This is a genomic window from Comamonas sp. GCA5 (genome assembly GCF_036541385.1).
Classification (GTDB): Bacteria; Pseudomonadota; Gammaproteobacteria; order Burkholderiales; family Burkholderiaceae_C; genus Comamonas; species Comamonas aquatica.
The window spans coordinates 1-55,306 of sequence record NZ_JAZHFR010000016.1; the positions used below are offsets into that span (position 1 = coordinate 1).

A 55,306-nucleotide genomic window follows, 5' to 3' on the forward strand; every position below is an offset into this window, starting at 1 on the left:
GCTCGGGTTCCGGCGCTGGGGCAGGGGTGGGCGCCGGCGCAGGTGGGGGCACGACCGCGGCCGCACGTGGCGCGGCCTGCACGAAAGTGTCCGACCACAGCTCGGCCTCGACCGCGGCCTGCTCGACGGCGACCGGCGGGGTGATGTTCCAGACCAGGGCCACCAGGGGCGTGGCATGGGCCAGCAGTGCCAAGACCCAGCTGCGCAAGCGCTTGCTCGGGCGAGGTGGGGCAAAGGGGTCTTGGGCGAGGCGAGGGGACATGGAGGAATGGGGCGCGCGGGTCGGGGAAAGCCGTGTGCTTAGTTGGAGGAAGATTTGACGCCCAGTGCCACACGCACCTCGGCCGCCTGCAACTGGGCCATGGCCTGGACCACCGACTCATAGGGCAGGGTCTTGTCGGCCAGGATCTGGATGGCGGTGTGTTCGGGGTCGCTGTTTTTCCAGGAGGTGGCGATGCCCTGCAGCTCCGGCAGCGCGATCTGCTGCTCGGTGTTCTTGGTCTTGAAGATCACGCGGCCGTCCTTTTCCAGCAGGACGTAGGCGATGTTCTTGGCGGCCGGCTTGGAGGACTTGCCCGCCGTGGGGACGTCGATGTTGCCGGGCGTGAGCATGGGGGCCGTCACCATGAAGATGATGAGCAGCACCAGCATCACGTCGATGAAGGGCACCATGTTGATTTCCACCACGGTGCGGCGGCCTTTGCCGCGGGAGCTGACTGCGGGCATGGGGTGGCTCCTGCGCTCAGTAACCGGACGCGGTGGAGCTGGCGGTGGGGCCGCTCACATTGCGCTGCAGGATGTTGGAGAACTCTTCGATGAAGGTCTCGTGCACATTCGCGATGCGGTCGATGTTGTGGGCGTAGCGGTTGTAGGCGGTCACGGCGGGAATCGCGGCAAACAGGCCCATGGCGGTGGCGACCAGCGCCTCGGCGATGCCGGGGGCCACGGTGGCCAGGGTGATCTGCTCCATGCTGGCAAAACCGGTGAAGGCGTGCATCACGCCCCAGACGGTGCCGAACAGGCCGACGTAGGGGGAGACGGAGCCGACGGTGCCCAGGAAGGCCAGGCCGGATTCGACCTCGTCCATCTCGCGCTGGAGGCTGGCGCGCATGGCGCGGCGCGTGCCGTCCATCAGCGTGCCGCTGTCGTTGATGCGGCGCTCGCGCAGCTTCTTGTACTCGCGCATGCCGCTGGCGAAGATGCGTTCCATCGGGCCGCCGCTCTTGGCGTTCTGGGTGGCGCTGTTGTACAGGTCGTTCAGGCTCTGGCCCGACCAGAAGTCCTGCTCGAAGGAGTCATTGAGCTGGCGCACCTGCTTGAGCGCCTGGGCCTTGCGGAAGATGGTGGCCCAGCTGGCCACCGAGGCCACGACCAAGATCAACATGACCAATTGCACCACCCAGCTGGCCTGGATGATGAGGCTGAGGATGGACATGTCTTGGGCTGCGTTCATGAGAGTTTTTCCACGATGGAGTTCGGAATACGGGCAGGGCGCATGCTGGCGGAATCCACCCAGCCGATGCGAATGCTGCCTTCACATAACAGTTGCGGCGTGCCATCGGATGACACGGGCCGCAAAAAAGCCTGCTGGGCGATGGTGATGGAGGCCCGGCCCGCCGACTGCAGCACGGCCGTGACCTCCAACAGATCGTCCAGGCGCGCAGGCCGCAGGTAGTTCAACTCTGCCTGTGTGACGACGAACATGCCGCCGGCTTCGTCGCGCAGCTTTTGCTGCTCCACGCCCAGGTTGCGCAGCCATTCGGTGCGTGCGCGCTCAAAGAACTTGAGGTAGTTGGCGTAGAAGACGATGCCGCCGGCGTCGGTGTCTTCCCAGTACACCCGGATGGGAAAGGTGAATGCCATGAAAGTTCCCCCTGTGGCCGGACTTTACGCGAACAGCCGTTGCATGCGGCGCACGGCTTCCTGCAGCTGTTCCATGGAGTTGGCCGTGGAAAAGCGCACGTAGCGGGCGGTGTCCGCGGTGCCGAAGTCGCGCCCGGGTGTGATCGCCAGGTGGGCGCGCTCCATCAGCGCATAGGCAAATTCCCAGCTGTCTTGGACGTCCAGCTTGGCGCACAGCGGCGTGCAGTCGGCCCACGCGTAGAAGGCGCCGTCGGGCATGACGTCGATGCCAAAGCCCAGCTCGCGCAGCGCGGGCAGGAAGTAGTCGCGGCGGGCCTTGAACTCGGCGCGACGGCGTTCGAACTCGGCGATGCTGTCGGGGCTGAAGCAGGCCAGGGCGGCGTGCTGGGCCACGGTGGAGGCGCAGATGAACAGGTTCTGCGCCAAGCGCTCGACCACGGGCACCATGGCCTCGGGCACGACCATCCAGCCCAGGCGCCAGCCGGTCATGTTGAAGTACTTGCTGAAGCTGTTGATGCTGATGATGTCGTCGCTGATGGCCAGGGCGCTGTGGCCGAAGGCCTCGTCGTAGGACAGGCCCAGGTAGATCTCGTCGACGATGGTGATGCCGCCCTTGGACTGCACCACCTCGTGGATGCGGCGCAGCTCGGCCGGATCGATTGAGGTGCCCGTGGGGTTGGACGGCGAGGCCAGCAGCACGCCGCGGGTTTGGGCACCCCAGTGGGTGGCCACGTGCTCGGCGCTCAGTTGGTAACGTTCGGCCGCGCCGGTGGGGATCAGCTGGGCTACGCCCTCTGCAGCGCTCACGAAGTGGCGGTTACAGGGGTAGCTGGGGTCGGGCATGAGGATTTCATCGCCCGGATTGATCAGCGCCAGACAGGCCAGTTGCAGCGCCGCCGAGGCGCCCGCCGTGACCACGATGCGCTGGGCCGGCACCTGGATGCCGAAGCGGCTGCGGTACCAGTCGCTGATGGCCTGGCGCAGTGGCTCCAGGCCCAGGGCGTTGGTGTACTGCGTGCGGCCGCTGGCGATGCTTTCTTGCGCGGCCGCCTGGACCTGGGCCGGGGCAGTGTAGTCGGGCTCGCCGATGTTCAGGAAGATCATCGGCTCGGGCCCATGGGCCACTTCCTGGGCCAGCTGTTGGGCGGCCTTGGCCACTTCCATGACGTAGAACGGGGAGATTTTTTCGGCGCGCTTGGAAAACTTCATGGACTGGCACAGCGCGCGGGGCGCTGACAGAAAGAACAAACGGGAATCGAAAAAGGCAGCGGCCGGTGGCACGCTGCCTGGGGCGCGTGTCAGGCGCTCTTGCCGGCCTTGTCGGCCTGGACTTCGGCGGCGCGCAGCTCCGGTGCCAGCGCGTTGAGCACGCCGTTGACGTACTTGTGGCCGTCGGTGCCACCAAATTCCTTGGCCAGCTCGATCACTTCGTTGAGCACCACGCGCCAGGGCACGTCCTGGCAGTACATCAGCTCATAGGCGCCGATCCACATGCAGGCCTGCTCGATGGGCGACAGCTCGCCCAGTTGGCGGTCCAGCTTGGGGGCGATCAGCGCGTTCAGGTCGGCTTCCAGCTTGATGCAGCCGTGCAGCAGCGCGTCATAGTGCAGCGCGTCGGACTTGTGAAAGCCAGCCAGGTCGCGCGTGAACATGTCGATCGCGGTGGCCTCGTTGCGGCCGACGAGGTGCTGGTACAGGCCCTGCAGCGCAAATTCGCGCGAGCGGCTGCGCGCCGACTTGGAGGCGGCCTTGCGCACACCGGTGCTGGTCAGTCCGGTGCGCTTTTGGCGGGGGGGGCGGCTCTTGCCGGTCGAGGTGGGGGCGTGTTCGTCGCTCATGGTCATTTCAGTGTGCGAAGCAGGCTGGCCATTTCCACGGCCACACGTGCCGCGTCCAGGCCCTTTTCGGTCTGGCGGGCGATGGCCTGCTCCAGGTTTTCGGTGGTGATGATGGCGTTCGCGATCGGCAACTGGTAATCCAGGCTTACGCGGGTCACGCCAGCACCCGATTCATTGGCGACCAGTTCGAAGTGGTAGGTCTCGCCACGGATGATGCAACCCAGGGCCACCAGTGCATCGTAGCCGCCACGCTCGGCCATGGCCTGTAGGGCAGCAGGCACTTCGAGGGCGCCGGGCACGACAACGTGGGTGATGGCATCGGTCTGCACGCCCAGGCCTAGCAGTTCCTGGTGGCAGGCTTCGGCCAGGGCCTGGGTGATGCCTTCGTTCCAGCGCGCCTGGACGATGCCGATGCGCAGTCCTTGGCCATTGAGTTGTGCGGCCGTGCCTTTGTCTGCATGCAGCATGTTGTCTTATTCCTTGGTGATGTAGCCAGTGATTTCCAGGCCATAGCCGGCCATGCTGGGCATGCGGCGGGGCTGGCCCAGCAGTTGCATCTTGTGCACGCCCATCTCGCGCAGGATCTGCGCGCCGATGCCGTAGGTGCGCAGGTCCATGCGACCGCGCTCGGGCGCCTGGGAAGCGCGGGCCTTGCCCTCGAACTGGGCCAGCAACTGGTCGGCGCCTTCACCGCAGTTCAGCAGCACGACCACGCCCTGGCCACGGTGGTGGATGTAGTCCAGGCTGGTGTCCAGGCTCCAGGAGTGCATGGAGCGCTGGACTTCCAGCGCATCCAGCACCGACAGGGGCTCGTGCACGCGCACGGCCACTTCGTCGGCTTCGCTCCATTGGCCCTTGACCAGGGCGATGTGCACGGACTGGCTGGGCTGGTCCTGGAAGACGTGGGCGGTGAATGTGCCCCAGTGGGTCTGCAGCTGGCGCGATCCCACCTGCTGCAGCAGCGATTCGGTGCGGCTGCGGTACTGGATCAGGTCGGCAATGGTGCCGATCTTCAGGCCGTGTTCGGCGGCGAACAGCTGCAGGTCGGGCAGGCGGGCCATGGTGCCGTCGTCCTTCATGATCTCGCAGATCACGGACGAGGGGCTGCAGCCGGCCATCGCGGCCAGGTCGCAACCGGCTTCGGTGTGGCCGGCGCGGATCAGCACGCCGCCATCGACGGCCTGCAGCGGGAAGATGTGACCGGGTTGCACCAGGTCGCTGGGCTGGGCCTGCTTGGCCACGGCAGCCTGCACGGTGCGGGCGCGGTCGGCGGCCGAGATGCCGGTGGTCACGCCCTCGGCGGCCTCGATCGACACGGTGAAGGCCGTGCTGTAGACGGTGCCGTTGCGGGCGGCCATGGGCGGCAGCTTCAGGAATTCGCAACGCTCACGGGTCAGGGTCAGGCAGATCAGACCCCGGCCGTACTTGGCCATGAAGTTGATGGCTTCGGGCGTGACGTGGTCGGATGCCAGGACCAGATCCCCCTCGTTCTCGCGGTCTTCTTCATCCACCAGGATGACCATGCGCCCGGCGCGCATGTCGGCAACGATGTCTTCCACCGGCGAAATTTGCACGGGGTTGAGGGGGGTGTTCATGGAGTGGGTTCCTTGGATGACCTGTCGGGTTGCCGGCAGCACTGCCTTTGATCGGGGCTCCCGCCCTGCATGCAGGGGCCTGCATGCTTCCAAAGAACATGTGCGTACGGGTTCCGTCGCTGCAAAGCCAAGCGCCGGATGGTGCTCGGTCCTGTTGAAAGCAGGCATTTTAGTGCTTTGTGGCCTGCCTGCCAGGATTGGGTGGGCGCAAGGCCTCAGTTTTCGGGGTCTTGCAAGGTGACATCGCCGTCCGGGTAGGCCACGCAGGGCAGCACACAGCCGTCGGCCTTTTCCTCGGCGGTCAGGCCGGGCCAGTCGATCTTGTAATGCACGGACCCCGCGGTGAGGGTGCCCAGGCAGGTGCGGCAGGTTCCATTGCGGCAGGAGCTGGGCCAGTTCAGCCCCCCCATTTCGATGGAGTCCAGCAGGGTCTGGTCGGCCCAGGCATCGCACTGCTGCCCGCTGGGCTCCAGCTTGGCGGTAAAAAGTTCGGGGGTCAGGGGGGCATTCATGTCGGAAAAGGTCCAGGCCTGTCGGGGATCAACCCGAAATTGTCGCTGGTTAAGTCGGTTGTGACACTCGTTGGTGTTTGCGTAAAAAATAGGCAATGAACTGCTTGTCCTTGCAGATCAAGTACTTGTGCGAGGGCTGTGGGCTTTGGTGGCACTTATCCACATGGTTGTTCAGTCAAATTGGGGGCAACTGGTGCGGATTGCGCGGCGTTCCACGGCGACAGAGCTGGATCGGATCCAGCTTGTGCAAGCTGTCTATTTTTTGCTCAATGCACTGAATGTTGTTGTGAATCAAAGGTTTGAATTGGTTTTGAAAGGGAATTAGAAAACTTATCAACAGGATTGTTCAGGGTATTTGGGGGCAAATTTCCGGAGTTTTTAAACATGTGATTAAAAAATGGGCAATTAATGAAAACTATTGCAAAACAAGCACTTAATCGACTTGTTGGCCGGCATCCCAAGTTTGTCCACATGCTTGTGCGGTCCTGCCGTGGATAAGCTGGCGCAGGCTGCCAGTCACCTGCGTGAATGCCGCCCGTGGCCGGTGTGCGTACAGTCGGGCGCAGCAGATGCGAGCCATTACAACAGGAGAGACAGCACATGCAATCTTTGTCGTTTGAAGGTCAGGTCGCCATCGTCACGGGCGCGGGCGGTGGTTTGGGGCGTGAGCACGCACTGGCACTGGCGCGCCGTGGTGCCAAGGTGCTGGTCAATGACCTGGGCGGGGCTGTGGATGGCTCCGGCGGTTCCGTGTCGGCGGCGCAGGCCGTGGTCGATGAAATCAAGGCCCTGGGCGGCGAGGCCATGGCCAACGGTGCTTCGGTGACCGACTGGGTGGCCGTGCAGGCCATGGTGCAGCAGGCGGTCGATGCTTGGGGGCGTGTGGACATCCTGGTCAACAACGCCGGCATCCTGCGCGACAAGAGCTTTGCCAAGATGGACATGGACGATTTCCGCCTGGTGGTGGAGGTGCACCTGATGGGCGCGGCGCATTGCTGCAAGGCCGTGTGGCCGCACATGCAGGCGCAGAACTATGGCCGCATCGTGATGACGACCTCGTCGTCCGGCCTGTACGGCAATTTTGGCCAGAGCAACTATGGCGCGGCCAAGATGGCCCAGGTGGGCTTGATGCAGACCCTGGCCATCGAAGGGGCCAAGTACGGCATCCACGTCAATGCGCTGGCGCCGACGGCCGCCACCCGCATGACCGAAGGCCTGATGTCGGCCGAGGTGCTGGCCGCCCTCCAGCCCGAGGCGGTGGTGCCGGCCATGCTGGTGCTGGCGCACGCGTCGGCTCCCACCCGCACCATCCTGTGTGCCGGGGCCGGCAGCTTTGAGGCCGCCCATATTACCCTGACCGAAGGCATCCACGTCGGCCTGGGCGAGCAGGCCCCCGAGCTGCTGGCCGAACAGCTGGCGCAGGTCTGCGACCGCCACAACGAGCAGGTGCCCCAGAGTGGATCGGCCCAGGGCACGCTGGAGGTCGGCAAGGCCCTGGCGGCGCGCGCCGCCACGCCCTGAGGGCGGTGCACCTAGCGGTTAGAAAGTCAGCGTGCAATCACGCGCCCCGGGCGGCACAGCCGCCACGTGGTTATGCCCCTGGGGGGCATCGGTGCGCCAGCCTTGTCTCTATCATCACTGTGCACGGGGGGCCACATGCTAAGGTGGCCCCGTTTCCTGCACCCTAACCGCAGACAAGAATGAATCCAACACCCAAGTCGCTCCCCCTTCCCGCAGCCGAACGTCTGGCAGGCATACGCCGCGGTATTGAAAAAGAGGGCTTGCGCGTGTTGCCATCCGGTCACCTGGCCCTGACGCCGCATCCGGCGGCGCTGGGCTCGGCCCTGACCCACCCGCACATCACCACCGATTACAGCGAGTCGCAGCTGGAGCTGATCACCGGCGCCCGCCTGGGGGTGGATGAATGCCTGCAGGAGTTGCAGCACATCCACCAGTACACGCTGCGCAGCATGGCTGCTGTGGGTGAGGAGATGATCTGGGCCTCCAGCATGCCCTGCCACCTGCCCACCGACGAGACCATTCCGCTGGGGCGCTATGGCTCCTCGCACTCGGGGCGCTCCAAGAGCGTGTACCGCATGGGCCTGGGCCACCGGTATGGCCGCCGCATGCAGACCATTTCGGGCATCCACTACAACTGGTCGCTGCCCGGCGTCAGCAGCGAAGACTATTTCGCGCTGATCCGCAATTTCCGCCGCCATGCCTTTGTGCTGCTGTACCTGTTTGGTGCCTCGCCGGCGCTCAGTCCCTGCTTCGTCGAGGGGCGCGAGCACCGCTTGCAGCCGCTGGGCGAGGGTTGCAAGGCCCTGTACCTGCCGCATGCCACATCGCTGCGCATGGGGCGCCTGGGCTACCAGAGCGACGCGCAGGCCTCCATCAATGTCAGCTACAACGGCCTGGAGGGCTATGCCAACTCGCTGCACCAGGCGCTGACCCAGCCCTATCCGGCCTATGAGCAGCTGGGCATCCGCAACCCCGGCGGCGATTACAACCAGCTGGGCACCAGCCTGCTGCAGATCGAGAACGAGTTCTACGGCACCATCCGCCCCAAGCGCACCACGCGCAGCGGCGAGCGCCCCCTGCATGCGCTGCGCGAACGCGGCGTGGAGTACGTGGAAGTGCGCCTGATGGACCTGGACCCGTTCGATCCCCTGGGTATCAACACCTCCACCATGCGCATGCTGGATGTGTTTTTGCTGCACTGCCTGCTGACCGACAGCCCGCCCGATTCGCCCGAGGAGATCGCCCAGCTCAAGCACAACCAGCACCTGGCGGCCGAGCGCGGGCGCGAGCCCGGGCTGCAACTGCTGCGCGGGCAGGACCGCGTGGCCCTGGTCGACTGGGCCGCCCAGGTGCTGCAGGAGTGCGCGCCCATGGCGGCGGCGCTGGACGCCACCCACGCCACCACGGCCTACAGCGAGGCCCTGGCCCAGGCCCGGCAGCGCTTGGCCCAGCCGCAGACCACGCCGTCCGCGCGGGTGCTGGACGACATGCGCCGCCTGCATGGCAACAGCTTCGAGCAGTTCGGCCTGACCCAATCGCTGTGGGCCCGCGAGCACCTGCTGGGCCTGCCCTGGAGCGAAGCCCAGCAGGCACAGTTTGCGCAGTTCGCACAAACTTCGGTGCAGGCGCAGCAGGCCATCGAGGCGGCCGACACCGGCACCTTCGAGGAATGGCGCCAGCGCTACATGGACCCTGCGGCGCTGGGCTGAAGCCCAGGGTGGGCGCCATTGCCCACTTCAAAAACATGAGCTGCCTGCGCTGGTGCTCAGCGGTCTTGAAGATGCAATATCTTTGAAACCTGCTGTAGATCAGCGCCGGCAGCTCTTGTTTTTGGTGACTGCAGATGACCGAGCGCCGGGCGCAGTGTCATTGCGCTGTCACAGTGTTGACATTTTGTAGCACTAGATTGCGGGCATTGCTTAGAGATGTTGGCCGCCATGTCGCTTGTTGTTCGCTCTGTCCCTTCCCATGCCACGCCTGTGCGGGAGATGGTGCCTGCCCCCGCCATCGTTCCCCCGGACCTGCCGGCGCTCCCCCGTTCCACTGCGCCGTCGGGCCGCGGCGTGCTGCGCCACTGGCCGGTGGCGGTCAAGATCGCCGTGGTGTTCGGCGGCCTGCTGCTGTGCGGCGTGCTGGTGGCCGGCGGCTTGATCGCCTACCTGCAGCAGGTCGAGCGCGACGCCGCCGCCAGCCTGCAGGTGCACGATGCCCAGCTGGCCCAGGCCCAGCAATGGCAGGCCCTGACGCAAAAGGGCGTGGAAACCGCACTGGCCAGCGTGCTCTCGTCCGAAGAGGCCGTGATCGCCAGCTTTGCCGCCAAGGCGCGCGACTACCTGGCGCAGGCCGATGCCCTGACCCAGGTGATGGAACTGCAGGGCGCGCTAGGCCAGCAGGTGCAGGCGCAAGGCCAGCAGCTGGCCAAGAGCTATGCCGAGACCTTCCGTGCCCGCGACCTGGGCATGGCCTGGGAGGCCGAGAAGCTGGTGCAGGAATCCCTGCAGCCTGCGGCCCAGGCCTACCTGGCCACGCAAGACCAGTGGCTGGACCATTTGCAGCAGTTGCGCCAGACAGCACAGGACGCCGCGGCCGATGTGCGCCAGCAGGCCCAGTTGTGGGCCCTGTCGGTCTACGGGCTGCTGCTGGTGGTGGGGGTGCTGATTTCGGTGGCCATCACCCGTTCCATCACCCAACCGTTGGCGCAGGCCGTGGCCTTGGCCGAAGCGATCGCCCACGGCGACCTGACCGAACAAGTGGCCGACAGCCGCCGCGACGAGATGGGCAGCCTGCTGCGGGCCTTCGACCGCATGGGCGCGCAGCTGCACGGCGTCGTTGCCCAGGTGCGCCACGGCGTGGGCCATGTCTCGCAGACTGCCAGCAACCTGGCCCAGGGCAATGCCAAGCTGGCGCAGCGCACCCAGCACACCGATGCGCAGTTGCAGCTGGCAGTCACCGGCATCGAGCAGATCAGCCAGCAACTCAATGACGCCGTGGCCGATGCCGGCCAGGCGCACCAGCTGTCGGCCTCGGCCGCGCAATCGGCCAGCGACGGGGGCGCGGTGGTGCAGCAGGTGGTGCAGAACATGGACCAGCTGCGCGCGCAAAGCGCCGAAATCGCCGCCATCACCGGGGTCATCGACAGCATCGCCTTCCAGACCAACATCCTGGCGCTGAATGCCTCGGTCGAGGCGGCGCGTGCCGGCGAGCAGGGGCGCGGCTTTGCCGTGGTGGCCGAGGAGGTGCGCGCCCTGGCGCTGCGCAGCGCCGATGCGGCGCGCCGCATCAAGGCCTTGATCACCCACTCGCTGGAACAGATGGAAAACGGCGCCGGCCTGGCCCAGGACGCCGGCCAGCGCATGCAGCGCATCGTGCAGGATGTGCAGCATGTCAGCAGCCTGGTGGGCGGCATCACCCACAAGGCGCAGGAGCAGAGCGCCGGCATTGCCCAGCTGCACCAGGCCATGGTGGCGCTGGACGGCATGACCCAGGAGAACGCCCGCCTGGTGCAGGCCAGCAACCAGGCTGCGGCCGACCTGCACGACCAGGCCGGTTACCTGGAGCAGCAGGTGGCGGTGTTCAAGCTGCAGTCACAGGATGCAGCTTTGATAGCGTAAAGCGCAGGCGCAGCAAGCGATGGACTGCTTTTTGATGCACAGTGAGCGCCGGGCTGGGGCCTTTGCCGGCCCGGGCCTCAGTCGCGCTTGTCCTTGAGGCGCTGCTTGGCGTATTGGCCCATGAAGGCCAGGCCCAGCACCAGCGAGAACCAGGCCGGAATCTGGGCGTGCGTGAACAGGTCGCGCGTCGGGCTGCTGCCCATGAAGTGCGGGGCGATGATGAGGATCAGGCCGATCAGCGCCAGGATCACACCACGCACCAGCATGTCGTTGTTCAAGGGGCTGCGGGAAGGGGCGGGGCGTTGGGAGGGCATGGCAAAGTGGCGATGACGGGATGACAGCTTGCGATTATCCTTGCGGCCCCAAGTCCCCCCACAACTAGAACAGAGAAAGCCCTTGCCATGCAGATGATCCAGTGGTTCCCCGGTCACATGCACCTCACCCGCAAGCTCATCGAGGAGCGCGTCAAAGACATCGACGTGGTGATCGAGGTGCTGGATGCGCGCATCCCCGGCTCCAGCTTCAATCCCCTGCTGCAAGAACTCACGGGCCACAAGCCGCGCATGAAGCTGCTGAACAAGCAGGACGTGGCCGATCCCGTGCAGACCCAGGCTTGGCTGGACTGGTACAACGCCCAGCCCGAAACCCGCGCCATCGCCATGGATGCCGAGGAAGTGGCGCCCGCGCGCCGCCTGGTGGAGACCTGCCGCCAGCTGGCGCCCAACCGTGGCGGCATGGCCAAGCCCATGCGCGTGCTGATCTGCGGCGTGCCCAACGTGGGCAAGTCCACCCTGATCAACACCATGACCGGCAAGAAGCAGGCCAAGGCCGCCGACGAGGCCGGCGTGACCAAGGACGAGCAGCGCATCGTGCTGGACCACGACTTCTACCTGTGGGACACGCCTGGCATGCTGTGGCCGCGCATCTCCATCGCGCAAAGCGGCTTCAACCTGGCGGCCTCGGGCTCGGTGGGGCGCAACGCCTACGACGAGGAACTGGTGGCGCTGGAGCTGTTGCTGTACCTGCAAAAGCACTACCCGCAGAACCTGGAAGACCGCTTTAAGCTGGGGCTGGGGGTGGAAAAAATCCAGGCCCTGCACGACGACGAGCTGCTGGAAGCCATCGGCCGCAAGCGTGGCTGCGTGATGAGCGGCGGCCGGGTGAACCTGCAAAAGGCCGCCGAGATCGTGATCACCGACTACCGCACCCATGTGCTGGGCCGCATCACCCTGGAAACGCCGGCCGAGTTCGAGCAATGGGCTGCCGTGGCCGCCGTGGCCGATGCCGAGCGCCAGGCCAAGAAGGATGCGCTGGCGCAGTCGCGCAAAAAGGGCCGCAAGCCGCGTTAACGCAAGCCCTTCGCCTACGCGCCGGGGGCGCTTGCCTGTGGATGCTCGGGGGGATCGCCCCCAGCCGCCGTCTGCCCACCTCCCATGCTGTCCCGCACCTTTCCGCGCCTTGCTCCGCCGCCCGAGGCCAATGCGCGCTTTGCCGTGGTGGTGGTGGCGCTGTGGTTCTGGATACTGGGCTGGGGCGCGGCGGCCCTCTCAGGCCCCGGGGGCGACCGCTGGTGGCTGTGCCTAGCGGCCGGCCCTATCGCCTGGGTGGCCCTGTTGATTGGCTGGCGCCTGCGCTGGCGGCTGGCGGCCCAGTGGCTGCTGCTGGCCGCACTCAGCGTGGTCTGCATCCTGGCCTGGCAAGGCGCCTTCTTTGGCACCAGCACCGTGCTGGTGCTGGCCGTGCTGGTGGTGTTTGCCGGCTGGTCCATGGGGATTGCGGAAGCCGCCCTGGTGGCCGGGGCTGTGGTGCTGCTCGGCGGCGGTCTGGCCTACCAGGGGCGCACGCACTGGGAGCAGGTGCTCATCGTCGGCTACGTGATGCTGTTCCTGCTGTGGGTCACCTTCCGCATGCTGCACAGCTACTCGGCGCAGATGCTGCAGTTGCAGCATTCGCTGGACGAGCTGGGACGCCACAAGCAGCAGTTGGGCGTGCTGTTCCAGGCGGTGGAGCAAAGCCAGGACAGCGTGCTGATCGTTGACCTGCAAGACCGGCTGGTTTACGCCAACCAGGCGTTTGAAGAGCATTCCGGCCTGCAGCGCAGCGCCATCGTTGGTCAGACGTCGCTGGCCCAGGCGGGCCTGGGTCCGCAGGAGCGCCAGGAGGTGCAGGACGCCGTGCAGCGCGGCCAGGTCTGGCAGGGCGTGGTCCACAGCCGCCGCCAGGATGGCGTGCAGGTCACGGAAAGCGTGCGCATCGCCCCGGTGACCGATCCGGACGGCGACCTGAGCCACCTGCTGGAAATCCGCCAGGACATCTCCGAGCTGCTGGAGGCCGAGCGCCGCATCCGCCACCTGCAGCACGTGGATGCGGTCACGCAGCTGCCCAATCGCAAGGCCCTGTTGTTGCGGCTGGACATGCTGCTGCAGCAGCAACCGGCCAGTCGTAGCGACGGTACACCGCAGCAGTGCCATGCGCTGCTGCTGCTCGAGATCGACCGCTTCCAGAAGTTCATCGACGCGCGCGGCAGCCAGTGGTCGGATGCGCTGCTGCAGGCCTTCGTGGCGCGGCTGCAGTCGCTGCTGCCGCCCAGTGCGCGGCTGGCGCGCACCTCGGCCAGCCAGTTCGCCGTGATTCTGGAGCGCGTGGGCAAGACGCGCCATCGGGCGCGCATGCACAGTTATGCCGTGGCGGAGGAGCTGCAGCAGGGCCTGGGCACCATCGTCTGCCTGCAGGAGGTGCCGGAAACCGTGCAACTGTCGTGCAGCGCCGGGTTCAGCGTCTTCCCGTTTGTGGAGCCGGGGCTCCAGGCCGACGCCGGGGACCATGTGCTGCGCCGGGCCAGCCTGGCCTTGTCGCAGGCCCGCCACCAGGGTGGGGGGCAGGTGCATGCCTATTCCGAGGCCCTGGCCGCCATCGCCCAGCGGCGCATTGAACTGGAGAAAGGTCTGCACGTGGCGCTGCAAGAGGGCCAGTTGCAGCTGTTCGTGCAGCCCCAGGTCGACATGATGGGGCGGGTGGTCAGTGTGGAGGCCCTGGTGCGCTGGCAGCACCCGGTCAACGGCATGATCGATCCCACGGAGTTCATTCCGGTGGCCGAGGACACGGGGCTGGTGGTGCCGCTGGGCGACTGGATGCTGGAGCAGACCTGCCAGCTGCTGAACGACCCGCGGGTGCAGCAAGGGGGCTACCGCGTCTCGGTCAATGTCAGTGCCCTGCAGTTTCAGCAGGCCGGATTTGTGCGCAAGCTGCAGGAGCTGATCCAGCGCACGGGAGTAGATGCCAGCCGGCTGACCCTGGAGGTGACCGAAAGCCTGCTGCTGCAGGAGGTGGAGCAGGCCATCCAGAAGATGGTGAGCCTGCGCGCCCTGGGGGTGCACTTCGCCCTGGACGACTTCGGCACCGGGTATTCGTCCCTGGCCTACCTGATGCGGCTGCCGATCCAGGAGATCAAGCTGGACCAGACCTTCATCCACGACCTGACGCCGCAGTCGCATGGCGCCGTGCTGGTGGAGGCGCTGCTGATGGTGGCCAAGGGACGCGCACTGCGCGTGGTGGCCGAGGGCGTGGAGCACAAGGCCCAGGCCCAGCTGCTGCAGGCCTGGGAGCCCGGCATCCTGTGCCAGGGCTACCTGTTCAGCCGCCCGTTGCCGGCTTCGGAATGGCTGCAGGCGCCCGACCTGAGCGGGCCGCAGGCCTTGCGCACCTGGTGATCACTGCGCCTGGATGCCGGCCTGCTCGATCACCACGCCGTTGAGTGCATAGTCCTTGCGGATCAGGGTGCCGAAAGCCTCGGCCGACAGCGGCAGGGGCACGTTGTCCAGCTGCAGCAGGCGCTGGCGCATGTCCGGGCTGTGCAGCAGTTGGTTGATGGCTGCGTTCAGGCGTGCCACGACGGCCGCATCGGTGCCCTTGGGGGCGTAGAAGCCGAACAGCGAGGTGAGGTTGGCCTTGTCCCAGCCCAGTTCGCCCAGCGTGGGCAGCTGCGGGAAACTGGCGGCCCGCTGTGGCCCCGTGGTGGCCAGCACGCGCAGCTTGCCCTGGGCGATCAGGGCGTTGATCGGCCCGAAGGGGTTGGCCAGCAGCAGGTCGAACTGTGCCCCGGCCGCGTCGGTGATGAGCTGGCTGCCGCCCTTGTAGGGCACGTGCACGAAGCGGCCGCCCGTGGCGCGGATCAATTGTTCCACCATGATGTGGCCCAGCGTGCCGTAGCCCGAGGTGGCCACGCTGAGGCCCTGGGGGGCGGTCTTGGCCTGGCGCAGCACCGCCTCGAAGCGCTGGGCCTGCAGGGCGCAGGTGGCCATCACGTACACCGGCGCGTACATCACGCTGGCCACCGGCAGGATGTCGGTCAGCGGGTCGTAGGCCACCTTCATCAGGTAGGGGTTGAGCGTCAGCGGGCTGATGGCGCCAAACGCCAGCGTGTGCTGGTCGTGGGCCTTGGCCAGCTCGGCCATGCCGAGGGTGGCACCGGCCCCGGGCTTGTTGTCCACCACCACGGGCTGGCCCAGGGTTTGGACTAGGCGCTCGCCGAACAGGCGCGCCACCACATCGTTCACCCCGCCGGCCGGGTAGGGCACGATCAGCCGCAGGGGCTGGCTGGGCCATGGTGCGGCCATGGCGGTGCCGGCCTGCAAGGCCGCCAGGCTGACGCCGGCCAGCAGCAGCTGGCGGCGGGTGAGGGGGTGGTCGTGGCGGGGGGGACATCGTGGGCTTTCCCAATAAAAAAACCGCGCCAGGGCGCGGTGGATGGTGGGGCGCTCAGCGCGGCTGCGCGAACCAGCGGCGTGCCAGCTGGTCCCAGAAGCGGGCGCCCAGCTCGATGTTGTCGTCGTTGAAGTCGTAGCCCGGGTTGTGCAGACCGACGCCTGGCTGGCCGTTCGGGCCGTTGCCGATCCAGCCATAGGCGCCGGGCACTTGCTCCAGCATGAAGCCGAAGTCCTCGGCCGTCATCGCGGGGGCGATGTCGGGGAAGGTGTTGTCGGCGCCGACCATCTCTTGCATCACCTCGGCCATGAAACGGGCCTCGTTGGCAGTGTTGGTGGTGTTGGGGTAGCCGGGCTTGTGGATATAGGTGGCCTCGCACAGGTGGGCCGCAGCCACATGGTGGGCGATGCGCTGCAGGCCCTCGGTCATGTAGTCCTGGGTGGACTGGCTCAAGGCACGCACGGTGCCGTAGATGGCGGCCTCGTCCGGGATGATGTTCTCCACGGTGCCCGACTCGATCTTGCCGATGGTCAGCACGGCGCTGTCCAGCGGATCGACGCCGCGCGACACCAGGGTCTGCAGCTGGCTGACGATGGCGCAGGCGACAGGGATGGGGTCCAGCGTCTTGTGGGGCATGGCCGCGTGGCCGCCCTTGCCGCGCACGCGGATTTCAAAGCGCATGGTCGAGGCCATGATGGGGCCGACGCGCACGGCCATCTGCCCCTGGGGCAGCGAGGGCCAGTTGTGCAGGGCGAACACGGCATCGCAGGGGAATTGCTGGAACAGGCCGTCGTCCATCATCGCCTTGGCCCCGGCGCCACCTTCTTCGGCGGGCTGGAAGATCAGGTGCACGGTGCCGTCGAAGGCGGGGTTCTTGGCCATCAGGGTGGCGGCACCCAGCAGCATGGTGGTGTGGCCGTCGTGGCCGCAGGCGTGCATCTTGCCGGGCACGCAGCTGGCGTGGGCGGCGCCCGTGGCTTCGGTCACGGGCAGGGCGTCCATGTCGGCGCGGATGCCGATGGTGCGGCCGGGGTTGTCCTTGGAGCGGCCGTGGCCGTAGATGCTGGCGACCACGCCAGTCTGGCCCAGGCCGCGGTGCACGGGCAGGCCCAGCGCCTGGAGGAAGGCTGCAACCTTGTCGGCCGTGCGGTGCTCTTCGTAGCGCAGCTCAGGGTTCGCGTGCAGGTCGTGGCGGAAGCTGAGCAGTTGTCCCAGATAGGGGGCGATGTCGTTGACGTTGTTCATCAGACTTGGTGGCTGGCGTTGGGGCTCAAAGCCAGTCACTGAAACAGTGATGCAAGCATTATGTGGGGTCGCCCGCAGGCTGTCTGCGGGACTGGAATGTAATCAACCATGGCTTGTCGGTGCTTTGTTGACGCCGTGGAATGTTCAAGTGCTTGATCAAAAAGGGTTTTGTGCACAATATGCCGCAGTTTCAGGCATGAATTGGCGAAATTGAATCATTCCAAAATTGCATTGATCACAGCCTGTCCATACCGCTCAGGGTATGTCCTGGGTCGCGGCGCCGGGCTGCCAGGCGGGGGGCACCGGCCGAGGCCCGGGCACGGTGGCGGTGCATCTGGGGCCGGGCTGTGCGCCGGCCGCGCGCTGCGGCGACAATCGGACCCACATGAAAAATACCATCCTCCCCCTGCAACTGCTGGTGCGTCCTTCGCTGCAAGATGACGTGCGCCCCCTGATCCTCTACCACGGCCGCCGCTGCCCGGACGGCTATGGCGCGGCCCTGGCGGCCTGGCTGTACTACGGGGACCAGGCCGAATTCCGCGGCCTGGACCATGGTGAGATACAGACCGCCGAGGACCTGGGCGACCTGGACGGGCGCGCCGTGTACGTGGTGGACTTCGCGTTCGAACCTGCGCTGATGGCGCAGATTGAGGCCAAGGTCAGCAAGCTGGTGGTGCTGGACCACCACAAGAGCGCGGCCGAGAAGCTGACCGGCTACCAGTGCCGCTGCGGGGTGGTGCACTTCGACATGAACAAGTCCGGCGCGCGCCTGGCCTGGGAGTTCTTCCACCCCGACAAGCCCGTGCCTGGCCTGATCCGCTACATCGAGGACCGCGACATCTGGAAGTGGGAGTTCGCCGAGAGCGCGCCTTTCCTGGCGGCGCTGGACATGGAAGAGCGCAGCTTTGCCCGCTGGGCCGAGATTGCCGCCTTCACGCCCGAGATGGAGGCGGCCTTCATGGCGCGCGGTGGCGCCATGGACGAGAAGTTCCAGAGCCTGTGCGCCGAGATCGCCTCGGGCGCGCAGGTGCTGGTGTTCAACGGCTTCCAGGGTCTGATGGTCAACAGCCCCGGCGTCTTCCACAGCCAGGTGGGCGACCTGCTGGCCAAGCAAAGTGGCAGCTTCGCGCTGATGTGGCACGCCGGCCCCAAGGGCGTGAAGGTGGGCCTGCGTTCGCGCTCGGACTTCAACTGCATCCCCCTGGCCGAAAGCTTTGGCGGTGGCGGCCATGCCCAGGCCTGCGGCTTCAAGATGGACAACACGCGCCTGCTGGACCTGCTGTCGACCGAGCTCAAGGCCGACCCGGACGCCAGCTACCCGCTGGTGCCCGCGCCGCTGCTGGAGTTTGACGAAGACGGCAAGTGGATCAAGCCCAAGAAATAAAAGTACGACACCGCGGGCTGGGCGCCGGCCACGCGGCCCTGCGCGCAAGGCCTGGGGCTGGGCGGGCGTGCCTTGCTGGACCGCTGCACGCCCCTGGTCGGCCGTCGGTGCCACCCTGGCCCGGCGCTCAGCGTGCAGGGCGCAGTTGTGCTGCGGCTTTGCTAAAACAGTAGCTGTTGGCGCACGCCAAACAAGGACTTCAGATGGTTATCTATCTGAAGTCCTTTGTTTTTGTGCGCAGACTGCTCTTGTTTAATCAGTGCGCAGGGGCAGCACCAGGCCGCAGCTGTCCGGCAGGCCGTGGGCCGTGGCCTGCCAGCCGGGCAGGGCCAGCAGCTGCTGCCATTGCTGCACCTCGGGCACATGGCTCAGCTGGCGCCAGTCGGCACAAAAGCGCAGGGGGGCACCTGTGCGCGGGTGGGGCAGCTCCAGCGCATGCGCGTGCAGCCACAGGCGCTGCAGGCCGATGCGGGCGGCCCACCAGCGGTTCAGCGCGCCCTTGCCGTGCGTGGCGTCGCCGATGATGGGGTGGGATTCGTGCTTCAGGTGGCGGCGGATCTGGTGGCGCCGGCCCGTCTTGGGCAGGGCTTCGACCAGGGAGATGCGCGTGCTGGGGTGGCGCGGGTCGTAGGCCTCGGGCCAGTCCAGCGTGGCCAGGCCGCGCAAGGTGGTCTGTGCGGCCTGCGCAGGGGCGTCTTCTGGGGCATCGTCGGGCTTGAGGGCGTAGTCCACCTCGACCAGCTCGGGGCACCAGCCGCGCGCCAGCGCCAGGTAGTGCTTGCGCGCCGTGTGGTCCATGAATGCGGCGGCCAGCCGGCGGCAGGCCTCCTGGTTCAGCGCAAACACCAGCACGCCGCAGGTGCCCTGGTCCAGGCGGTGCACGGGCCAGACATGCTGGCCGATCTGGTCGCGCAGGCTTTGCAGCACAAAGCGCGTTTCATGGCGCGCCAGCGCCGTGCGGTGCACCAGCCAGCCGGCGGGCTTGTAGACCACGACCATGTCCTCGTCCTGCCAGAGGATCTCCAGCGGGTGGGTGTAGCAGGGGCGGGGCAGGGTCGGTTCGGTCATGTGGGGCGGTCGAAAGCGCAAAGCGGGCCAGTGTAGTGGCGGCGTGCCTGGCGGGTGCGGGTTTGGGCGAATACGAGGGCGGGGCGCGGTGATTTGGCCGAGAATCACCAGTTTGGTGCATGCCACAGGGGCCGGGCGCCGGAACATTTTCAGAACAAGGGCAGGGGCGCAGATGGTGCAGGGTGTGTTGGCTTCGATCGTGGCCTCGTGCATTTTTGGCGGCATTTACTACCTGGTGCCTGCGCTGCAGCCGCTGGATGGCGAGCAGATCTTTGGTTGGCGCATGCTGATGGCCCTGCCGTTCACCACCGCGTGGCTGCTGTACAGCGGCCAGCTGGCCGGGGTGCTGGCGATTGCGCGGCGCGTGCGCGCGCAGTGGACGCTGGGTCTGTTGCTGCTGCTGTCGTCGGCGCTGGCGGGGGTGCAGCTGTGGCTGTTCATGTGGGCCCCGCTGCACGGCCACGCGCTGTCGGTGTCGCTGGGCTACTTCCTGCTGCCGCTGGCCATGGTGCTGGCCGGGCGCCTGGTGTTTGGCGAGCGGCTGAGCCGCCTGCAACTGGCTGCCACGGTGCTGGCTGCCTGCGGCATGGCCTGGGAGTTGCTGCGCGTCGGCGGCCTGGCCTGGCCGACCTGGGTGGTGGTGCTGGGCTATCCGGGCTATTTCGTGCTGCGCCGCAAGCTGCACACCAACACCCTGGCCGGGCACTGGCTGGACGTGCTGCTGCTGACCCCCGTGTGCCTGTGGCTGGCGCTGCGCGTGCTGCCGCAGGGCATCAGCGGCTGGAGTGCCATCCAGGGCGAGCCGGCGCTGCACCTGCTGGTGCCGCTGCTGGGCGTGCTCAGCGCCGTGGCGCTGGCCTTGTACATGGCAGCCAGCCGCCTGCTACCGCTGGGCCTGTTCGGCCTGCTGTCGTATGTGGAGCCGCTGCTGCTGGTGCTGGCCGCCCTGCTGATGGGCGAGCGCATCCAGCCTGGGCAGGAACCCATGTACGCCCTGATCGGCGCCGGCGTGCTGCTGCTGGCGCTGGAGGGCGGGCTGCAGGTGCGCCGCCCGCAAGGCGTGGCTGCCACTGCGGGTTGAATGGTCTCAAAAACCGCTGTAGCGCGCTTCTGGATTGCGCTGGTAGCTATGGTTTTTGTGCCGGGTCGGCCGGTGCCGCGGCCACCAGGCTGAGCGCGCATTTCTGCGCCAGCGCCTGCAGATAGCCTTCGGCAAAGAACACGTGCTGGTAGCTGCTGGTCTCGAACAGGCGCAGCGGCTGCTGGTCCGGCCCGTGCACCAGGGTGTCGCCGTGCTGCAGCGTGGCGTAGTAGTCACCGCTGCCCGCATCGCGGTGCAGGGCAAAGCGCGCGCCGCGCAGGTCGAGCACCAGGTTGTGGCTGGCGCGTTGGTCGATGACCTGCATGGTGCAGGGGTCCTGCGGGTCCAGAAACTCCCAGTCGTCGCCGAGCACGGCTATGCGCGACAGCTGGTTCAGGGCATCGGCGATCTGGTTGGAGCTGGCGCTGTCCAGGTGCAGCACCGTGTCGGTGGTGGGATAGCCACTCAGGCGCTCCTGGAAATCACTGCAGGCCAGCAGGCCCAGGCTGCAGGCGCTCCAGGCCAGCCAACGGTAGACCGGGGGCATGGTTAGGGCTGGGCAGTTGGGGTGGTGGTCACGGCGACGGGCGGGCTGGGCGGCGGGGCGGCATCTTCCAGCCGGTCCACCTGGCGCAGGCTGGAGAAGCGCTGCATCCACGCCGCCACCACGCCCAGGGTGCACAGGCTGCCCACAATCGCCGCCGGCACGGCACCCAGTGCGGCCGCCATGGAGCCAGCGCGGAATTCCCCCAGCTCGTTGCTGGAGCTGATGAACAGCATGTTGACCGCGTTCACACGCCCGCGCATGGTGTCCGGCGTGGAGAACTGCACCAGGGCCGAGCGGATGTAGACGCTGACCATGTCGGCCGCCCCGGCCACGGCCAGCATGGCCATGGACAGCCAGAACCAGTGCGACAGCGCAAACGCCAGGTTCGCCAGTCCGAACACGGCCACGGCGGCAAACATCACCTTGCCCACGTGGCGCTGGATGGGGCGGTTGCTGAGCCACAGGCCCATCAGGATCTCGCCGCCGGCCATGGACGAGCGCAGCAGGCCCAGGCCCTCGGGGCCGGTGTGCAGTACCTCCTTGGCGTAGACGGGCAGCAGGGCGATCACCCCGCCCAGCAGCACGGCGAACAGGTCCAGCGAGATGGTGCCCAGCACGATGGGGCGGCTGCGGATGAAGTGGAAACCATCCGTGGCGCGTTGCCACATCGAGCCCTCCAGCGCCTGGCGCGGCGCGGCGTAGCGCACGGGCACCCGCCACAGCAGCAGCACCCCGGCGGCCAGGGCCAGTGCACACACGGCATAGGTCAGCACACCGCCGCCCAGTCCGTACAGCACGCCACCCAGCACGGGGGCGGCAATGGCGGCGGTGCGCATCAGCATGCTGTTGGTGGCCAGGGCCTGGGCCAGGTGCTCGCGCGGCACGATCTGCGGCAGCAGGCTTTGCATGGCGGGGCCGGTGAAGGCGCGGCTGCAGCCAAACAGCACCAGCACGGCGTAGATGCCACCCACCCCGTGCGCGCCCAGGGTGCTCAGCCACAGCAGCAGCATGGCGCAGACGCTGGCCACGGCCCAGCTGGCGCCCAGCATGCGTTTGCGGCTGATGCGGTCGGCCAGATCGCCGGCCGGGATCAGCAGCAGCAACATGGGCAGGAACTGGGCCAGCCCGACGTAGGCCAGGGAGATGGGCTCGCGCGTGATGTCATACACCTGCCAGGCCACGACGACGGCCTGCATCTGCTGGGCAAACACCCCCAGCATGCGGGCGGTCAGAAAGGGCAGGAAGCCGGGCTGCTGCAGGGCGGCGTTGTGGAGCGGAAGAGGGCGGGACACGGTGGAGCAGGGGCAGGGAGGGGGCACAGTGCGGCGCCATCGCCGCGCAAAAAAGCCGCTGGTGGTCAGCGGCTTGGGGGGAGGGCTAGCCCAGGGTGACGACCACGGGGGCGTGGTCGCTGGGTTGCTTGTTCTTGCGGGGTGTGCGGTCCACCACACAGGCGGTGGTGCGGGCCTTGAGGGCCGGGCTGACCAGGATGTGGTCAATGCGCAGGCCCCGGTTCTTCTGGAAGCCCAGCATGCGGTAGTCCCACCATGAAAAGCTCTTTTCAGGTTGCTCGAACATGCGGAAGGCATCGGTCAGGCCCAGGTCCAGCAGGCGCTGGAAATGCGCGCGTTCCTCGGGCGTGTGGTGGATGCTGCCGCGCAGGCCTTCGGGGTCGTAGGAGTCGCGGTCTTCGGGAGCGACGTTGAAGTCGCCCACCAGCACCAGCTGCGGGTGCTGCGCCATCTCGGCCTGCACAAAGGCTTCCAGCGCGGCCAGCCAGCGCAGCTTGTAGGCGAACTTGTCGGAATCCGGGGCCTGGCCGTTGACGAAGTAGCAGTTGATCAGGCGCACAGGGCCTTGCGGGGTCTGCAGCGTGGCGGCGATCACGCGGGCCTGCTCATCGTCCAGGCCGGGAATGTTGCGCACCACATCCTGCATGGGGTGGCGACTCAGGATGGCGACGCCGTTGTAGGTCTTCTGGCCGTGGCAGACGGCCTGGTAGCCGGCAGCCTCCAGTTCCATGAAGGGGAACTTGTCGTCCGTGAGCTTGAGCTCCTGCAGACCGATCGCATCCACGGGGTTGGCCTGCAGCCAGTCGAGCAACTGGAGCAGACGCACGTTCAGGGAGTTGATGTTCCAGGTGGCAATTTTCATTGTTATATAAACCCATTTAATTTCAATGGGTTGCGTATTTTATTTTTAGGTTTCTAGCTCTAGCTACCCAGCTAGCTACCCCAAAAGTGTTCAAAAAATGGTTGTTCTTTTAGCTTCTTCTATCGTATCAGCCACATAGTTCCCGCTGCGCGAGGGCGATTTAAGAATAGGGTGGCCACGTCGTTGCACCTGGCGTATGAGCGTTCAGTATGGCTTTGAGTCGTTGCACATATTCCATCGCTGGCAGCGCAGTGTCAGCCTCCCAGTCGGTCACGTCTACCAGCCTCATGCCGGAAGGCTTCCACAACCCGTCACACCAACAGCAACTGATTTCCCATTGGGTGGCGCTTATGCGCGCAAACACGGGCTGCTGCAGTTGCGCTACTTTCCAGCGCTTGGCGATGCCCGGCTGCAGTTGAGTGGGTAACACGCCTTCACCTCGCAACAGCAAACGCAGCTTCAGCCCTGATCCCCAGCATTTTTGACGCAGTTGAATAGTGGTCAAATTCGGCCATGCGGGTGCAGCCCCAAACGCACGAGGCAGCTGAGTCGTCAGCATGGGTTGCCCTTGACGTAGGTGCATGGCCAATGACAGCGGTAAAGGCTCCGTCACACCCTGAGCCTGCAGTATGACCGACGTGGCATTCGTCAGTTGAGCCTGCAAGGTGCGCTTTACGCATTGCCACCACGCCAGCCGGAGCTCTGGCACATCTTCCAATGCTTGATACCGCCGCTCACGCCACGCGATGCGCCTGGCTAAAACCTTGGCGCTTAAGTTCATGGCATCGGCCATTTTCTGAACCGCCAGCATGATGTGCCCATGTGCAGGGGCCTGGCCAAGCACCCGTCTTGCAAACGTCAGCACCCATGGCACATCGCACTGCCCGCTGTTCAAGTGCCGCAGCAAAGCATTGATCGTGTCTGTCGGCAGATGTTGTGCACCTTGCAGGACAGCTTGCGCATCTGCCGTATCCCGCCACTGCAGCCAACTGGCGGCATTGGTGATGCCCTGGCCTTGCACTGATGGCGGTGTGCTTGCGCCTAGGCACTGGTGGCGCGGCAGTCGCTTGGGCGGCGGCCGGCCTGGGCCAGCCGGCCGTCAGGCGGCCACGGCCAGGGTTGGGCGCATGAAGCCGGTGGTGGCGTGGGTGCTGCCGTCGTCGAACACCAGGCTGCGCTCGGGCCAGCGCAAGGCGGCCAACTTCATGTGGGCGTGCGGGCGGCCAAAGGTGCGGGCCTGGGCCCGGGCACCGACGGAATAGTCCACGCAGAACACGTTGCCGCGCCGGCCCAGCCAGGCAAACGGCGCCGCGCCGCGGAACAGCCCCTCGTGCGTGGTCTGGGCCGGCAGGGTGGAGCGCCAGTAGTGGCCGACGACGACGGGCGTGTCTTCGGCATAGCTGTTCCACCAGGCCATGCGCTCCACAAAGCGCCATTTGTTGCCAGCGAAGAACGGCTCGGGCGTCTGGCGCTCCAGCCCGCAGGTCAGCACCTTGAGCGGGTTGAACAAGGCCTTGTTGAGTTCGTTGTCGCAGTGGGCCTGCAGGAAGGGCGGGCAGTGCTCGCCGTCTTCCAGGCTGTGGGGCCAGATGCTTTTTTCCGCGGCCATGCGTTCGGCAATGTTGCGCTGCTGGGCCACGGCGGCAGCCTGGGCCTCCCAGTGGTCGTACTCGGCGCGGGCCGTGCCCAGGGGCATGGCGCGGGCCTTGTCCACATCGGGGCCATGCCAGGCGGCATGGATGACGCGCAGGTCGGCGCGCTCCAGCGCCAGCGGCAGGCCGTTGAGAAAGGTCTCGATGCGGGCGCGCTGCAAGGTGTTGGTGGCGCGCGCGAACTGGCTGTACTTGGTGGTGTCGCTGGCCAGGCGTTCCTCGAAGTACCAGCCTGCGCCGTCCTTGGGGTCGTGGCGCAGCAGGTTGATCTCGTGGTTGCCGGCGATGGCGCAGGCGTTGCCGCTTTCGACCAGGCGCTGCACCAGGTCGACCACGCCCGGGCTGTCCGGCCCGCGGTCCACGAAGTCGCCGACAAACACCAGGGTGCGGGCCTGGGGGTGGCGGCCGCTGTCGTCGTAGCCCAGGTGGTGCAACAGGTCCTGCAACGCAGACAGCTCACCGTGGATGTCTCCCACGATGTCGAGCGGGCCGGGGGGCAGGGGCTGGATCAGGCTCATGGCGGCAAGGCTTTCAACGAAAAAAACGCCCGTTGGCAATTGAACGGGCGTTCCATATTGTTGCAATGCAGCAAAGTCGTCAACCCGTCTTCACCCTGAGTCGGCTCATCTTTGTCGCGTGGGCTGCACTCGCTATCAACGCTGGCGGGTGTAGCGCACAAAACTGAAGGGCAGGCCCTGGGCGCTGACATGGTCTTCGCGCGTGGCTTCCTGCCACTCTGCACCCAGCACGGGGGCATGGGCATCGCCATCGAAGTCCTGGTGAATGATGGTGACCTCGACCACATCGGCCAGCGGTAGGGCTTGGGCGTAGATTTGTGCGCCCCCCATGACCCAGACGGTGTCGCCATGATGCGCGCCGGCGTGCAGGGCTTCTTCCAGGCTGCTTGCGCGCAAAACGCCCGCGGCCTGCCAGTCGCTGTTGCGGGTGACGACGATGTTGGTGCGCCCGGGCAGGGGGCGAAAACGCTCGGGCAGCGAATCCCAGGTCTTGCGGCCCATGACCACGGGGTGGCCGCTGGTCAGCTGCTTGAAGTGGGCCAGGTCCTCGGGCAGGTGCCAGGGCATGCGGTTGTTCAGGCCGATCACGCCGTTGGCGGCGCGGGCATAGATCAGGTGGATGGCCATGGACGGGGGTCTTCCAGAGAGCTGTGCAAAAAAGTGAGCTTTCTGCGCGCGTTATTCATAGACTTTGGATGCTTTGGCATCGCAAGTGCTTGAAATACGCGCGCTGACTGCTCTGGTTTTAATACAGGGGCGTCACACCGCCACGGGCGCCTTGATGGCGGGGTGGTGTTCGTAGCCTTCGACCACGAAGTCCTCGTACTGGTAGTCGAAGATGGAATCCGGCTTGCGCAGGATTTTGAGCGTGGGGTAGGCGTGGGGCTGGCGCGCCAACTGGGTCTCAACCTGCTCGAAGTGGTTGTTGTAGATGTGGCAGTCGCCGCCGGTCCAGATGAAGTCGCCCACCTCCAGGCCGCATTGCTGGGCCAGCATGTGGGTCAGCAGCGCATAGCTGGCGATGTTGAAGGGCACGCCCAAAAAGATGTCGGCGCTGCGCTGGTACAGCTGGCAGCTGAGCTTGCCGTTGGCCACATAGAACTGGAAGAAGGCGTGGCAGGGCATCAGGGCCATCTGGTCCAACTCGGCCACGTTCCAGGCGCTGACGATGATGCGGCGGCTGTCGGGGTTGTGCTGGAGCTGCTTGACCACTTCGGCGATCTGGTCGATGTGGCTGCCGTCGGCCTTGGGCCAGCTGCGCCACTGCACGCCGTAGACCGGGCCTAGGTCGCCGTCTGCACGGGCCCATTCGTCCCAGATGGTGCAGCCGCGTTCCTGCAGCCACTGCACATTGCTGTCGCCGCGCAGGAACCACAGCAGCTCCAGGATGATGGACTTGAGGTGCACCTTCTTGGTTGTGACCAGGGGGAAGCCTTCGCTCAGGTCAAAGCGCATCTGGTGGCCGAACACGCTGCGCGTGCCCGTGCCGGTGCGGTCCCCCTTGCTGACGCCATGTTCATACACATGGCGCATGAAGTCTTCGTACTGCGAACGGACAGGGCGGTCTGTGGTGGTGGTCATGGGCGGCATCTGCAAATCAAAAACAAAACCGCCCTGTGCGCAACAAGCTTGCTTGCACCAGCACCGGGCGGCCAACGGGCCATTGTGCCATCGCTGCCTGGGTGACCGCAGCCATCAGGGCAAATGCGGTCTTGACGGACAGACGTTCCACCAGCGTGCAGGGACAATCGTCACAAGCATCGGTTAAAAAGACCGTGAGCCAATATGTATCTAGCGCGGGCTGCTCTCTTTTTGGAGGGATCGGTTCGGCGCACAGACCTGGAGGACACTGATGAAGCGCATGTTCAATCCGTGGCACACCCTGGCGGTGCTGGCCGTGGCCACCACCCTGGCCGCCTGTGAACCTTCCGTCCCCTCGCCCAAGCTGGACGGGCCGGCGCCAGCCCCCGCACCTGCAGCCGGCCTCGGGACAGAGGCGGTGCACGGCCTGGGGGCCGATGCCGCCACGGTGGCCGCCAGCGTGGCCAAGGCCGACGCCCCCCATGGCGACGGGGCCACGCAGGCCGCCGCATCGCCGCTGGCGGAGCTGCGCAGCTACGTGGGCACCTACCCCAGCGACAGCAATGTGAGTTTTCTGGAGCAGGGCGTGCTGGCCGAACGCCTCAAGCAACTGCTGGGCAAGGACTACCCCACGCTGCTGGCCAACATGCGCACCGTGGGCCCGCTGACCGAAGACCGGGGCCGCTGGTTCATCACCGGCAACCGCCCGCATGAGGGCGGGGCTGAGGCGGCCGCCATCGTCGTCGATGCGGCCCAGAACGCGGTGCGCGTGTGGATGCTGCACGAAGGTGCCACCCGCGAGTTCCTCGACCCCCAGGGCGCCAGCGTGCCCTGGCCGCAGGATGTGCAGACCTTGATGGGCAACCACGCCGCGGCACCCAAGGGCTGAACCCTGCGCGGTGCGGTGGCGCCGGCCCATGCAACCACGCCACGGAGACCGTGGCGTGGGTTCAAGGAGGGTGCACCGCGGTGGTGCGACCCGTGCTGGACAGGGCCGCCGGCTCCGCAGATCGGCAGAACCCGGCCCGCAGAGGGACTGGGGTTTGTAGCGTCTGCAAGGTCACCCCGGTGGCGGGGCGCGCGTGTCTCGTCTGGGTTGCCGGGGGGCCCGCAGGTCGCCGCAGGCAATCCGGTCGTTTAGGCGCGGTCCAGCACCTGCAGCACGCAGCCGGGGTTCATTAGGCCTTGCGGATCCAGGGCCTGCTTGATGGCGCGCATCATGCCCAGTGCCACGGGCGATTTGTAGTGCGCCAGCTTGTCGGCCTTGAGCGCGCCCACGCCGTGCTCGGCCGAGAACGAACCGCCGAACTGCGCCACGGCGTCGTAGACCAGGGTGTTGACCAGGTCCTCCTTGTCGCGCAGGAAGGTCTTGCCGTCCTCGCCCTCGGGCACCTGCACGTTGTAGTGCAGGTTGCCGTCGCCCAGGTGGCCGAAGTTGACCAGGCGCACACCGGGAATCTCGCGCTGCAGCACGGCATCGGCATGCGCCACAAAGGCCGGGATGCGCGAGGCCTGGATGGAGATGTCGTGCTTGATGTTCAGGCCTTCCTCGGCCTGGGCCAGCGGAATGCTTTCACGGATGTGCCACAGGTCGTGGGCCTGGGCCATGCTCTCGGCCACCACGGCGTCCAGCACGCAGCCTTCTTCGAAGGCCAGCTCCAGCAGGTGCTCGAAGCGGGCGCGGGCGTGGGCTTCGGATTCGCTGTCCGAGTTCTCCAGCAGCACGCAGTAGGGCGCCTCGGCCATGTCGGCAAACGGCACGCGCAGCTGCGGCATGTGCTTGACCACCAGGGACAGCGCGAAGCGGCCCATGACCTCAAAACCGGTCAGCCCGGCGGCCAGATGCTGGTGCGCCAGCCCCAGCAGGCGCACGGCGGCTTCCATGCTGGGCACGGCGGCAAAGGCCGTGAGCTGCGCGGCGGGCTGGGGGAACAGCTTCATGGTGGCCGCAGTGATGATGCCCAGGGTGCCTTCGCTGCCGATGAACAGGTCGCGCAGGTCGTAGCCGGTGTTGTCCTTGCGCAGGCCGGTCAGTCCGTCCCAGATCTCGCCCTGGGGGGTGACGACCTCCAGGCCCAGGCACAGCTCGCGCGCATTGCCGTAGCGCAGCACCTGGGTGCCGCCGGCGTTCGTGCCCAGGTTGCCACCGATGGTGCAGCTGCCCTCGGCCGCCAGCGACAGCGGGAACAGAAAGCCCGCCTTGTCTGCCATTTCCTGCAGGGTCTGCAGGATCACGCCGGCCTCGACGGTCACGGTCAGGTTGTCGGCATCCAGCTGGCGCACGGCCTGCATGCGCTGCAGGCTCAGCACCACCTGCTGGCCCGAGTGGTCGGGGGTGGAACCCACGGACAGGCCGGTGTTGCCGCCTTGGGGCACGATGCTGACCCCGGCGGCCGCACAGGCCTTGACCACGGCGGCCACCTCCTGGGTGGTGCCCGGGCGCACCACGGCCAGGGACTTGCCGTGCACGCGCTTGCGCCAGTCCTGTTCGTAGGCGCTGAGGTCCCCCTCGGTCAGCACATGGGCGGCCCCCACGGTGTGGCGCAGGGTATCGAGCAAAGCAGTGGAAGTCATGGCAAGCAGGTGGCCCGCAGAGGGCGCACGAAAAAAGTCACAAAGGAAACAGGCCCCATCCTAAGCCCGCCAGGCGGGTGCCGGCAGGGGCGCACGAAAAGCATAAGCCTAGGGGATTACCGACTGCGGAACAATTGGAATAAATTTCAGGTTTATGCCAGTTTTTCCGAACAATCTCAGCCTGCGCCAGCTGCGCGCCTTTGACGAAGTGGCGCGCCAGGGCGCGTTTGCCCCGGCGGCGCGCGAGCTGTGCATCACCCAGTCGGCGTTGTCCGAGTCGATCCGCCAACTCGAAGAGGCGCTGGGCATGCGCCTGTTTGACCGCACCACGCGCACCGTGGGCCTGACCAGCGCGGGCCAGGCCTTCCTGCAGGATGTGCGCCACGCCTTCGACACGCTGGAGCAGGGCGTGCAGCACCTCAGCGACCTGGCGGCCCTGCGCCGGGGCAAGGTGCGGATTGCGGCCGCGCCCTCGGTGCTGGCGGTACTGCTGATGCCGGCATTGCCCCGGCTGCGGGCCGAGCACCCGGGCATCGAGGTCGATCTGATCGAGGACAGCGCCGAAGGCATTGCGCTGCGCGTGCACAGCGGGCAGGTCGACTTTGGCGTGGGCGCGGCCCACCCGGCCGGGGGCGAGCTGCTGACGCAGCCACTGGTCAGCGACCAGATGGGGTTGGTGGCCCAGGCCGATGAGCCCTTGCTGCAGGCCGCGCAATTGCACGCGGCCGACCTGGCGCAGCTGCCGTTCGTGGGCTTGACCACGGACACCGCCATCAGCCAGTTGCTGGCCACGGCCCCGGGCATGCCGGCCAATGTGCTGCACACGCCGCTGCGCGTGTCCAACCCGGCCCTGCTGTTCGACGCCGTGCGCCAGGGGCTGGGCGTCAGCCTGATTCCGGCCCTGACGGCGCAGCACCCGGCGCGCGGGGCCCTGGGCTTTCGCGTGCTGGACACGCCGCAGGTGGTGCGCCGCACCTTGCTGATCCAGCGCCCGCGCCGGGCCCTGTCCCCGGCGGCGCAATTGCTGTGCGAGGCCTTGGTGGCGCAGGTGCACACCCTGTCGCACCAGGCCGGGATGCTGCCGGATTAGGCCAGGGCCGCCTTGGCGGCTTTCTGGCGCAGGCGCACGTGCAGGGCGCAGGCCACGAACAGCAGCAGGCACAGGGCGATTTCCACCAGGGCCAGCCAGCGGCCGGGCGCCGTGTCGCTCCAGGCGCGGACCACGCCCTCGGTGAAATACAGCCACACCACCAGGCTGACCCAGCGGTAGGTGTACATGCGGCGCTTGAGCAGGCCCGCCAGCGGGATGCACAGCGGCAGGGCCTTGAGCACCAGCCACGAGCCACCGGGGCGCAGCGGCGCCAGCCACAGCTCCCAGGCCACGCTCAACACGATCAGGCCCAACAGGCTGCCCACGGCCAGCCAGCGGGTGGCAGCCACATCGCTGCCGGGAAGGGGGTTGGTTGCGGAATTCATCGGGGTGGCATCATACGGGGCATGGTCACCACCTTACACCGAGCACGTCAGCGCACGCGCCAATTGTTCAAAACCCTGCAGTCTTTCCCGTGGCGCAACACCCTGCGCACCCTCCAAACGCGCTTCAGCCAGGACCAGCTAGGCCTGACGGCCAGCAGCCTCACCTTCACCACCTTGCTGGCCCTGGTGCCCTTCTTCACGGTGCTGCTGTCGGTGTTCACGGCCTTTCCCAGCTTCGGGCGCCTGCAGGAGACCTTGCAGCGCTGGCTGGTCGACAGCCTGATTCCCGGCGAGATCGCCGTGCAGGTGATGAACTACCTGGTGCAGTTCTCCAGCAAGGCCAGCCAGCTGGGCGTGGTGGGCCTGGCCTTCTTGCTGCTCACGGTGGTCAGCCTGATCCTGACCATGGACAAGACGCTGAACCACATCTGGCGCGTGCAGCGCATGCGGCCGCTGGGCCAGCGCCTGCTGATCTACTGGGGCGTGATCACCTTCGGCCCGTTGCTGATGGGCCTGAGCATTGCCACCACCTCGTACGTGCTGTCGGCCTCGCGCGGGCTGGTGGCGGTGCTGCCGGAGAGCGTGCAACTGGGCTTCAATTCGCTGGAGTTCATGCTGCTGTCGGCCGCCATGGCGGCGCTCTACCACTTTGTGCCGAACACGCCGGTGCAGTGGCGCCACGCCTGGGCCGGCGGGCTGTTCGTGGCCGCGGGCATGGCCCTGGCCAAGAAAGTCCTGGGCCTGTACCTGTCGACCGTGCCCACCTACTCGGTGATCTACGGCACCTTCGCCACCTTGCCCATCCTGCTGATCTGGATCTACACCTGCTGGGTGATCTTTCTGCTGGGGGCGGTGGTGGCCGCCTACCTGCCCAGCCTGTTGGCCGGCAGCAGCCGCAGCCTGCACGAGCCCGGCTGGGAGCTGGAGCTGGCGCTGGAGGCCATCGCCGTGCTGGAGCCGCTGCGCAGCCAGGACCAGCGCGGCCTGCCCGCCATGGCCCTGGCCAAGCGGCTGCGGGTCGACCGCCTGCAGCTGGAGCCGGCGCTGTCCGCCCTGGCCAGCATCCGCTGGGTGGGGGCCATGCCGGAATCCGGCACCGCCTACCTGGAAGAGGGCGAGCCGCGCTATGTGCTGCTGGCCGACCCCGACCAGACCTTGCTGGCCCCCTTGCTGCAGCACATGCTGATCCGCCACACCGAGGGCACGGATGCGCTGTGGCGCTCCGCCGGCTGGGAGCACCGCCTGCTGCGCGATGCGCTGCCCCGCAGCCACGGTCCCTGCAAGGACCCCGTGGCCCAGGCCGGCGCCACCAGCCCTGCAGTGGTCCACTGAGTAGTGATGAAATCGGGCTATAGCGCAGATGGGGTATGCGCTGGTTGCTGCGTTTTCAGGAATTTTTCCGCCTGATCGCAGACAAAATGAAGCCCCGGTGCATGCGCAACCGGGGCTGTCGGCGACCACCTAGACTTGGTGCGAAGCCGTATACCTGGGTTTTCGGCCGGCGGGGCGGTAACTTGAGGCCGATTTCACACGCAGGCTGCGGCCTGTAGGCGCAGCGCGGCCTCCGTCGCCGGCCAGACAGCCCGGGGCTGGGGGAGGGCCTAGCATCCACCGGGCCACCGGTGCAGGGCCGGTAGCCCACTTTCTGCACTGTGTACCGCGCCACCATGCCGTCTTCCGTGATCACGCCCCAGATCTTCCGTGTGCCGACGCCCGAGGGCCAGCTGCATGTCCAGCGCTGGCAACCGCACGTGATGGCGGGCAAGTCGCCGATCGTGCTGTTGCATGACTCGCTGGGCTGCGTCGCCCTGTGGCGCGCGTTCCCGGCGCAGCTGGCGGCCGCCACCGGGCGCGCCGTGATCGCCTACGACCGGCTGGGCTTTGGCCAGTCCGATGCGCACCCGGGCCGGCTGGCCCCCGGTTTTGTGCAAGCCGAGGTGGCCGCCAGTTTCACGCCGGTGCACCAGGCGCTGGGGCTGGACGACTTCGTCATCTTGGGCCACAGCGTGGGTGGAGGCATGGCCGTGCAGGTGGCGGCGGCGTATGCCGCGCAGTGCCGGGCTTTGATCACCGAATCGGCGCAAAGCTTTGTCGAGGACCGGACCCTGGCGGGCATCCGTGCCGCCCGCGACCACTTTGCCCAGCCCGGCCAACTGGAGCGTCTGGCGCGCCACCACGGCGACAAGGCCGCCTGGGTGCTGGCGGCCTGGGTGGAGACCTGGCTGAGCGCGGCCTTCGCCGACTACCGCCTGGACACGGCCTGCCAGCAGGTGCGCTGCCCGCTGCTGGCGATCCATGGCGAGTGCGATGAATTCGGCTCCCTGCTGCATCCCGAGAACCTCTGTGCCTGGACACCAGGCCCTGGCGAAATCGACATCATCGCCGGCGGTGGCCATGTGCCGCACCGCGAGCAGCCCGCGCACCTGCTGCGCCGCATCGCCCGCTTCTTGCAGCCGCTGGACTGAGCGCAGCGGCAGGCATGCCCCGGAGGTCCCGGCACGCAGGCGATGGCGCAGCATCACGCCTCTTGCTTGCCAGCCCTGGACCGACGGTCACCCCGCCAGCCTCCTGGCGCGGCACGGCTTGCGCACTGACCAGGGGGCAGGGACGCGGCTTAGCGCAAGAAGCCGTGGATGGCAAACAGCGTGGCGTCGGGCGATTCCGTCATCTGGTTGTGGCCGTGCGGGATCATCTGCACCGTGACCGCCTTGCCGGCCGCCTGGGCGGCCTGGATCAGACCCTTGGCGGCCTTGGGCGGCGTCATCTGGTCCTGTTCGCCCAGCACGAACAGCACCGGGCAGGTGATGGCCGCCATGGCCGCCTCGCCGCCGGCATAGCTGTCACAGGCAGTGAAGCCGGCATGCAGCAGGTTGGTGTTGGCATTGCTGGCCAGCACGCGGCGGCCCAGGGCCATGCCGGCGCCAAACACCCAACTGCCCGCGCCATTCGGCGGTGCCAGTGTGGCGCGCGAGAAGGTGTTGACCATCTGGATGGCCTGCTCGGGCGTGTTCAGGGCCGACGCCAGCAGCGCGGGCGAGACCTTCATCGGAAAGGCCGTGCCCACCAGCACCAAGTGGCTGATGCGCTGCTGCAGGCGCGCCGCGGTCTCCATGGCGATCAGGCTGCCCCAGCTGTGGCCGACCAGGGCGGCGTGCTGCAGCCCCGCAGCATCCATCAACTGCGCGATGCTGTCCGCGGCGGCTTCGACCGACAGCGGGGGCGTGCCACCGCTCTTGCAGTGGCCGGGTAGGTCGATGGCCAGCACGTTCCAGCCATGGTTGGCCAGGTAGCGGCTTTGCAGCGCCCAGACGCTGTGGTCGCACAGCACCCCGTGGATCAGGATGGCCGTGGGCTTGGTGGCATCGAAGGCCTTGCCGCCGGTGTAGGCGTAGAGGGGGGCGTTGTTGACTGTGAAAAACATAGCTGTCTCCGCAATGTGGATAAGCGCCAGAGGCTGTTTTTATGAGAATGTTGGGGGCTCAGGTGTCGGCAATCAGCAGCTTGCCCAGGCACACGCTGTGGTCGTGCACATAGCCCAGGCTGGCGTAGAAGGCGAGGACGGCGTCGTTGCCGGCGCGCACCTGCAGGTTGAGCTTGGGGCAGCCGCGGGCGGTCAGCATCTGCTCGGCCAGCTGCACCAGGCGGCGGGCATGGCCCTGGCGCTGCAGCGACGGGTGCACGGCCAGGTAGTTGATCCAGCCGCGGTGCCCTTCGTAGCCGATCATGATCGAGGCCATGACCGCGCCGTCCGCGTCCGTGCCCACCAGGAACATCTCGGGTTGCACCTGCAGCTTGCGGTCGATGTCCTGGTACGGATCGTTCCAGGGCCGCGTCAGGCCGCAGGCCTGCCACAGCTGGACCGTGGCCTCGGTATCGGCGGGCGCGAACGCGCGGATCTGCAGCGCCATCAGGCCGCCTTCTCCGCAGCCTTCAGCGCGCGCTTGAGGTCGTCGATCAGGTCGTCGGCGTCTTCCAGGCCGATCGACAGGCGGATCGTGCCCTGGCCGATGCCGGCCTGGGCCAGCGCTTCGTCGGACATGCGAAAGTGCGTGGTGCTGGCAGGGTGGATCACCAGCGAGCGGCAGTCGCCCACATTAGCCAGGTGGCTGAAGACCTTCAGCGTTTCGATGAACGTCTTGCCCTGGTTGCGGTTGCCGGCAATGTCAAAGCTAAACACCGAGCCCGCGCCGCGCGGCAGCAGCTTCTTTGCCAACTCGTAGGAAGCATGCGTCTCCAGCATGGGGTGACCCACGCGGCTGACCAGCGGGTGGCTGGCCAGGAACTGCACCACCTTCTCGGTGTTCTTCATGTGCTTTTCCATGCGCAGCGGCAGCGTCTCAATGCCCTGCAGGATCAGCCAGGCGCTGTGCGGGCTCATGCAGGCGCCAAAGTCGCGCAGGCCTTCGCGGCGCGCGCGCAGCAGGAAGGCGCCGACGGTGCTTTCCTCGCTGAACACCATGTTGTGGAAGCCGTCGTAGGGCTGGGTCAGCTCGGGGAAGCGGCCCGACTTTTCCCAGTCGAAGCGGCCGCCGTCAACGACGATGCCGCCGATCACCGTGCCGTGGCCCGACAGGAACTTGGTGGCCGAGTGGTAGACGATGTCCGCGCCATGCTCGAAGGGCTTGATCAGCCAGGGCGAGGTCAGGGTGGAGTCGACCAGCAGCGGCACGCCGGCTTCGTGGGCAATCGCGCTGACGGTGGGAATGTCCAGCACATCGAGGCCGGGGTTGCCCACGGTTTCGCCGAAGAACAGCTTGGTGTTGGGGCGCACGGCGGCTTTCCAGCCGTCGATGTCGCCAGGCTTGACGAAGGTGGTCGCTATGCCGAAGCGCGCCAGCGTGTAGTGCAGCAGGTTCTGCGAACCGCCGTACAGCGCCGTGCTGGCCACGATGTGGCTGCCCGCGCCCATCAGCGTGGCGATCGACAGGTGCAGCGCCGCCTGGCCGCTGGCCACGGCAATTGCGCCCACACCGCCTTCGAGCGCCGAGACGCGCTGCTCCAGCACCGCATTGGTGGGGTTGGAGATGCGGCTGTAGACATGGCCGGGGCGTTCCAGGTTGAACAGGCTGGCCGCGTGGTCGCTGGATTCGAAGACGAAGGACGTCGTCAGATGGATGGGCACGGCGCGCGCGCCGGTGGCGGGGTCGGGCTGGGCGCCCGCGTGCAGGCTTAGGGTGTCGAAGCCGGGATCGGCGTAACCGGGCATGAAGCGTCTCCAGATCAATCAGGGAAATGCCGAACATGCTGGCACAGATGCGCGCACGGGGCAGCCAATTGGGCGACCAGGCGACCTGCGGAAAACCCTGAGAGCCCAGCCCGCACGCAGGGGTGCGGCGTGGTTGAAAAACCATAGCTGCTGGCGCGGCAGTTGGCGGTGTTTGCTGTGCTTGGGGGGTCATTTCAGAGCCTGGGCAAGCGCGGGCAGCTATTTTTTGTGTAGCGTGGGTGTCCGCCGTGTGGCAGATCCGGCCCGCGCCGCCCTGGATGTGGGCTATATTGCGCCACAGGCGCCGCCGCAGGCTGCGGCAGCCATTCCTGGAGAGACAAGACATGAAAGTGAGCGACATCCTGCGCCTCAAAGGCAGCACCCTGTATGTGGCACAGGCCGACGATGCCCTGGCCGATGCGGTGGCGGTGATGGCGGAAAAAGACATTGGCTCGCTGGTGGTCATGGAGCACGGCGACGTGGTCGGCATGCTGACCTTCCGCGAGGTGATCCAGGCCACGGTCAAGAACGGCGGCAGCCTGGGCACGACGCGCGTGCGTTCGGCCATGGACGATGCCCCGCTGACCTGCACCATGGAGACTGAGCTGGACGAAGTGCGCCGCATGATCCTGGACCGCCACGCGCGCTACATGCCGGTGATGGACAAGCGCATGCTGATGGGCGTGGTCAGCCTGTACGACGTGGCCAAGGCTGTGGTGGACAGCCAGAACTTCGAGAACAAGCTGCTCAAGGCTTACATCCGCGACTGGCCGCAGCAAGAGCCCAGCGATTCGCAGGACCAGGGCCGCTGAGCCCTGGCGTGTCCGCACTGGGCGCGGTGCGGCGCCCCCGAAAAAAAGCTTCCCGACGGGAAGCTTTTTCATGCCCGCCGCACGATCTGCGGCCTCAGTCGTTGGGGTGGGACAGTGGCGCTGCCGTGTGGCGCTCGGCGTGCTGCTGCACCCAGGGCCCGATGTCGGTGGCCGGCATCGGCTTGGCTAAGCGGTAGCCCTGCAGCACGGGGCAGCCGTGGCGCGCCAGCCAGTCGGCCTGCTCCTGCGTTTCCACGCCTTCGGCGACCACGGTCATGCCCAGGCTGGTGGCGATGTTGAGCACTGAGCGTGTCAGGGCGCTGGCGGCACTGCTTACGGTCACATCCTGCACAAAGCTCTTGTCGAGCTTGAGCTCGGAAATCGGCAGGCGGTGCAGATAGCTCAGGCTGGAGTAGCCTGTGCCGAAGTCGTCCATGGACAGGCGCATGCCCATGGCGTGCAGCGTCTGCAGGTTGTTGAGCGTGGCGGGGCTGCTGTCCAGCATCACGCTTTCGGTGATCTCCAGCATCAGGTCCTGGCCGGTCAGGCCATGGCGCAGCAGGGTCTGCTGCACTTGCATGGCGAAGTCGGGCAGGTGGAAGTTGTTGGTGGACAGGTTGATCGACACGTGCGGCATGGGCACGCCCTGGGCGCGCCAGTTGGCCAGTTGGGTGCAGGCTGCGTCGATCAGCCAACTGGTCAGGGTGTGGATCAGGCCCGAATCCTCGGCCACGGCGATGAAACGCGGCGGCGGCACCCAGCCCCATTCAGGGTGCTGCCAGCGGGCCAGCGCTTCTACGCCGTACAGCCGTTGCGCCCCACTGCTGCAGATCTGGGGCTGGTAGTGCAGCTGCAGGCCGCCGGCGGCCAGGGTGGTGCGCAGCTCGCGCTCCATGTCGGCGCGCTCCTGGCTGATCTTGCCCATCTCGGGGCGGTAGCGCTCCCAGCGCTGGCTGCCCTGGCCCTTGGCGGCATACATGGCCTGATCGGCGTGGCGCAGCAGGGTCTCGATGTCGGTGCCGTCCTCGGGGTAGGTGCACACGCCGACGCAGGCGTTGGGCGTGGTCATCACGCCGTTGATGCTGAAGGGCTCGGCGATGGCATCCAGCATGCGCTGCGCCAGAAAAGGCATCTGGTCGGGGGCGCAGTGCGGCATCAGGACCGCGAATTCGTCGCTGGACAGGCGCCCGACCACGTCTTCGGGGCGTGTGCAACTGCCCAGGCGGTCGGCAATTTCGCGCAGCAAGGCATCGCCGGCGGCGTGGCCCAGGCTGTCGTTCCACAGCTTGAAGCGGTCCAGGTCCAGAAAGAACACCAGGCCCTGGTGGCCACGCATGGCGTGCAGGGCCTGCTCCGCGCACTCGTTGAACATGGTGCGGTTGGGCAGTCGCGTGAGCGTGTCGTAATAGGCCAGCTGGCGGATGCGGTGCTTGCTGGCGTCGCGCTCCATGGCCACGGCGCACAGGTGCAGGCAGGCCAGCACCAGCTGGCGGTGCAGCTCGTTCGGGCTGCGCGGGGTGTCGAAGTAGAAGTCCAGCGTGCCGACGACCCGGCCTTCGTGGTTCTTGATCGGGCTGGACCAGCAGGCCCGCAGGCCGGCGCTGGTGAACAGGGTGGCGACGGCGCTCCAGTGCGCATCCTCGGTGATCGTCTGGACGATCACTTCATGACCAAGGTAGGCGGCCGAGGCGCTGGCGCCGTGGTCGGGGCCGGAGCGCACGCATTTCATCAGCTCCAGCACCTGGGGCGCGATGCTGGGCGCGGCCAGCGGGTTCAGCAGGCCACTGGCATCGACGTCCATGACGCAGACCTTGACCTGGGGAATCATCTGCTCCAGGGTGCCGCACATGTCGTGCAGCAGGTTGGCCAGGGGCTTTTCCATGACCACGTCTTCCAGCATCTGGCGCTGCAGAGCTTCGAAGCGTTTGGTGAATCCGATGTCGGTCAGCACGATGACCTCGGCCGTGGTGCCGACCTTGGGGAAGGGCTGGCGGTTGAGGGTGTTGACCGTGGCCGCGACCCACAGGGGGCTGCCGTCTTTGCAGCGCAGCAGCAGCTCGCCCGTGTAGGCGCCGTGCTGCTCCAGCTCGTCGCGGATGTGGGGTGCCAGCTCCGTGTCCTGTCCCAGCAGCTTTTCCAGCGGCCATGCATCTTGCATGTCTTGCAGGCTGTAACCCAGCAAACGCGTAAAACCTTCGTTGACATGGGCCACGCGCAACTGCTCGTCGGTGACGAGCCAGGCACTGTTGCTGCTGTGTAGCGCTTGTAACCAGTCCGCAGTGGGGGTGGCTGGTGTCAAGATGGTCATCAAGCGGCTTCCTTGAAAAATTTCTCAAATAGTAACAAGCTGTGGAAGCCACGCCAAGGCGTGACGGGTTGCGCATGCATAATTCAGCGCACTATGAGCGGCAATACCTTCGGAACTCTTTTCACCGTCACCAATTTTGGCGAGTCGCATGGCCCAGCGATCGGCTGCGTTATCGATGGCTGCCCCCCAGGGCTGCCCTTGACCGCGCAGGACATCCAGGCGGACCTGGACCGCCGCCGTCCCGGCACCAGCCGCCATGTGACGCAGCGCCAGGAACCCGACCAGGTGGAAATCCTCTCGGGCGTCTACGAGGGCGTGACGACAGGCACTCCGATTGGCTTGCTGATCCGCAACACCGACCAGCGAAGCAAGGACTACGCCAACATTGCGCAGAGCTTTCGCCCCGGGCATGCGGACTATGCCTACTGGTACAAGTACGGCGTGCGCGATCCGCGCGGCGGCGGGCGCTCGTCGGCCCGCCTGACGGCCCCCACCGTGGCGGCCGGCGCGGTGGCCAAGAAATGGCTGAAGCAGAAGTTCGGCACTGAATTTCGCGCCTGCATGACCCAGATCGGCGAGCTGCCCATCGGCTTCGAAAGCTGGGAGCATGTGCCGCACAACCCCTTCTTTGCGCCCGTGGCCGATGTGCAGGCGTTCGAGGACTACATGGATGCGCTGCGCAAGTCCGGCGACAGCTGCGGCGCCCGCATCCGCGTGCAGGCCACGGGCATGCCCGTGGGCCTGGGCCAGCCGCTGTACGACCGGCTGGATGCCGACATCGCCTACGCCATGATGGGGCTGAATGCCGTCAAGGCGGTGGAGATCGGTGCCGGCTTCGGCAGCGTCGCCCAGCGCGGCACCACGCACGGTGATTCGCTCAGCCCCGAGGGTTTTCGCAGCAACCACGCCGGCGGCATCGTCGGCGGCATCAGCACCGGCCAGGACCTGGAGGTGAGCATCGGCATCAAGCCGACCAGCTCCATCCTGTCGCCGCGCGAGTCGATCGATGTGCACGGCCACAGCGCGGAAGTCAGCACCAAGGGGCGGCACGACCCCTGCGTGGGCATCCGCGCCGCGCCGATTGCCGAGGCGCTGCTGGCGCTGGTGGTCATGGACCACGCGCTGCGCCACCGCGCGCAATGCGGCGATGTGCAGTGGACAGTGCCGCCGATTCCTGCGGCAGCGCCCTGAGGGCTGTAAAAAGATAGCTGTTAGCGCTGATTAAATCAGTGGTTCAAGGTCTTAATGGCCTGAAATGCTGAATTTTGGTGCGCCAGTAGCTCTCTTTTTTAATCCGCTGAAAATAAAAAAGGCCGCATGCAGCGGCCTTTTTTCATGGGGTGGCGTGGGCTTCAGGTGCGCACTTCGTCCACCAGCAGCTTGAAGTCGTCAATGTCCTCGAAGCTGCGGTAGACGCTGGCAAAGCGGATGTAGGCCACCTTGTCCAGCTTGCGCAGCTCGTGCATCACCAGCTCGCCGATGCGGCTGGAGGGCACTTCGCGCACGCCGGCGGTCAGCAACTGCTCTTCCACGTGCTCGATGGCCGCATCCACCTGGGCGGAGGCCACCGGCCGCTTGCGCAAGGCCAGGGCAAACGAGGCCTGCAGCTTGTCGCGGTTGTAGTCGATGCGCCGGCCATCCTTCTTCACCACGGTGGGAAAGCTCACGTCCGGGCGTTCGTAGGTCGTGAAGCGCTTGCCGCAGCTCAGGCACTGGCGGCGGCGGCGGATGAAGGCCCCTTCCTCGGCCACACGTGTTTCCACCACGGCGGAATCAGGGTGGCTGCAGAACGGGCACTTCATGCGGTCACCGGATTACTGGTAGACGGGGAAGCGGGCAGTCAGCTTGGCCACTTCGGCACGCACGCGCGCCAAGTTGGCCTCGTCGTTGGGGTTGTCCAGCACGTCGGCCACCAGGTTGGCGGTGATGCGGGCTTCTTCTTCCTTGAAACCACGGGTCGTCATGGCGGGGGTACCGACGCGGATACCGCTGGTCACCATGGGCTTTTCGGGGTCGTTGGGGATGGAGTTCTTGTTGATGGTGATGTGGGCGGCACCCAGGGCAGCTTCCGCGGCCTTGCCGGTGATGCCCTTGGCACGCAGGTCCACCAGCATGACGTGGCTCTCGGTGCGACCGGAGACGATGCGCAGACCGCGGGCGGTCAGGGTCTCGGCCACGACCTGGGCGTTCTTCACGACTTGCGCTTGGTAGGCCTTGAACTCGGGGGTCAGGGCTTCCTTGAACGCCACGGCCTTGCCAGCGATCACGTGCATCAGCGGGCCACCTTGCAGGCCGGGGAAGATGGCGCTGTTCAGCGCCTTCTCGTGTTCGGCCTTCATCAGGATCACGCCACCGCGCGGGCCGCGCAGGCTCTTGTGGGTGGTGGTGGTGACCACGTCGGCGTGGGGCACGGGGTTGGGGTACACGCCGGCGGCAATCAGGCCGGCGTAGTGGGCCATGTCCACCCACAGGATGGCGCCGACTTCCTTGGCGATCTTGGCGAAACGCTCAAAGTCGATGCGCAGGGCGTAGGCCGAGGCACCAGCGACGATGATGCGGGGCTTGTGCTCGCGGGCCAGCGCTTCCATCTTGTCGTAGTCGATGGCTTCTTCGGCGTTCAGGCCGTAGGACACCACGTTGAACCACTTGCCGGACATGTTCAGGGGCATGCCGTGGGTCAGGTGGCCGCCTTCGGCCAGGCTCATGCCCATGATGGTGTCACCGGGCTTGGCAAAGGCCATCAGCACGGCCTGGTTGGCCTGCGAGCCGGAGTTGGGCTGCACGTTGGCGGCTTCCGCGCCGAAGAGCTGCTTGATGCGGTCGATGGCCAGCTGTTCCACCACGTCCACGTTTTCGCAGCCGCCGTAGTAGCGCTTGCCGGGGTAGCCTTCGGCGTACTTGTTGGTCAGCTGGGAGCCCTGGGCTTCCATCACGGCGGGCGAGCAGTAGTTCTCGCTGGCGATCAGCTCGATGTGCTCTTCCTGGCGGTGGTTTTCAGCCTGGATGGCCGCAAAAACTTCGGGGTCGACGATCTCGACGGTATTGGTGCGTTGGAACATGGTTTGGCAGTCCTGTGAACTTGTATTCCCTTGAAAAGGGCTGCCCAGGCGAACGGCTAAAGACGCCCGATCAGTCTGGGCGGTACGCTCCCCGGTGGTTGGCACAGAGTCAGCAAGCCGCCCTGTGCAGCGATTCCACGTCAGTGCGGAGCCCGGAAGGCGGGCGCGCACCTATCGCCAGTTGCGTACCCTGCAAGTGTAGCCCAGGCCACCGGGCCCGGAAAACAACACAGCGCAAGCACCGCGTCGGCGCTGGGCCATTGCGGGTGCTTGCGCTGCGGGCGCGATCCAGGCGGGGATTACAGGTTGGAGCTGCGCGCCAGGGTGCCGTCGTCGTGCACGTTGCTGGCGGCCACGGCCTCCGTGGCCTGGGCGGCTTCGGGGGTGATCAGGCGCTTGGCCACCAGGGCCGGGCGTGTGGATGTGGTCGGGGTGGTGCTACCGGCCACCTGGCGCAGGCGGCGGTGCTCGGCCATCACCTTGGAGGCGTAGCCACCGTCGGAGTTCAGGTTGGCGGCGCCGACGTAGTACTTCAGCGCCCCTTCCACGGAGCCGGTGATGCGGATGTAGTCCTTGAGGATGGCCACGCCCACGCGCAGATTGCTCAGCGGGTCAAATGCCGCATGGTTGCCGCCGAAGTTTTCGTACTTGTCGGTGTGGACCTTGGTCATCACCTGCATCAGGCCTTGCGCGCCGACCGAGCTCTGGGCAAACGGGTTGAAGCTGGACTCCACCGCCATGATTGCCAGGATCAGGGTCGGGTCGATCCGTTGCTGCGTGCCCAGCTCGAACGCCTCGGCCACGATGGCGGCAATCGGCTCGGCCGCGACCTTGTACTTCTTGCTGATCCAGTAGGCGACTGCGGCCTGCTCCTTGGGCAGCTCCTTGGGGTTGGCCGCCGTGGTGCGCTCAATGGCTTCCGGCTCGGGCGTGTAGCCGACCACGGCCACATGGCGCTGTTGCAGCCAGTCGCGCAGATGGGCTTCACCCTGGGTGCGCAACTCGGGCTTGGCCACGAGGGCCACCACAGCAAAAGCAACCGCCAGGCCGATCAAGGCGAAGCTGTTGTGAATGATTTCTAAAAAGCCTTCGGTGACATCCGACGCAAAGGTGCGTACGGCGCCCACCCAGTTTCCCGGCTTGGACATGGCGTTTCCTTTCTGGAGGCTGGGGTGGAGTGCCCGTAGGGGCGTTCCTGCGCGCCAGCCTGAGATCCGATAGCTACTGTTTCATGCGCTTACTCAGCGCCTCGAGGGCATGAACATCCCCAGGCGGGGATTGAAGTAACAACGATTGACAATCTTGCGATTTGAAGAGGGCGGATTCTAAATTTGCTCCAAATTACCAGTCAATACTTTAAAAATTGTTTTTTATTACTTTTGGTTCTTATTTGGCCATGTGGAATGCGGGGTGCAAGCCGTAACTGCCTGTAAAAGCTGGGTTTGCTGCGTTTGTCAATGCCTTGGGCGCTATCAAACTGGGGATGTGCTTATTTGATTTTTAAATTCATCAATCTGTTCGATAGTCGAAATATTTGAAAATGGCGCGGGATATGACAATTGATGACGTATCCCTGCTTGGATCAGTGTTAATTTTTTGGTGGGCTTCACCGGGGCGCCGGCGCGCGCGTTAAGGTTCAAGCGGGGCATCACCTATGTACGGAGCAGGTTCAACAATGACAAATACTCAACAAGCACGGCCGGGGATGGGGGTGGGGCGCAAGCTGGCGGTGGCCGCTGGCGCCGTGGTCTTGGTTTGGGGCGGGCTCTGGCTGGCCTTGCCCGGTGTGATTGCACGGCAGGTGCAGGACAAGGCCACTGAAGCCTTGGGGCGCAACGTCACTGTGCGCAGCGTCGAGGTGTCGCCCTGGTCGCTGGCCGTGGCGGTGCGGGGGCTGGAAGTGGCAGGCTTGCCGGGTCAGGCGCCCGCACTTTCTATAGAGCGCCTCTATATCAATGCCTCCGCCACCAGCCTGCTGCGCTGGGCGCCGGTGCTGGATGCGCTGGAGCTGGACCAGCCCGTCGTGCGCGTGCGCCAGGATGCCCCTGGCCACTGGGACTTTGCGGATGTGTTGGACAAGCTCCAGCAGAACCCGGAGCCCAAGGACCCCGAGGCGGGGCTGGCGCGCCTGGCGCTCTACAACATCCAGATCCGAGATGGCCGCGTGGAGCTGGATGACCAGGTCGCCGGGGTGCAGCACAAGATTGAAGCGCTGCAGATGCAACTGCCCTTCATCAGCACGCTGCCTTCGCAGCGCGAGGTGAAGGTGCAGCCCCAGCTGTCCATGCGCCTGAATGGCAGCGAGCTGGCCACGCAGGCGGTGGCCACGCCCTTCGACGAGGCGCACCGCGCGCAGGCCAAGCTGCAGATTCAGCAGTTTGATCTGGCGCCCTATGCGCCTTACCTGCCGGCCAGTGTGCCGCTCCAGCTGCAGCAGGGGCAACTGGATGCCGAGCTGCTGGTGGCCTTCGAACAGGTCGAGCAACCGACGGTGCAACTGCAAGGCAGCACGCTGCAGGTGTCCAACCTGCAGCTGCAGGACCGTGCGGGCCAGCCATTGGCGGGGTGGTCGCAGCTCAAGGTCGAGCTGGGCGATACGCGCCCCTTGCAGCAGCAGGTGCGTGTGGCGGCGGTCAGCCTGCAGCAGCCTTTCGGGCATGTGCATCGCCGGGCGAATGGGGAATTCTTGCCCGCACCTACACCAACACCCGCGGTGGCGGTGGCGCCGGTGGTTGCGCCGGCCGTGGCGGCGACGGATGCTGCACAAAGCATAGCTGCTAGCGCAGAGTGGAAGCTGCTCATTGACCGATTGGATGTGGAAGGCGGTTGGGCCAGCTGGCGCGATGAGATGGGGCAGGTCGAGGCCGCCTTGCGCGTCGACCAGCTCCAGCTGCAAGCCCGGGATCTGGCATGGCCCATGGGGAGCGACGCCGAGTGGACGCTGGCGGCGCAGCTGCAGGGGGAAGACCGCGCCGCACGCGGCAGCCTGCGCAGTACCGGCAAGGGGGGGATCGACCAGGGCCAGGCCTCGGTGGTGGTGGACAAGTTCGATGCCCAGGCCGTCCAGGCCTATGCCCGGTAATGGATCAAGCTGCCGGTGGGCGGCCTGGCCTCGCTGACGGCCGACGTGACTTGGCAGTCTGGCCAGGTCCAGGCCACGGTGCCGACACTGGCCGTGGAGTCGGTGGCGCTGGGGCGTGCGGCCGCCCCGGAAGTGGCGTGGACTGGCTTGCAACTGCGCAATCTGCGACTGGATACGGCCCGACAGCAAGTCCTGGTGGAGCACGTCGGGCTGGAGGCGCCACGGGCCCGGGTGCAACGCAATGCCCAGGGCCGCTGGATGTATGAGCAATGGCTGCAGCCCGTGGCCGGGGCGCCGGCCAAGGGGCGCGAGACGGTCACATCCCCGGCCGGCAAGCCCTGGCAGGTGCTGGTGCAGGACATGGAGCTGGCTGCCGGGCAGGTGGAGCTGACGGATGCCTCGCTGGGCGACATGCCGCTGGCGATCCGTTTGTCGGACGTGCAGTTGCGCATGCAGAACCTGGACAGCGTCAAGGGCACGGCCCAGGCCAAGCTGTCGGCCCGCATGGCCGAGCGCACAGTGCGCGGTGGCTGGGGCAAGCCGGGATCCTTGTCCTACGACGGCGATCTGCAGCTGGACCCGTTGATGACCAAGGGCCGGGTCCAGGTCAACGCCTTGCCCTTGCAGGCGTTCGAGCCGTACATGGCTCCGCATCTGAATGTACGCCTGGTGCGTGCCCTGGCCAGTTTTGATGGCACGGTGCAGTTCGCCCAGCGCCCCAGGGGGCCGCAGCTGCAGCTCCAGGGCCAGGGGCGGGTGACGGATGTGCACGTCCAAAGCCTGCTGGGGGATGCGCAGGCGGCCCACGCCGTCCAGGGGCCGCATGCGGCGGCCGCCCTGGCCGCCGAAGACCTGCTGCGCTGGAAGCAATTGCGCTTGCAGGGGCTGCGTGTGAACCTGCAGCCGGCGCAGCCACCGCACATTCAGGTGCACAGCACCGAGTTGCAGGATTTCTTTGCACGCGTGGTGGTGCTGCCGGAAGGGCGGCTGAATTTGCAGAACCTGGTGAAGACGGCGCAGTCCGAGGGCGCCGCCGCTGCCGATGCGGTTGCGCCAGCCCCTGCTGAGCAGGCCCCTGCCGCCAGTGCCGCGCCCGCAGCGCCGTCGGCGCGCATCGACATGGGGCCGATCACCTTGCAGGGCGGGGTGATCAAGTTTTCGGACTTTTTCATCCGCCCGAACTACACGGCCGACTTGACCGCCCTGCAGGGCAGTCTGGAGGCCTTCTCCTCGCAACCGGCCGCCCCGGGCGAGGCCCCAGCCCTGGCCAAGCTGACTTTGGACGGGATTGCACAAGGTACGGCGCAGTTGCACATCGATGGACTGATCAACCCCCTGGCCCAGCCCTTGAGCATGGATGTGCGTGCCCAGGTGCAGGGGCTGGATCTGTCGCCGCTCACGCCTTACGCTATTAAGTATGTGGGGCACGGGATCGAGAAGGGTAAGTTCAGCATGGATGTGCGCTACCAGGTGCAGCCCGACGGGCAGCTCACGGCGTCCAACCAGCTGGTGCTGAACCAGCTCACCTTCACGGATCCGGTCGAGGGGGCGCCGACGTCCTTGCCCGTGCGTCTCGCGGTGGCGCTGCTGGCCGACAGCCACGGCGTGATTGACTTGAACCTGCCGATCAGTGGTTCACTCAACGACCCGCAGTTCCGCATCGCTCCTGTGGTCTTCAAGATCATCGGCAACATCATTCGCAAGGCAGTGACGGCGCCATTCAGCTTGTTGACGGGCGCGTTTGCCTCCGAGGATGACAAGAGTGACATCGCGTTCGAGCCAGGGCGCGCCAGCCTCAATTCCCAGGCGCAGAGCAATTTGCAGCAATTGGCCAAGGCCATGAGCAGCAAGCCGCAGCTCAAGCTCACCCTGGTTGGCCAGGCCAATGGCGCCACGGAAGCGGAGGGTTGGAAGCGTGCCCAGCTGGAGCAGTTGATGAATGGCCCCAAAGCCGAATCCGATGACGAGGCGCCACCCGAGCGCAGCGACAAGCAGAAGCTGGCGGCCCTCAAGCAGGCCTATCGCAACACGGTCAAGGACCGTCCACGCAACATGCTGGGCTTGGCCAAGGACTTGCCCGCCGAGGAGATGCAGGCCCTGATCCTGCGGGACATGGTGATTCCCGCCACCGCTTGGCCGGATCTGGCCACCGCGCGAGCCCAGAATGTGCGCGATTACTTGTTGGCCCAGGGGGTGGATTCTGGCCGCGTGTTTCTGGGCAACGCGGAAACCAAGGCTGCCAACCCGGCGACCCCTTCGGTGTTATTGAACATTTCTGTCCAGTGATACTTTGGGTCTTTGCAATTAGCGGCGAAAATACACGCTAACCAGCGCGCAAGCTGGGAGTGCAGCTTGCGAGCAAGACACAAAGCCCTTCATACCTTTGGGATGAAGGGCTGTTTTCCTATTTCATGATTCCTAATTTATCCGCAGCCACATGTCTGACGCACCTGAAATGAATCCCTCCCCAGCCAAGCAAGCAGAGGCTCATCCGCTCGATGCATTGACCGGCGGTGCGTTTTCTGCCGCGACCTCGGGTGATCGCGCTGCGCGCATCCGCGAATGGCTGGGTACGCAGCCGTCTGAGGAGCAATTGCAAGAAGTCTTCAAGGAACTGAGTGTGCGGGACAAGAGCGTGGCACGCCTGGTGCGCGAGCGCATCGACGATATCCGCCGTGTCAAGAGCCAGGAAGTGATTGCCGTGGAATGGGCGCAAAAGGCCCAGGACTTGCTGGCCGCGGCGCCGTTGAATGTGGCGGAGGCGGTGGCCTGGCAGCGGGATGCGGCCAAGGCTGGAGCCCCCTTGTCGCGCGAGCCCTTGGCTGGCTTGAAGCAGCAATTGGCCGAGCGGGTCAAGACCATCGAAGACCTGCAGCACCGTGTGCAGGTGCAGCGTGAGGCTGCGGTGCTGCTGGCGCAGCGCATCGAGGTGTTGTCCACCAAGTCGTGGCACGACGCGGCGGCCGCCCAGGAAGGGCTGCGTGCGGATGTGGCCAACTGGCAGGCCCAGGCGTCCGAGCTGACGGGTGACGCCAGCTGGCCCAGCGTGAATGACCGTTTCCCGCCACAACTGCAAAACTCGCAAACCCAGCTGCTGGTGGTGTGGGAAGCTTTCGAGTCGGCGCTCACCCTGACGCAGGCTGCGGCAGCCGATGAGCAGGCACCTTTGCCGCCTGTGCCCATGTGGGCCGATGAAATCCGCGTGGCCCGCGGCCTGCCTTCCGAGCTGGTCGCGGCCGCGCCCGCGAAGGCCGTGGCCAGCAAGCCTGCCAAGGTCGATGCCATGCACAAGCAACAGACGGCCGTGCAGGCCGTGCAGCCCGCGTTGCAGGCGCTGGCGGCGGCGCAGGACAAAGCAGCGGCGATTGCCGAGGTGCGGGCCTTGCTCAAGCAACAAGGGCGCTGGCTGGATGCAGCCACGGCCCAGCAAGTGCACGAGCAGTTGCTGGCTGCGGGGGACACGCAAGGCTGGCAGCCTCAGCAGGTCGACCGCGTGCGTGAAGAACTGGTAGCCAAGGCGGAAGGCTTGCTGGCCCGCCCCGAAGGCCAGGCACTGGGCGGGCGCAAGCTGCAAGAAGCCTTGCGCCAGTTGCGCGAGCAGTGGAAGCAGGCCGACCAAGGCGCTGCGCCCAACCATGCGCTGTGGAAAAAGTTTGACGATGCGTGCAACAGTGCCTACAAGCAGGTGGAAGCCTGGTTGGAGCGTGTGCGCGCGGAAGCCGGACAACACAAGGCTGCGCGCCTGGCGCTGATCGATGAAGTCAAGGCGTGGGCGGCGGCACAAGTCCAGACCCAGGACTGGAAGCAGGCCACCCGCGCTTTGCGCCAGTTTGCAGAACGCTGGCGCGATGGTGGCCACGTGGGTGAAAAGCAGTTTGCCGAGTTGCAGGCGGCCTGGAAGCAGGCCATGGCCCAGGCTGAAGCGCCGCTGCATGCCGCGCAAAAGGCCAGCATCGATCGCCGCCACGCCATGATTGCCGAGGCACAGGTGCTGGCCGATGCACCCAGCCTGCGCATCGACGCCGTCAAGGCCTTGCAGCAGCGCTGGCAGGCCGAGGCGCAGGCCGTGCCTCTGGATCGTAAGCACGAGCAAAAGTTGTGGGACACTTTTCGCAAGCCCCTGGATGAGGCTTTCGACCGCAAGGGGGCGGAGCGCAGCCGTGCGCCTTCTCTGAAGCATCTGCCTCCTCACGATCGTGCGGTGTTGGAAGCCGCCAAAGCCTTGCAGGCAGCGAATGCCTCAGGTGATGCCTCGCAGATCCGGGGTGCCATGGCGGCTTTGGAAGCGGCGTTGCATGCACAGCCATCTGCAGAGACCGACGTTGCGGTGACCGAGGCAGCCTCCCATACAGATGCATCGCCGTCGGCGGTGGTCAAGCAGGATCGCCCTGTGGTGGCGGTGCGCGGTGATGACCGTCCGGGCGCGAAGAAAGAAGCCGTTGCGCCGGTGCGCGACCTGCGTGCTTCGGCGCGCAAGGATGCGCGTCCGCAGCGGGCAGAGCGTGGTCCGCGCCTGGGAGATGCGGCTTTTCGTGCCCAGCGTGAAGCACTGGAGGGGGCGCAATTCGCCTTGCGCAAACTGGCCGCGCAAGCCCATGGCGAAGCCGTGTCTCACTTGGTGGATGCCTGGGTGCATCGTGATGCCGAGCGTTTGCCGTCGGCCCAGGAGTTGGGCGGCAAGGTGACAGCGCAGGTGCGCAATGCCTGGGTGCAGGCTGTGGTCGCGCCTGCGACAGGGGATGCGGGCGAAGCCTTGCTGCGCCTGGAGATCGCGGCCGATGTGCCAACGCCTGCCGAGTACTTGTCTGCCCGCCGCATGCTGCAACTGCAGCTGCTCACACGCCGCAATGCAGCCACGCCGGACCAAACATGGTCGCAGGACGTGGCCACGGTGCTGGCTGCTGCCCACTCGGATGCTGCGGCACGCCGTTTGCACAACGTGCTCAAGCCGCTGATGCGCAAGTGATGGTGTGATAGTGTGAAGGGGTGGACATGCGTCACCCCAGTCGATGCAAAAAAGCCGCTGGATTCAGCGGCTTTTTTTATGGCGAAGAGTCGTAGGAGCAAACAAAAAAGCCATCGCGATAAGGCGATGGCTGGTTGTGTCTGGTGCCCAGGAGAGGACTCGAACCTCCACGGAGTTACCCGCTAGTACCTGAAACTAGTGCGTCTACCAATTCCGCCACCTGGGCAAAATCAACTGCTTGCTTGTAGGTGTGGTAGCACCCGACAGTGTGATTTTGTTGGCATTGACAATGCCGCAAATTTTTTGGTGCCCAGGAGAGGACTCGAACCTCCACGGAGTTACCCGCTAGTACCTGAAACTAGTGCGTCTACCAATTCCGCCACCTGGGCAAAAGACAGTTGTTTTTAATGAAGTGAGGTAGCACTCAACAATCTGCTTTTGTTGATGTATGCCGAACAGACATGCATCGCAAATTTTGGTGCCCAGGAGAGGACTCGAACCTCCACGGAGTTACCCGCTAGTACCTGAAACTAGTGCGTCTACCAATTCCGCCACCTGGGCTGATTTCCATTGTCAACTTTTAAGGGTTAACGCTAGATTTCAATTTTTCTGAATTTCAAATTCTACTTCCAAACAAAACGTTCACTTGGTAGTTTGTGAACTTTTTGTTTTCCGACGCTGCATGCAGTTGTCGTTAAACTTGGTGCCCAGGAGAGGACTCGAACCTCCACGGAGTTACCCGCTAGTACCTGAAACTAGTGCGTCTACCAATTCCGCCACCTGGGCTTTCAGGAAAGATTTAGATTGTATAGCAAAAAAATGGACCAACGCACCAATTCACGCAATTCGCTCAAAGAGATTGAAGGCACGGTGCAGGGGCATCGCGATGGGCACGGTTTCATCATCCGTGACGACGGTGAGGCGGACATCTTCATCCCCGCCAATGAGATGCGGGCGGTGCTGCACAAGGACCATGTGCGTGTGACCATCGTGCGCCAGGATCGGCGCGGCCGCCCCGAGGGGCATATCGTTGAGATCATCGACCGTCCCACCAAAACCTTGATCGGTCGCCTGCTGCAGGAAAGTGGCGTGTGGCTGGTGGCGCCGGAAGACAAGCGCTACGGCCAGGATGTGCTGGTGCCGCAGGGGGCCACCAGCCAAGCAAAGACGGGCCAGGTGGTGGTGGTGGAGTTGACGGAGGCGCCGGCGCTGTTCGGTCAGCCGGTGGGGCGCATCGTGGAAGTGCTGGGCGAGGTCGACGACCCCGGCATGGAAATCGAGATCGCGGTGCGCAAATATGGCGTACCGCATGTGTTTTCGGAGGCCTGTCTGGCGGCCGCCAAGGCGCTGCCGGAAAAGGTCATGGCCAAGGACCGCAAGGGCCGTGTGGACCTGCGTGATGTGCCGCTGTGCACCATCGATGGTGAGGATGCCCGCGACTTCGACGATGCCGTGTATTGCGAGCCGGCCAAGGTCGGGCGCGCCAAGGGGTGGCGCCTGCTGGTGGCGATTGCCGATGTGAGCCACTATGTGCAAAACGGCAATGCCATCGACATCGATGCCTACGACCGCGCCACCAGTGTCTATTTCCCGCGCCGCGTGATTCCCATGCTGCCCGAGAAGCTGTCCAACGGCCTGTGCTCGCTGAACCCCGATGTGGATCGCCTGTGCATGGTCTGCGACATGCTGGTCACGGCGAAGGGTGAGGTGCATGCCTACCAGTTCTACCCCGGGGTCATGCACAGCCATGCCCGCTTCACCTACACCGAGGTGGCGGCCATCCTGTCGAACACCCGTGGGCCCGAGGCAACGCAGCGCAAGGCGCGCGTGCCGGATCTGTTGAACCTGCACGGCGTCTTCCGCGCCTTGCTGGAGGCACGCAATACGCGTGGTGCGGTCGACTTCGACACGGTGGAGACTCAGATCGTGTGCGATGAGAACGGCCGCATCGAGAAGATCGTGCCCCGCACGCGCAACGATGCGCACCGTCTGATTGAGGAGTGCATGCTGGCGGCCAACGTCTGCGCGGCCGACTTCATTGAACAGAATGGGCACACGGCCTTGTTCCGCGTGCACGACAAGCCGTCGGCCGAGAAGATTGATTTGCTGCGCGGTTACCTGAGGGCGGTCGGCGTGAACCTGTCGGTGTCGGATACGCCCAGCCCGGCGGAATTCCAGGCGATTGCCGATGCCACCAAGGACCGGCCCGATGCCCAGCAGATCCACACCATGCTGCTGCGCACCATGATGCAGGCCATGTACATGCCGGACAACGGTGGGCACTTTGGCCTGGCGTTCAGTGCCTACACCCACTTCACCAGCCCCATCCGCCGCTATCCGGACCTGCTGGTGCACCGCGTCATCAAGTCCATCCTGAACGATGCCAAGTACAAGCTGCCCAAGCTGCCCGAGCCCGGCGAGGCCCAGGCCAAGCTGGCCAAGCGCCTGGCCAGCCGGGTGGGGGAGCCGCAGATCCAGCCGCGCAGCCGTGCCGTGATGGCCGAGTTGCAGGCCTGGGAAGCTGCAGGCCTGCATTGCAGCGCCAACGAACGCCGTGCCGACGAAGCCAGCCGCGACGTGGAAGCCTGGCTGAAGTGCAAGTACATGCGCGACTACCTGGGTGAGGAATTCGCGGGCACGGTGACGGCGGTGACCTCCTTTGGCATCTTCGTGACCCTGGATGCGATGTATGTCGAAGGTCTGGTGCACATCACCGAGCTGGGGGGGGACTACTTCAAGTTCGATGAGCAGCGCCAGGAGTTGCGCGGCGAGCGCACCGGGGTGAGCTACACGATTGGCACGCGCCTGCAGGTGCAGGTCAGCCGCGTGGACTTGGATGGCCGCAAGATCGACTTCCGCATCGTGCAGGACGAGCAGGAGGCGCTGAACACGCGCAACCGGGGCGGCAAGCGCGCGGCGTTTGCCCCGCGGGGCGAGGGCGATCGCACGCACGAAGAGCCGGCACCCCGTGCCCGCAAGGACAAGGGGCGCGGCTATGGCGGCGCCGGTGCTGGTGGTGCCAAGGCCAAGCCGGCGTCCGGCAAGTCCTGGCAGGATCCGGCGGCCGCTGGCTTTGGTGCCGTGCGCGGCAAGCCGCACGCCGATGACAAGCCGGCGGGCAAGTCCGGACGGCGCCGCCGCTGAAGCAGGCTGCCGCAACCCGGGGGCGGGGCCCTGTGTGTTGCGCATCTGTCGCCAAGCATCATCCGCTGGGCTGCCTTGAATTCAGGAGCTGCTCGCGCAGATCTGGCAAGGGTTTTGATTAGTTTTCTATTTGAAACGCTTGTCTAGTAAGCGCGAGCAGCTCTTTTTTATTCAAAGACTTTGTAATTGCGCCTGTGCCAGCGCGGAGGCGATCAGGGCGCGCTGGGCCGGCCATTGGTCGGCCAGGGCGCCATGCTCCCACGCGGCCTGGCTGGCGACGGTGTGGGCGGGCAGGTCGGCTTGCCAGCGTGCGGCCAGGATGCCGGCCAGCACATCGCCGGTGCCGCCGATGGCCAGGCGCGGATTGCCCGTGGGGTTGATGTGCGGAGTCTCGCCCGGGCTGGCGATGATGCTGCCCGAGCCCTTGAGCAGCACCGTGCACTGCAGGTTGTCGGCCAGCGTCTGTGCTGTGGTCAGGCGTTGGCCCTGCACCTCGGCGGTGCTTTGGCGCAGCAGGCGTGCGGCCTCCAGTGGGTGGGGGGTCAGGATGGTGGCATGGCCGCGTGCCCGGCGGGCCTGCACAGCATGGTGTAGCGTCTGGTCACGGGCCAGTGCGTTCAGTGCATCGGCATCCAGCACCAGGCGCGGCGCCTGTTCCAGCACGGCAGGCAGCCATGCGTGCACGACCTGCCCACCGCCGCAGCCGCACACCACGGTGGCATGGGCCAGGTGGCCGCGGGCGCTGTCCGCATCCGGCAGCATCAGGTCGGGCAGTGGCGGGTAGACGCTGAATTCCGGGGTGTTCAACAGGTGCAGTAGGGTGCGGCCTGCGCCGTGGTGCAGGGCGGCGCTGGCAGCCAGAATGGCGGCGCCGACCATGCCCGGGGCGCCGCCAATCACCAGCACGTCGCCAAAGCTGCCCTTGTGGCTGTTGTGGCGGCGCCTGGGTTGGGGTGCCGGGCCGCTGAGCCAGGCGCTGGGGGGCTGTTGCTGCAGCCAGTCGGTGCATTCCAAGTCGTCCCACCAGATGTCCCCGCAGGCGTCGCGCCCGTGAGCGGTGAACAGCCCGGGTTTCAGGGTCAGCAGGCTCAGGGTGTGGCGGCTGCTGGGCTGCCAGGTCTCGGGGGGCGTGTAGCCGGGGAGCCAGGTGCCGTGGTCGGTGTCCAGGCCCGTGGGCAGATCGACGGCGATCGAATGCCCGGCGCTGGTGTAACTGCGCTGCAGCAACTGCTGCAGCGGTGTGGCGTCGGCACCACTGCGGGCGCGCTGGCCCAGTCCCAGTAGCGCGTCGATGACCACATCTTCGGTGGTCAGCGACGGAGTGGCGTGGGGCGACAGCCACTCCACCGGCGTTTGCCGGGCCTGCTGCCAGGCGGCATGGGTGTCGTCGCTGCACGCGTCTGGGTTGCCCAGCCAGTGCACGCCGACTTTCAGGCCGCGCCGCGCCAGATGGCTGGCTGCCACCAGTCCATCGCCACCGTTGTTGCCCGGCCCGCACAGCACCCAGGCCTGGCGCGCCTGCGGCGCCACGGTGCGGGTCAGGTCGGCGATGGCCTGGCCGGCGCGCTGCATCAGGCTGGGTTGTTGGGGTTGGGCCAGTGCGGCCTGCTCGATGCTGCGGCTGGCTTGCGCATTCCAGAGGGGCCGTGATGTGGTGGCGTGCCAGTGAATGCGCTGCAGCATGGTGTCTCCTAAAACCGCAGGGGGCTGAAGGCCTGCATGTCGATGGCGGTGGGGCGGCCGGCCAGCATGTCGGCCAGGGCCCGGGCGCAGCCTGCCGCCAGGCTGGCGCGTGGCTGCCGTGC

At 66.1% G+C, this 55,306-nt stretch carries 46 protein-coding genes, 4 tRNA genes, 1 pseudogene and 1 riboswitch; of the genes and pseudogenes, 17 read left to right on the forward strand and 34 right to left on the reverse strand.

Annotated elements, in window-relative coordinates; all coding sequences use genetic code 11:
• The 9 genes and pseudogenes from SJH88_RS05980 to SJH88_RS06020 all read right to left on the reverse strand — a co-directional run.
• Positions 1-262 (reverse strand): annotated as a pseudogene (locus SJH88_RS05980) (cell envelope integrity protein TolA); the annotation flags it as partial.
• Between the two features lie 38 nt (positions 263-300).
• Complete coding sequence (locus tag SJH88_RS05985; RefSeq protein WP_045266459.1) at positions 301-726, reverse strand: ExbD/TolR family protein; 426 nt, start codon at positions 724-726, stop codon at positions 301-303.
• 16 nt (positions 727-742) lie between these two features.
• Positions 743-1,453: a protein TolQ gene (gene tolQ, locus SJH88_RS05990; RefSeq protein ID WP_183301291.1), complete on the reverse strand. Its 711-nt coding sequence runs from the start codon at positions 1,451-1,453 to the stop codon at positions 743-745.
• Complete coding sequence (gene ybgC / locus SJH88_RS05995; RefSeq protein ID WP_045266460.1) at positions 1,450-1,863, reverse strand: tol-pal system-associated acyl-CoA thioesterase; 414 nt, start codon at positions 1,861-1,863, stop codon at positions 1,450-1,452. The genes tolQ and ybgC overlap by 4 nt, the downstream gene beginning before the upstream one ends.
• 24 nt (positions 1,864-1,887) lie before the next feature.
• Positions 1,888-3,072: a pyridoxal phosphate-dependent aminotransferase gene (locus SJH88_RS06000; RefSeq protein ID WP_274753890.1), complete on the reverse strand. Its 1,185-nt coding sequence runs from the start codon at positions 3,070-3,072 to the stop codon at positions 1,888-1,890.
• An 89-nt stretch (positions 3,073-3,161) separates the two neighbouring features.
• Positions 3,162-3,701, reverse strand: a complete 540-nt coding sequence (nusB, locus tag SJH88_RS06005) for a transcription antitermination factor NusB (RefSeq protein WP_043382472.1) — start codon at positions 3,699-3,701, stop codon at positions 3,162-3,164.
• A 2-nt stretch (positions 3,702-3,703) separates the two neighbouring features.
• On the reverse strand, positions 3,704-4,168 hold the full coding sequence (ribH, locus tag SJH88_RS06010; protein WP_274753891.1) for a 6,7-dimethyl-8-ribityllumazine synthase: 465 nt from the start codon (positions 4,166-4,168) through the stop codon (positions 3,704-3,706).
• Between the two features lie 6 nt (positions 4,169-4,174).
• Positions 4,175-5,296 (reverse strand): bifunctional 3,4-dihydroxy-2-butanone-4-phosphate synthase/GTP cyclohydrolase II, encoded by a 1,122-nt coding sequence (gene ribBA / locus SJH88_RS06015; protein WP_274753892.1) that lies wholly within the window; start codon positions 5,294-5,296, stop codon positions 4,175-4,177.
• Positions 5,297-5,511: 215 nt separating this feature from the next.
• Positions 5,512-5,808, reverse strand: a complete 297-nt coding sequence (locus SJH88_RS06020; RefSeq protein WP_274753893.1) for a 2Fe-2S iron-sulfur cluster-binding protein — start codon at positions 5,806-5,808, stop codon at positions 5,512-5,514.
• A 600-nt stretch (positions 5,809-6,408) separates the two neighbouring features.
• Between SJH88_RS06020 and SJH88_RS06025 the strand changes: the two genes are divergently transcribed.
• The 3 genes from SJH88_RS06025 to SJH88_RS06035 all read left to right on the forward strand — a co-directional run bounded on the left by SJH88_RS06025 (position 6,409) and on the right by SJH88_RS06035 (position 10,940).
• A complete protein-coding gene (locus SJH88_RS06025; RefSeq protein WP_274753894.1) occupies positions 6,409-7,329 on the forward strand; it encodes an SDR family NAD(P)-dependent oxidoreductase in 921 nt (306 codons plus the stop codon).
• A gap of 179 nt (positions 7,330-7,508) precedes the next feature.
• A complete protein-coding gene (gene gshA, locus SJH88_RS06030) occupies positions 7,509-9,038 on the forward strand; it encodes a glutamate--cysteine ligase (RefSeq protein WP_274753895.1) in 1,530 nt (509 codons plus the stop codon).
• 279 nt (positions 9,039-9,317) lie between these two features.
• Positions 9,318-10,940, forward strand: a complete 1,623-nt coding sequence (locus SJH88_RS06035; protein ID WP_274753896.1) for a methyl-accepting chemotaxis protein — start codon at positions 9,318-9,320, stop codon at positions 10,938-10,940.
• Positions 10,941-11,017: 77 nt separating this feature from the next.
• On the opposite strand, the gene SJH88_RS06040 is transcribed toward SJH88_RS06035, so the two are convergent.
• Complete coding sequence (locus SJH88_RS06040; protein ID WP_043382457.1) at positions 11,018-11,254, reverse strand: SPW repeat domain-containing protein; 237 nt, start codon at positions 11,252-11,254, stop codon at positions 11,018-11,020.
• 87 nt (positions 11,255-11,341) lie between these two features.
• Here SJH88_RS06040 and ylqF point away from each other — a divergent pair, with 87 nt between their 5' ends.
• Complete coding sequence (ylqF, locus tag SJH88_RS06045) at positions 11,342-12,289, forward strand: ribosome biogenesis GTPase YlqF (RefSeq protein ID WP_231499157.1); 948 nt, start codon at positions 11,342-11,344, stop codon at positions 12,287-12,289.
• 84 nt (positions 12,290-12,373) lie between these two features.
• Positions 12,374-14,650, forward strand: a complete 2,277-nt coding sequence (locus SJH88_RS06050) for a putative bifunctional diguanylate cyclase/phosphodiesterase (protein WP_274753897.1) — start codon at positions 12,374-12,376, stop codon at positions 14,648-14,650.
• Here SJH88_RS06050 and SJH88_RS06055 read toward each other — a convergent pair whose 3' ends face one another.
• The gene (locus tag SJH88_RS06055; RefSeq protein ID WP_274753898.1) at positions 14,651-15,556 is read right to left on the reverse strand and encodes a Bug family tripartite tricarboxylate transporter substrate binding protein; all 906 of its coding nucleotides are present in this window, start codon (positions 15,554-15,556) and stop codon (positions 14,651-14,653) included. It abuts the gene before it with no gap.
• Positions 15,557-15,698: 142 nt separating this feature from the next.
• Entirely contained in the window at positions 15,699-16,889 is a 1,191-nt protein-coding gene (locus tag SJH88_RS06060; protein ID WP_270152112.1) for a M20 aminoacylase family protein, read from the reverse strand.
• A gap of 385 nt (positions 16,890-17,274) precedes the next feature.
• Between SJH88_RS06060 and SJH88_RS06065 the strand changes: the two genes are divergently transcribed.
• Positions 17,275-18,273, forward strand: a complete 999-nt coding sequence (locus SJH88_RS06065; protein WP_154163709.1) for a DHH family phosphoesterase — start codon at positions 17,275-17,277, stop codon at positions 18,271-18,273.
• Positions 18,274-18,525: 252 nt separating this feature from the next.
• On the opposite strand, the gene SJH88_RS06070 is transcribed toward SJH88_RS06065, so the two are convergent.
• Entirely contained in the window at positions 18,526-19,341 is an 816-nt protein-coding gene (locus SJH88_RS06070) for a pseudouridine synthase (protein WP_274753899.1), read from the reverse strand.
• 172 nt (positions 19,342-19,513) lie between these two features.
• On the opposite strand from SJH88_RS06070, the gene rarD reads away from it, so the two are divergent.
• Positions 19,514-20,422 (forward strand): EamA family transporter RarD, encoded by a 909-nt coding sequence (gene rarD / locus SJH88_RS06075; protein WP_260675143.1) that lies wholly within the window; start codon positions 19,514-19,516, stop codon positions 20,420-20,422.
• Positions 20,423-20,468: 46 nt separating this feature from the next.
• On the opposite strand, the gene SJH88_RS06080 is transcribed toward rarD, so the two are convergent.
• From SJH88_RS06080 to SJH88_RS06110, 7 genes are all read right to left on the reverse strand, one after another.
• On the reverse strand, positions 20,469-20,969 hold the full coding sequence (locus tag SJH88_RS06080; RefSeq protein WP_274753900.1) for a hypothetical protein: 501 nt from the start codon (positions 20,967-20,969) through the stop codon (positions 20,469-20,471).
• Positions 20,970-20,971: 2 nt separating this feature from the next.
• Positions 20,972-22,288, reverse strand: coding sequence for an MFS transporter (locus SJH88_RS06085; RefSeq protein WP_390887257.1), 1,317 nt, complete (start codon positions 22,286-22,288; stop codon positions 20,972-20,974).
• 58 nt (positions 22,289-22,346) lie between these two features.
• Positions 22,347-23,123, reverse strand: coding sequence for an exodeoxyribonuclease III (gene xth, locus SJH88_RS06090; protein WP_274753902.1), 777 nt, complete (start codon positions 23,121-23,123; stop codon positions 22,347-22,349).
• A 160-nt stretch (positions 23,124-23,283) separates the two neighbouring features.
• Positions 23,284-24,144 (reverse strand): hypothetical protein, encoded by an 861-nt coding sequence (locus SJH88_RS06095; protein ID WP_274753903.1) that lies wholly within the window; start codon positions 24,142-24,144, stop codon positions 23,284-23,286.
• A gap of 78 nt (positions 24,145-24,222) precedes the next feature.
• The gene (locus SJH88_RS06100; RefSeq protein ID WP_274753904.1) at positions 24,223-25,293 is read right to left on the reverse strand and encodes a metallophosphoesterase; all 1,071 of its coding nucleotides are present in this window, start codon (positions 25,291-25,293) and stop codon (positions 24,223-24,225) included.
• Between the two features lie 135 nt (positions 25,294-25,428).
• Complete coding sequence (locus SJH88_RS06105; RefSeq protein ID WP_042412279.1) at positions 25,429-25,920, reverse strand: dihydrofolate reductase; 492 nt, start codon at positions 25,918-25,920, stop codon at positions 25,429-25,431.
• Between the two features lie 132 nt (positions 25,921-26,052).
• Positions 26,053-26,874 (reverse strand): thymidylate synthase, encoded by an 822-nt coding sequence (locus tag SJH88_RS06110; RefSeq protein ID WP_274753905.1) that lies wholly within the window; start codon positions 26,872-26,874, stop codon positions 26,053-26,055.
• 271 nt (positions 26,875-27,145) lie between these two features.
• On the opposite strand from SJH88_RS06110, the gene SJH88_RS06115 reads away from it, so the two are divergent.
• The gene (locus SJH88_RS06115) at positions 27,146-27,763 is read left to right on the forward strand and encodes a hypothetical protein (protein ID WP_274753906.1); all 618 of its coding nucleotides are present in this window, start codon (positions 27,146-27,148) and stop codon (positions 27,761-27,763) included.
• A 248-nt stretch (positions 27,764-28,011) separates the two neighbouring features.
• Here SJH88_RS06115 and SJH88_RS06120 read toward each other — a convergent pair whose 3' ends face one another.
• Positions 28,012-29,448 carry an FAD-binding oxidoreductase gene (locus tag SJH88_RS06120; RefSeq protein ID WP_274753907.1) on the reverse strand — a complete coding sequence of 479 codons (1,437 nt, stop codon included), beginning with the start codon at positions 29,446-29,448 and terminating at the stop codon, positions 28,012-28,014.
• Between the two features lie 154 nt (positions 29,449-29,602).
• Here SJH88_RS06120 and SJH88_RS06125 point away from each other — a divergent pair, with 154 nt between their 5' ends.
• Positions 29,603-30,538, forward strand: coding sequence for a LysR family transcriptional regulator (locus SJH88_RS06125; RefSeq protein WP_045266479.1), 936 nt, complete (start codon positions 29,603-29,605; stop codon positions 30,536-30,538).
• On the opposite strand, the gene SJH88_RS06130 is transcribed toward SJH88_RS06125, so the two are convergent.
• Positions 30,535-30,924 (reverse strand): DUF2069 domain-containing protein, encoded by a 390-nt coding sequence (locus SJH88_RS06130; protein ID WP_043382367.1) that lies wholly within the window; start codon positions 30,922-30,924, stop codon positions 30,535-30,537. The genes SJH88_RS06125 and SJH88_RS06130 overlap by 4 nt on opposite strands.
• Positions 30,925-30,945: 21 nt before the next feature.
• On the opposite strand from SJH88_RS06130, the gene SJH88_RS06135 reads away from it, so the two are divergent.
• Complete coding sequence (locus SJH88_RS06135; RefSeq protein WP_274753908.1) at positions 30,946-32,256, forward strand: YihY family inner membrane protein; 1,311 nt, start codon at positions 30,946-30,948, stop codon at positions 32,254-32,256.
• Between the two features lie 335 nt (positions 32,257-32,591).
• Positions 32,592-33,389, forward strand: coding sequence for an alpha/beta fold hydrolase (locus SJH88_RS06140; RefSeq protein ID WP_274753909.1), 798 nt, complete (start codon positions 32,592-32,594; stop codon positions 33,387-33,389).
• Between the two features lie 149 nt (positions 33,390-33,538).
• Here SJH88_RS06140 and SJH88_RS06145 read toward each other — a convergent pair whose 3' ends face one another.
• Genes SJH88_RS06145 through SJH88_RS06155 form a run of 3 tightly spaced genes read right to left on the reverse strand, consistent with a single transcriptional unit; the run spans position 33,539 to position 36,130 of the window.
• Positions 33,539-34,345, reverse strand: coding sequence for an alpha/beta fold hydrolase (locus SJH88_RS06145; protein ID WP_274753910.1), 807 nt, complete (start codon positions 34,343-34,345; stop codon positions 33,539-33,541).
• Between the two features lie 58 nt (positions 34,346-34,403).
• Entirely contained in the window at positions 34,404-34,826 is a 423-nt protein-coding gene (locus SJH88_RS06150) for a GNAT family acetyltransferase (protein ID WP_274753920.1), read from the reverse strand.
• A gap of 5 nt (positions 34,827-34,831) precedes the next feature.
• Positions 34,832-36,130: an O-acetylhomoserine aminocarboxypropyltransferase gene (locus SJH88_RS06155; RefSeq protein ID WP_274753911.1), complete on the reverse strand. Its 1,299-nt coding sequence runs from the start codon at positions 36,128-36,130 to the stop codon at positions 34,832-34,834.
• A 344-nt stretch (positions 36,131-36,474) separates the two neighbouring features.
• Between SJH88_RS06155 and SJH88_RS06160 the strand changes: the two genes are divergently transcribed.
• Positions 36,475-36,942: a CBS domain-containing protein gene (locus SJH88_RS06160; RefSeq protein WP_042412253.1), complete on the forward strand. Its 468-nt coding sequence runs from the start codon at positions 36,475-36,477 to the stop codon at positions 36,940-36,942.
• A 94-nt stretch (positions 36,943-37,036) separates the two neighbouring features.
• Here SJH88_RS06160 and SJH88_RS06165 read toward each other — a convergent pair whose 3' ends face one another.
• Entirely contained in the window at positions 37,037-39,250 is a 2,214-nt protein-coding gene (locus SJH88_RS06165) for a sensor domain-containing protein (RefSeq protein WP_274753912.1), read from the reverse strand.
• Between the two features lie 93 nt (positions 39,251-39,343).
• Between SJH88_RS06165 and aroC the strand changes: the two genes are divergently transcribed.
• Positions 39,344-40,441: a chorismate synthase gene (aroC, locus tag SJH88_RS06170; RefSeq protein WP_274753913.1), complete on the forward strand. Its 1,098-nt coding sequence runs from the start codon at positions 39,344-39,346 to the stop codon at positions 40,439-40,441.
• Between the two features lie 161 nt (positions 40,442-40,602).
• Here aroC and nrdR read toward each other — a convergent pair whose 3' ends face one another.
• The 3 genes from nrdR to SJH88_RS06185 all read right to left on the reverse strand — a co-directional run bounded on the left by nrdR (position 40,603) and on the right by SJH88_RS06185 (position 43,457).
• Complete coding sequence (gene nrdR / locus SJH88_RS06175) at positions 40,603-41,052, reverse strand: transcriptional regulator NrdR (RefSeq protein WP_042412247.1); 450 nt, start codon at positions 41,050-41,052, stop codon at positions 40,603-40,605.
• 12 nt (positions 41,053-41,064) lie between these two features.
• Positions 41,065-42,309, reverse strand: a complete 1,245-nt coding sequence (gene glyA, locus SJH88_RS06180; protein WP_042412245.1) for a serine hydroxymethyltransferase — start codon at positions 42,307-42,309, stop codon at positions 41,065-41,067.
• Positions 42,310-42,344: 35 nt separating this feature from the next.
• Positions 42,345-42,504, reverse strand: a riboswitch (ZMP/ZTP riboswitch).
• A gap of 104 nt (positions 42,505-42,608) precedes the next feature.
• The gene (locus tag SJH88_RS06185; RefSeq protein WP_274753914.1) at positions 42,609-43,457 is read right to left on the reverse strand and encodes a lytic transglycosylase domain-containing protein; all 849 of its coding nucleotides are present in this window, start codon (positions 43,455-43,457) and stop codon (positions 42,609-42,611) included.
• Positions 43,458-43,984: 527 nt separating this feature from the next.
• On the opposite strand from SJH88_RS06185, the gene SJH88_RS06190 reads away from it, so the two are divergent.
• The 3 genes from SJH88_RS06190 (at position 43,985) to SJH88_RS06200 (ending at position 50,357) form a co-directional block, all read left to right on the forward strand.
• Positions 43,985-45,391 carry a DUF748 domain-containing protein gene (locus SJH88_RS06190; protein WP_274753915.1) on the forward strand — a complete coding sequence of 469 codons (1,407 nt, stop codon included), beginning with the start codon at positions 43,985-43,987 and terminating at the stop codon, positions 45,389-45,391.
• A gap of 45 nt (positions 45,392-45,436) precedes the next feature.
• Positions 45,437-47,677, forward strand: a complete 2,241-nt coding sequence (locus SJH88_RS06195) for a DUF748 domain-containing protein (RefSeq protein WP_274753916.1) — start codon at positions 45,437-45,439, stop codon at positions 47,675-47,677.
• Between the two features lie 151 nt (positions 47,678-47,828).
• On the forward strand, positions 47,829-50,357 hold the full coding sequence (locus SJH88_RS06200) for a DUF349 domain-containing protein (protein WP_274753917.1): 2,529 nt from the start codon (positions 47,829-47,831) through the stop codon (positions 50,355-50,357).
• 141 nt (positions 50,358-50,498) lie between these two features.
• On the opposite strand, the gene SJH88_RS06205 is transcribed toward SJH88_RS06200, so the two are convergent.
• The 4 genes from SJH88_RS06205 to SJH88_RS06220 form a co-directional block, all read right to left on the reverse strand.
• Positions 50,499-50,583, reverse strand: a tRNA-Leu gene (locus tag SJH88_RS06205).
• A 78-nt stretch (positions 50,584-50,661) separates the two neighbouring features.
• A tRNA-Leu gene (locus SJH88_RS06210) sits at positions 50,662-50,746 on the reverse strand.
• Positions 50,747-50,833: 87 nt separating this feature from the next.
• A tRNA-Leu gene (locus SJH88_RS06215) sits at positions 50,834-50,918 on the reverse strand.
• A gap of 140 nt (positions 50,919-51,058) precedes the next feature.
• A tRNA-Leu gene (locus SJH88_RS06220) sits at positions 51,059-51,143 on the reverse strand.
• Between the two features lie 33 nt (positions 51,144-51,176).
• Here SJH88_RS06220 and rnr point away from each other — a divergent pair.
• A complete protein-coding gene (gene rnr / locus SJH88_RS06225; protein WP_274753918.1) occupies positions 51,177-53,501 on the forward strand; it encodes a ribonuclease R in 2,325 nt (774 codons plus the stop codon).
• 171 nt (positions 53,502-53,672) lie between these two features.
• Here the strand turns inward: rnr and SJH88_RS06230 are convergent, their stop codons facing one another.
• Positions 53,673-55,184, reverse strand: a complete 1,512-nt coding sequence (locus SJH88_RS06230; RefSeq protein WP_274753919.1) for an NAD(P)H-hydrate dehydratase — start codon at positions 55,182-55,184, stop codon at positions 53,673-53,675.
• Between the last annotated feature and the right edge of the window lie 122 nt (positions 55,185-55,306).

Coding starts and splice junctions, on each gene's coding strand:
- SJH88_RS05985 (WP_045266459.1), bottom strand. CDS start 726: ATGCCCGCAGTCAGCTCCCGCGGCAAAGGCCGCCGCACCGTGGTGGAA.
- tolQ (WP_183301291.1), bottom strand. CDS start 1,453: ATGAACGCAGCCCAAGACATGTCCATCCTCAGCCTCATCATCCAGGCC.
- ybgC (WP_045266460.1), bottom strand. CDS start 1,863: ATGGCATTCACCTTTCCCATCCGGGTGTACTGGGAAGACACCGACGCC.
- SJH88_RS06000 (WP_274753890.1), bottom strand. CDS start 3,072: ATGAAGTTTTCCAAGCGCGCCGAAAAAATCTCCCCGTTCTACGTCATG.
- nusB (WP_043382472.1), bottom strand. CDS start 3,701: ATGAGCGACGAACACGCCCCCACCTCGACCGGCAAGAGCCGCCCCCCC.
- ribH (WP_274753891.1), bottom strand. CDS start 4,168: ATGCTGCATGCAGACAAAGGCACGGCCGCACAACTCAATGGCCAAGGA.
- ribBA (WP_274753892.1), bottom strand. CDS start 5,296: ATGAACACCCCCCTCAACCCCGTGCAAATTTCGCCGGTGGAAGACATC.
- SJH88_RS06020 (WP_274753893.1), bottom strand. CDS start 5,808: ATGAATGCCCCCCTGACCCCCGAACTTTTTACCGCCAAGCTGGAGCCC.
- SJH88_RS06025 (WP_274753894.1), top strand. CDS start 6,409: ATGCAATCTTTGTCGTTTGAAGGTCAGGTCGCCATCGTCACGGGCGCG.
- gshA (WP_274753895.1), top strand. CDS start 7,509: ATGAATCCAACACCCAAGTCGCTCCCCCTTCCCGCAGCCGAACGTCTG.
- SJH88_RS06035 (WP_274753896.1), top strand. CDS start 9,318: ATGGTGCCTGCCCCCGCCATCGTTCCCCCGGACCTGCCGGCGCTCCCC.
- SJH88_RS06040 (WP_043382457.1), bottom strand. CDS start 11,254: ATGCCCTCCCAACGCCCCGCCCCTTCCCGCAGCCCCTTGAACAACGAC.
- ylqF (WP_231499157.1), top strand. CDS start 11,342: ATGCAGATGATCCAGTGGTTCCCCGGTCACATGCACCTCACCCGCAAG.
- SJH88_RS06050 (WP_274753897.1), top strand. CDS start 12,374: ATGCTGTCCCGCACCTTTCCGCGCCTTGCTCCGCCGCCCGAGGCCAAT.
- SJH88_RS06055 (WP_274753898.1), bottom strand. CDS start 15,556: ATGGCCGCACCATGGCCCAGCCAGCCCCTGCGGCTGATCGTGCCCTAC.
- SJH88_RS06060 (WP_270152112.1), bottom strand. CDS start 16,889: ATGAACAACGTCAACGACATCGCCCCCTATCTGGGACAACTGCTCAGC.
- SJH88_RS06065 (WP_154163709.1), top strand. CDS start 17,275: ATGAAAAATACCATCCTCCCCCTGCAACTGCTGGTGCGTCCTTCGCTG.
- SJH88_RS06070 (WP_274753899.1), bottom strand. CDS start 19,341: ATGACCGAACCGACCCTGCCCCGCCCCTGCTACACCCACCCGCTGGAG.
- rarD (WP_260675143.1), top strand. CDS start 19,514: ATGGTGCAGGGTGTGTTGGCTTCGATCGTGGCCTCGTGCATTTTTGGC.
- SJH88_RS06080 (WP_274753900.1), bottom strand. CDS start 20,969: ATGCCCCCGGTCTACCGTTGGCTGGCCTGGAGCGCCTGCAGCCTGGGC.
- xth (WP_274753902.1), bottom strand. CDS start 23,123: ATGAAAATTGCCACCTGGAACATCAACTCCCTGAACGTGCGTCTGCTC.
- SJH88_RS06100 (WP_274753904.1), bottom strand. CDS start 25,293: ATGAGCCTGATCCAGCCCCTGCCCCCCGGCCCGCTCGACATCGTGGGA.
- SJH88_RS06105 (WP_042412279.1), bottom strand. CDS start 25,920: ATGGCCATCCACCTGATCTATGCCCGCGCCGCCAACGGCGTGATCGGC.
- SJH88_RS06110 (WP_274753905.1), bottom strand. CDS start 26,874: ATGACCACCACCACAGACCGCCCTGTCCGTTCGCAGTACGAAGACTTC.
- SJH88_RS06115 (WP_274753906.1), top strand. CDS start 27,146: ATGAAGCGCATGTTCAATCCGTGGCACACCCTGGCGGTGCTGGCCGTG.
- SJH88_RS06120 (WP_274753907.1), bottom strand. CDS start 29,448: ATGACTTCCACTGCTTTGCTCGATACCCTGCGCCACACCGTGGGGGCC.
- SJH88_RS06125 (WP_045266479.1), top strand. CDS start 29,603: ATGCCAGTTTTTCCGAACAATCTCAGCCTGCGCCAGCTGCGCGCCTTT.
- SJH88_RS06130 (WP_043382367.1), bottom strand. CDS start 30,924: ATGAATTCCGCAACCAACCCCCTTCCCGGCAGCGATGTGGCTGCCACC.
- SJH88_RS06135 (WP_274753908.1), top strand. CDS start 30,946: ATGGTCACCACCTTACACCGAGCACGTCAGCGCACGCGCCAATTGTTC.
- SJH88_RS06140 (WP_274753909.1), top strand. CDS start 32,592: ATGCCGTCTTCCGTGATCACGCCCCAGATCTTCCGTGTGCCGACGCCC.
- SJH88_RS06145 (WP_274753910.1), bottom strand. CDS start 34,345: ATGTTTTTCACAGTCAACAACGCCCCCCTCTACGCCTACACCGGCGGC.
- SJH88_RS06155 (WP_274753911.1), bottom strand. CDS start 36,130: ATGCCCGGTTACGCCGATCCCGGCTTCGACACCCTAAGCCTGCACGCG.
- SJH88_RS06160 (WP_042412253.1), top strand. CDS start 36,475: ATGAAAGTGAGCGACATCCTGCGCCTCAAAGGCAGCACCCTGTATGTG.
- SJH88_RS06165 (WP_274753912.1), bottom strand. CDS start 39,250: ATGACCATCTTGACACCAGCCACCCCCACTGCGGACTGGTTACAAGCG.
- aroC (WP_274753913.1), top strand. CDS start 39,344: ATGAGCGGCAATACCTTCGGAACTCTTTTCACCGTCACCAATTTTGGC.
- nrdR (WP_042412247.1), bottom strand. CDS start 41,052: ATGAAGTGCCCGTTCTGCAGCCACCCTGATTCCGCCGTGGTGGAAACA.
- glyA (WP_042412245.1), bottom strand. CDS start 42,309: ATGTTCCAACGCACCAATACCGTCGAGATCGTCGACCCCGAAGTTTTT.
- SJH88_RS06185 (WP_274753914.1), bottom strand. CDS start 43,457: ATGTCCAAGCCGGGAAACTGGGTGGGCGCCGTACGCACCTTTGCGTCG.
- SJH88_RS06190 (WP_274753915.1), top strand. CDS start 43,985: ATGACAAATACTCAACAAGCACGGCCGGGGATGGGGGTGGGGCGCAAG.
- SJH88_RS06200 (WP_274753917.1), top strand. CDS start 47,829: ATGTCTGACGCACCTGAAATGAATCCCTCCCCAGCCAAGCAAGCAGAG.
- rnr (WP_274753918.1), top strand. CDS start 51,177: ATGGACCAACGCACCAATTCACGCAATTCGCTCAAAGAGATTGAAGGC.
- SJH88_RS06230 (WP_274753919.1), bottom strand. CDS start 55,184: ATGCTGCAGCGCATTCACTGGCACGCCACCACATCACGGCCCCTCTGG.